At 65.4% G+C, this 56,060-nt stretch carries 54 protein-coding genes, 1 tRNA gene and 1 pseudogene (1 of these 56 running past the window's edge); 28 read left to right on the top strand and 28 right to left on the bottom strand.

Annotated features, from left to right (window positions below):
- Positions 1–292 precede the first annotated feature (292 nt).
- The 11 genes from EEB18_RS14820 to zwf form a co-directional block, all read right to left on the bottom strand.
- Positions 293–628, bottom strand: coding sequence for a hypothetical protein (locus EEB18_RS14820; RefSeq protein WP_056346084.1), 336 nt, complete (start codon positions 626–628; stop codon positions 293–295).
- Positions 629–742: 114 nt separating this feature from the next.
- Positions 743–1,744: an NAD(P)H-dependent glycerol-3-phosphate dehydrogenase gene (locus tag EEB18_RS14815; protein ID WP_187140629.1), complete on the bottom strand. Its 1,002-nt coding sequence runs from the start codon at positions 1,742–1,744 to the stop codon at positions 743–745.
- Positions 1,745–1,781: 37 nt separating this feature from the next.
- Positions 1,782–2,714 carry an alpha/beta fold hydrolase gene (locus EEB18_RS14810; protein WP_187140628.1) on the bottom strand — a complete coding sequence of 311 codons (933 nt, stop codon included), beginning with the start codon at positions 2,712–2,714 and terminating at the stop codon, positions 1,782–1,784.
- Positions 2,715–2,830: 116 nt separating this feature from the next.
- Positions 2,831–3,682 (bottom strand): alpha/beta hydrolase, encoded by an 852-nt coding sequence (locus EEB18_RS14805; RefSeq protein ID WP_187140627.1) that lies wholly within the window; start codon positions 3,680–3,682, stop codon positions 2,831–2,833.
- Between the two features lie 2 nt (positions 3,683–3,684).
- Positions 3,685–5,133, bottom strand: coding sequence for a DUF3336 domain-containing protein (locus EEB18_RS14800; protein ID WP_056346077.1), 1,449 nt, complete (start codon positions 5,131–5,133; stop codon positions 3,685–3,687).
- 289 nt (positions 5,134–5,422) lie between these two features.
- Entirely contained in the window at positions 5,423–7,012 is a 1,590-nt protein-coding gene (locus EEB18_RS14795; RefSeq protein ID WP_187140626.1) for a wax ester/triacylglycerol synthase family O-acyltransferase, read from the bottom strand.
- A complete protein-coding gene (locus EEB18_RS14790; RefSeq protein ID WP_187140625.1) occupies positions 7,005–9,353 on the bottom strand; it encodes a glycerol-3-phosphate 1-O-acyltransferase in 2,349 nt (782 codons plus the stop codon). The genes EEB18_RS14795 and EEB18_RS14790 overlap by 8 nt, the downstream gene beginning before the upstream one ends.
- Positions 9,354–9,356: 3 nt before the next feature.
- Entirely contained in the window at positions 9,357–10,928 is a 1,572-nt protein-coding gene (locus EEB18_RS14785) for an HAD-IB family hydrolase (protein WP_187140624.1), read from the bottom strand.
- Positions 10,929–10,995: 67 nt separating this feature from the next.
- Positions 10,996–11,619, bottom strand: coding sequence for a bifunctional 4-hydroxy-2-oxoglutarate aldolase/2-dehydro-3-deoxy-phosphogluconate aldolase (locus EEB18_RS14780; RefSeq protein ID WP_187140623.1), 624 nt, complete (start codon positions 11,617–11,619; stop codon positions 10,996–10,998).
- Between the two features lie 92 nt (positions 11,620–11,711).
- Positions 11,712–13,553, bottom strand: coding sequence for a phosphogluconate dehydratase (edd, locus tag EEB18_RS14775; RefSeq protein ID WP_187140622.1), 1,842 nt, complete (start codon positions 13,551–13,553; stop codon positions 11,712–11,714).
- Positions 13,554–13,760: 207 nt separating this feature from the next.
- The gene (gene zwf, locus EEB18_RS14770) at positions 13,761–15,164 is read right to left on the bottom strand and encodes a glucose-6-phosphate dehydrogenase (RefSeq protein WP_262408244.1); all 1,404 of its coding nucleotides are present in this window, start codon (positions 15,162–15,164) and stop codon (positions 13,761–13,763) included.
- A 197-nt stretch (positions 15,165–15,361) separates the two neighbouring features.
- On the opposite strand from zwf, the gene glpD reads away from it, so the two are divergent.
- Positions 15,362–16,864, top strand: a complete 1,503-nt coding sequence (gene glpD / locus EEB18_RS14765; protein WP_187140620.1) for a glycerol-3-phosphate dehydrogenase — start codon at positions 15,362–15,364, stop codon at positions 16,862–16,864.
- Here glpD and EEB18_RS14760 read toward each other — a convergent pair.
- Positions 16,861–17,604: an SDR family oxidoreductase gene (locus tag EEB18_RS14760; protein ID WP_187140619.1), complete on the bottom strand. Its 744-nt coding sequence runs from the start codon at positions 17,602–17,604 to the stop codon at positions 16,861–16,863. The genes glpD and EEB18_RS14760 overlap by 4 nt on opposite strands.
- Before the next feature lie 99 nt (positions 17,605–17,703).
- On the opposite strand from EEB18_RS14760, the gene EEB18_RS14755 reads away from it, so the two are divergent.
- Positions 17,704–18,603, top strand: a complete 900-nt coding sequence (locus EEB18_RS14755; protein ID WP_187140618.1) for an AraC family transcriptional regulator — start codon at positions 17,704–17,706, stop codon at positions 18,601–18,603.
- Here EEB18_RS14755 and EEB18_RS22760 read toward each other — a convergent pair.
- The 7 genes from EEB18_RS22760 to EEB18_RS14725 form a co-directional block, all read right to left on the bottom strand.
- Entirely contained in the window at positions 18,600–18,728 is a 129-nt protein-coding gene (locus EEB18_RS22760; protein WP_262407939.1) for a hypothetical protein, read from the bottom strand. The two genes, EEB18_RS14755 and EEB18_RS22760, sit on opposite strands and share 4 nt — an antisense overlap.
- Before the next feature lie 92 nt (positions 18,729–18,820).
- Positions 18,821–20,404 (bottom strand): alkyl hydroperoxide reductase subunit F, encoded by a 1,584-nt coding sequence (ahpF, locus tag EEB18_RS14750; protein ID WP_187140617.1) that lies wholly within the window; start codon positions 20,402–20,404, stop codon positions 18,821–18,823.
- An 80-nt stretch (positions 20,405–20,484) separates the two neighbouring features.
- Entirely contained in the window at positions 20,485–21,048 is a 564-nt protein-coding gene (gene ahpC / locus EEB18_RS14745; protein WP_056346058.1) for an alkyl hydroperoxide reductase subunit C, read from the bottom strand.
- A gap of 110 nt (positions 21,049–21,158) precedes the next feature.
- Complete coding sequence (locus EEB18_RS14740) at positions 21,159–21,620, bottom strand: hypothetical protein (protein ID WP_187140616.1); 462 nt, start codon at positions 21,618–21,620, stop codon at positions 21,159–21,161.
- Positions 21,621–21,956, bottom strand: coding sequence for a hypothetical protein (locus EEB18_RS14735; RefSeq protein ID WP_187140615.1), 336 nt, complete (start codon positions 21,954–21,956; stop codon positions 21,621–21,623).
- 34 nt (positions 21,957–21,990) lie between these two features.
- On the bottom strand, positions 21,991–22,413 hold the full coding sequence (locus EEB18_RS14730) for a hypothetical protein (RefSeq protein WP_187140614.1): 423 nt from the start codon (positions 22,411–22,413) through the stop codon (positions 21,991–21,993).
- Positions 22,414–22,436: 23 nt separating this feature from the next.
- Positions 22,437–23,159, bottom strand: coding sequence for a sterol desaturase family protein (locus tag EEB18_RS14725; RefSeq protein ID WP_187140613.1), 723 nt, complete (start codon positions 23,157–23,159; stop codon positions 22,437–22,439).
- Between EEB18_RS14725 and EEB18_RS14720 the strand changes: the two genes are divergently transcribed.
- The 6 genes from EEB18_RS14720 (at position 23,142) to EEB18_RS14695 (ending at position 29,291) form a co-directional block, all read left to right on the top strand.
- A complete protein-coding gene (locus EEB18_RS14720) occupies positions 23,142–23,960 on the top strand; it encodes a TetR/AcrR family transcriptional regulator (RefSeq protein ID WP_222943104.1) in 819 nt (272 codons plus the stop codon). The two genes, EEB18_RS14725 and EEB18_RS14720, sit on opposite strands and share 18 nt — an antisense overlap.
- Before the next feature lie 44 nt (positions 23,961–24,004).
- On the top strand, positions 24,005–24,916 hold the full coding sequence (locus EEB18_RS14715; protein WP_187140612.1) for a hypothetical protein: 912 nt from the start codon (positions 24,005–24,007) through the stop codon (positions 24,914–24,916).
- A gap of 3 nt (positions 24,917–24,919) precedes the next feature.
- A complete protein-coding gene (locus EEB18_RS14710; protein WP_187140611.1) occupies positions 24,920–27,232 on the top strand; it encodes a hypothetical protein in 2,313 nt (770 codons plus the stop codon).
- 8 nt (positions 27,233–27,240) lie between these two features.
- Positions 27,241–27,909 carry a DUF6445 family protein gene (locus EEB18_RS14705; RefSeq protein WP_262407938.1) on the top strand — a complete coding sequence of 223 codons (669 nt, stop codon included), beginning with the start codon at positions 27,241–27,243 and terminating at the stop codon, positions 27,907–27,909.
- 119 nt (positions 27,910–28,028) lie between these two features.
- Positions 28,029–28,802, top strand: a complete 774-nt coding sequence (locus tag EEB18_RS14700) for a hypothetical protein (RefSeq protein WP_187140609.1) — start codon at positions 28,029–28,031, stop codon at positions 28,800–28,802.
- 150 nt (positions 28,803–28,952) lie between these two features.
- Positions 28,953–29,291 (top strand): hypothetical protein, encoded by a 339-nt coding sequence (locus EEB18_RS14695; protein ID WP_056346042.1) that lies wholly within the window; start codon positions 28,953–28,955, stop codon positions 29,289–29,291.
- Here EEB18_RS14695 and EEB18_RS14690 read toward each other — a convergent pair.
- Both EEB18_RS14690 and EEB18_RS14685 read right to left on the bottom strand, forming a co-directional pair.
- A complete protein-coding gene (locus tag EEB18_RS14690) occupies positions 29,177–29,527 on the bottom strand; it encodes a DUF3387 domain-containing protein (protein ID WP_262407937.1) in 351 nt (116 codons plus the stop codon). The genes EEB18_RS14695 and EEB18_RS14690 overlap by 115 nt on opposite strands.
- A 65-nt stretch (positions 29,528–29,592) precedes the next feature.
- Entirely contained in the window at positions 29,593–31,779 is a 2,187-nt protein-coding gene (locus tag EEB18_RS14685) for a TonB-dependent receptor (protein ID WP_187140608.1), read from the bottom strand.
- A 256-nt stretch (positions 31,780–32,035) separates the two neighbouring features.
- On the opposite strand from EEB18_RS14685, the gene EEB18_RS14680 reads away from it, so the two are divergent.
- On the top strand, positions 32,036–33,424 hold the full coding sequence (locus EEB18_RS14680; protein WP_187140607.1) for a sulfatase-like hydrolase/transferase: 1,389 nt from the start codon (positions 32,036–32,038) through the stop codon (positions 33,422–33,424).
- Here EEB18_RS14680 and EEB18_RS14675 read toward each other — a convergent pair.
- Entirely contained in the window at positions 33,418–34,413 is a 996-nt protein-coding gene (locus tag EEB18_RS14675; RefSeq protein ID WP_187140606.1) for a flavin reductase, read from the bottom strand. The genes EEB18_RS14680 and EEB18_RS14675 overlap by 7 nt on opposite strands.
- Before the next feature lie 82 nt (positions 34,414–34,495).
- On the opposite strand from EEB18_RS14675, the gene EEB18_RS14670 reads away from it, so the two are divergent.
- The 6 genes from EEB18_RS14670 to EEB18_RS14645 all read left to right on the top strand — a co-directional run bounded on the left by EEB18_RS14670 (position 34,496) and on the right by EEB18_RS14645 (position 42,482).
- Positions 34,496–35,743: an acyl-CoA dehydrogenase family protein gene (locus tag EEB18_RS14670; RefSeq protein ID WP_187669008.1), complete on the top strand. Its 1,248-nt coding sequence runs from the start codon at positions 34,496–34,498 to the stop codon at positions 35,741–35,743.
- Positions 35,744–35,756: 13 nt separating this feature from the next.
- Positions 35,757–36,236 carry a MarR family winged helix-turn-helix transcriptional regulator gene (locus EEB18_RS14665; protein ID WP_187140604.1) on the top strand — a complete coding sequence of 160 codons (480 nt, stop codon included), beginning with the start codon at positions 35,757–35,759 and terminating at the stop codon, positions 36,234–36,236.
- A gap of 201 nt (positions 36,237–36,437) precedes the next feature.
- Positions 36,438–38,189, top strand: coding sequence for an N-acyl-D-amino-acid deacylase family protein (locus tag EEB18_RS14660; RefSeq protein ID WP_187140603.1), 1,752 nt, complete (start codon positions 36,438–36,440; stop codon positions 38,187–38,189).
- A gap of 47 nt (positions 38,190–38,236) precedes the next feature.
- Positions 38,237–40,438 carry a TonB-dependent receptor gene (locus EEB18_RS14655; protein ID WP_187140602.1) on the top strand — a complete coding sequence of 734 codons (2,202 nt, stop codon included), beginning with the start codon at positions 38,237–38,239 and terminating at the stop codon, positions 40,436–40,438.
- 76 nt (positions 40,439–40,514) lie between these two features.
- Positions 40,515–41,276 carry an SDR family NAD(P)-dependent oxidoreductase gene (locus EEB18_RS14650; protein WP_187140601.1) on the top strand — a complete coding sequence of 254 codons (762 nt, stop codon included), beginning with the start codon at positions 40,515–40,517 and terminating at the stop codon, positions 41,274–41,276.
- Between the two features lie 24 nt (positions 41,277–41,300).
- Complete coding sequence (locus EEB18_RS14645; protein ID WP_187140600.1) at positions 41,301–42,482, top strand: aminoglycoside phosphotransferase family protein; 1,182 nt, start codon at positions 41,301–41,303, stop codon at positions 42,480–42,482.
- 6 nt (positions 42,483–42,488) lie between these two features.
- Here EEB18_RS14645 and EEB18_RS14640 read toward each other — a convergent pair whose 3' ends face one another.
- Entirely contained in the window at positions 42,489–43,073 is a 585-nt protein-coding gene (locus EEB18_RS14640; RefSeq protein WP_187669007.1) for a TetR/AcrR family transcriptional regulator, read from the bottom strand.
- Positions 43,074–43,202: 129 nt separating this feature from the next.
- Here EEB18_RS14640 and EEB18_RS14635 point away from each other — a divergent pair, with 129 nt between their 5' ends.
- From EEB18_RS14635 to EEB18_RS14600, 8 genes and pseudogenes are all read left to right on the top strand, one after another.
- Positions 43,203–44,501, top strand: a complete 1,299-nt coding sequence (locus EEB18_RS14635; RefSeq protein WP_222943103.1) for a cytochrome P450 — start codon at positions 43,203–43,205, stop codon at positions 44,499–44,501.
- A gap of 21 nt (positions 44,502–44,522) precedes the next feature.
- On the top strand, positions 44,523–45,944 hold the full coding sequence (locus EEB18_RS14630) for a coniferyl aldehyde dehydrogenase (RefSeq protein ID WP_187140598.1): 1,422 nt from the start codon (positions 44,523–44,525) through the stop codon (positions 45,942–45,944).
- Between the two features lie 10 nt (positions 45,945–45,954).
- Entirely contained in the window at positions 45,955–47,496 is a 1,542-nt protein-coding gene (locus EEB18_RS14625) for an acyl-CoA synthetase (protein WP_187140597.1), read from the top strand.
- Positions 47,497–47,503: 7 nt separating this feature from the next.
- Positions 47,504–48,601, top strand: a pseudogene (locus EEB18_RS22755) (AMP-binding protein); the annotation flags it as partial.
- On the top strand, positions 48,584–49,102 hold the full coding sequence (locus EEB18_RS22840) for an AMP-binding enzyme (RefSeq protein ID WP_410468135.1): 519 nt from the start codon (positions 48,584–48,586) through the stop codon (positions 49,100–49,102). The pseudogene EEB18_RS22755 and the gene EEB18_RS22840, both read left to right, overlap by 18 nt.
- Positions 49,099–49,797: a glutathione S-transferase N-terminal domain-containing protein gene (locus tag EEB18_RS14610; RefSeq protein WP_187140594.1), complete on the top strand. Its 699-nt coding sequence runs from the start codon at positions 49,099–49,101 to the stop codon at positions 49,795–49,797. Before EEB18_RS22840 ends, EEB18_RS14610 begins: the two co-directional genes overlap by 4 nt.
- Positions 49,794–50,408: a 2-hydroxychromene-2-carboxylate isomerase gene (locus tag EEB18_RS14605; protein WP_187140593.1), complete on the top strand. Its 615-nt coding sequence runs from the start codon at positions 49,794–49,796 to the stop codon at positions 50,406–50,408. The genes EEB18_RS14610 and EEB18_RS14605 overlap by 4 nt, the downstream gene beginning before the upstream one ends.
- Positions 50,409–50,467: 59 nt before the next feature.
- Positions 50,468–51,190 carry an enoyl-CoA hydratase/isomerase family protein gene (locus EEB18_RS14600; protein ID WP_187140592.1) on the top strand — a complete coding sequence of 241 codons (723 nt, stop codon included), beginning with the start codon at positions 50,468–50,470 and terminating at the stop codon, positions 51,188–51,190.
- A gap of 176 nt (positions 51,191–51,366) precedes the next feature.
- On the opposite strand, the gene EEB18_RS14595 is transcribed toward EEB18_RS14600, so the two are convergent.
- Positions 51,367–51,443: transfer RNA gene (locus EEB18_RS14595), tRNA-Arg, on the bottom strand.
- 72 nt (positions 51,444–51,515) lie between these two features.
- On the opposite strand from EEB18_RS14595, the gene EEB18_RS14590 reads away from it, so the two are divergent.
- Both EEB18_RS14590 and EEB18_RS14585 read left to right on the top strand, forming a co-directional pair.
- A complete protein-coding gene (locus EEB18_RS14590; RefSeq protein ID WP_187140591.1) occupies positions 51,516–52,304 on the top strand; it encodes a queuosine precursor transporter in 789 nt (262 codons plus the stop codon).
- Between the two features lie 4 nt (positions 52,305–52,308).
- A complete protein-coding gene (locus EEB18_RS14585; RefSeq protein ID WP_187140590.1) occupies positions 52,309–52,683 on the top strand; it encodes a hypothetical protein in 375 nt (124 codons plus the stop codon).
- On the opposite strand, the gene purQ is transcribed toward EEB18_RS14585, so the two are convergent.
- Positions 52,645–53,310, bottom strand: coding sequence for a phosphoribosylformylglycinamidine synthase subunit PurQ (gene purQ, locus EEB18_RS14580; protein WP_187140589.1), 666 nt, complete (start codon positions 53,308–53,310; stop codon positions 52,645–52,647). The genes EEB18_RS14585 and purQ overlap by 39 nt on opposite strands.
- A 14-nt stretch (positions 53,311–53,324) precedes the next feature.
- A complete protein-coding gene (purS, locus tag EEB18_RS14575) occupies positions 53,325–53,555 on the bottom strand; it encodes a phosphoribosylformylglycinamidine synthase subunit PurS (RefSeq protein ID WP_056346005.1) in 231 nt (76 codons plus the stop codon).
- Positions 53,556–53,736: 181 nt separating this feature from the next.
- Here purS and EEB18_RS14570 point away from each other — a divergent pair, with 181 nt between their 5' ends.
- From EEB18_RS14570 to EEB18_RS14560, 3 genes are all read left to right on the top strand, one after another.
- Positions 53,737–53,910: a bacterioferritin-associated ferredoxin gene (locus EEB18_RS14570; protein ID WP_056346003.1), complete on the top strand. Its 174-nt coding sequence runs from the start codon at positions 53,737–53,739 to the stop codon at positions 53,908–53,910.
- A 99-nt stretch (positions 53,911–54,009) separates the two neighbouring features.
- Positions 54,010–54,492, top strand: a complete 483-nt coding sequence (bfr, locus tag EEB18_RS14565) for a bacterioferritin (RefSeq protein WP_056346002.1) — start codon at positions 54,010–54,012, stop codon at positions 54,490–54,492.
- 293 nt (positions 54,493–54,785) lie between these two features.
- Entirely contained in the window at positions 54,786–55,205 is a 420-nt protein-coding gene (locus EEB18_RS14560; protein ID WP_187140588.1) for an addiction module antidote protein, read from the top strand.
- Between the two features lie 19 nt (positions 55,206–55,224).
- On the opposite strand, the gene EEB18_RS14555 is transcribed toward EEB18_RS14560, so the two are convergent.
- Together EEB18_RS14555 and EEB18_RS14550 are read right to left on the bottom strand one after the other, a co-directional pair.
- Positions 55,225–55,869: a hypothetical protein gene (locus tag EEB18_RS14555; RefSeq protein ID WP_187140587.1), complete on the bottom strand. Its 645-nt coding sequence runs from the start codon at positions 55,867–55,869 to the stop codon at positions 55,225–55,227.
- A protein-coding gene (locus EEB18_RS14550) for a M16 family metallopeptidase (protein ID WP_187140586.1) crosses the window boundary here: on the bottom strand, positions 55,866–56,060 show its end. Its footprint extends 2,715 nt past the window's final position; only the last 195 of its 2,910 coding nucleotides appear in the window; its start codon lies off the right edge, out of view; its stop codon occupies positions 55,866–55,868. Before EEB18_RS14550 ends, EEB18_RS14555 begins: the two co-directional genes overlap by 4 nt.

Below are 56,060 nucleotides of genomic sequence, written 5' to 3'. Positions count from 1 at the left end.
GGCGGCGGAGTGGGATGCCGATCCAATATCCTCCCTGTCGCGAAGCGATGGGGAGGTGGCAGCGGCGAAGCCGCTGACGGAGGGGCCGACGCCGTCAGGCGTCGTGCAACCTGTCGGCCCCTCCACCACTCGCTTCGCGAGCGGTCCCCCTCCCCATGGCCTGCGGCCACAGGGCGGATTTTAAACGTTCACGCTCGCCCGTGATGCCCAAGAGAAAGGGCGGGCGCCCCATGTGACACCCGCCCTTCCCTTGCGACCCAAGAGCGAGCCCTTGGGGAAGTCTTGCGAAAGCTTATCCGCCGACCGTCACGCGGCCGCTGCGATAGCCCTTCTTGCGCATTTCCTTGACATAATCCTTGTCGGCATCGACGACTTCAGTTTCCCATTCGTCCCACGCGTCCCAGCGGTCCTCGCGGTCGGTCGAATGGCGCAGGTCGCTGACCAGCTCCTTTTCGGCCTCGAGGATGTCGGCCTTGTAATTATACCAATATTGGTTGACGACGCCCGCGATCGGCGCGGTGCGGATGTGCGGCGTCTCGAACCCCGGCGGCTTTGATCCATAGGGCACGGCGGCGAGGGTGGTGGCCGGGAGAGCCACAAGAATAGCTAGGGTGGTCCACTTTTTCATCGTCCATCTCCTGATTGACACGCCCCGTTGCCGGGGGTCGGAACAGGAACGAGCCAGACCGCGATTTTCTTCGCAGCTTGACGGGGATTCGGAACGGCTCGCGGTGGAATCGCCTCAACCGGGATGCGCTTCGTCCCCCACCGACGATCGCAGCAGCCCGCGAAACACCTCCTGCGCGTCGCGTTTGCCCTGCGTCACGTCATAGACATCCTGCGCGATCGGCATCGCGAGCCCGTGTTTTTCGGCGAGCGCGATCACCGTCGGCGCGCTCTTCACCCCTTCGGCGACCATGTTCATGCCCGCGATGATCTCGTCGATCTTGCGCCCCTTGCCCAACTCGACCCCGACATGGCGGTTGCGGCTCAAGGGACTGGTGCAGGTCGCGATCAGGTCGCCCATGCCGGTGAGCCCGGCGAAGGTCTCGGCGCGCCCGCCCATCGCGACGCCCAGCCGCGTGATCTCGGCGAGCCCGCGCGTCATCAACGCCGAGCGGGTGTTGTCGCCTGCCCCCAGCCCGTCGCCCATGCCGACCGCGATCGCGATGATATTCTTGAGCACCCCGCCGAGTTCGCAGCCGAGCAGGTCGGTGTTGGTGTAGACGCGGAACAGGCCCGAGTGGAACACCGGCTGCAGCGCGCGGACGACGATCTCGTCCTCCATCGACAGCACGCTCGCCGCCGCCTGCCCGCTCATGATCTCGCGCGCGAGGTTCGGGCCGGTGAGGACGCCGACGGGATGGCCGGGGAGGATTTCCTCGATCAGCTGGGTCATGCGCTTGCCCGACGACAGTTCGAGGCCCTTGGTCAGGCTGATCACCGGAACCCAGGGGCGGAGATGCGCTCTGGCTTCTTCGAGCACGCCGCGGAAGCTGTGCGAGGGGACGCCCATGATGAGGACGTCGGCACCCGCGACGACCTCGGCCATGTCGTTCGTCGCGCGGAGCGCCGACGGCAGGGTGATGCCGGGGAGATATTTGCGGTTCTCGCGCGCGCTGTTGATGCTCTCGACCGTCTCGGCATCGCGCGCCCATAAAGTGATCGGCGCATTGCGCGACACCACCGACGCCACCGTCGTGCCCCAGCTCCCCCCGCCGAGCAGCCCCACCTTCAACCGCATGAACCTCTCCCTGTTTTTCGGGAGAGTGGCGGCTCAATCAGTGCTTGGCAAGAAAGCCCTTCATCACCGCGGCAGTTGCCTTGGGGTCCTCGATCATCGGGACATGGCCGACATGCTCGAAGATATGGCTCTCGCTCCCCGCGATCCCGGCTTCGAGCACCGGCACGCAGCTGACGTCGAGCAGCCGGTCATGGCGGCCCCAGATGATCTGCGTCGGCACCTTGACCTCGCCGAGCCGGTCGTTGAGCGGATGGTCGCGGCCCTCGGTCGCGATGACCCAGAAGATGGCGTCGAGCTGGTCGCGATATTTGAGCGCGTCCGCATAAAAGACAGGCTTGAGCCGCGGCGGTAGATAGGGCGGTTTATGGACCACCATCGCGACCAGCCGGTCGGCATCTTCCAGATTGGCGATGATGAGCGGGTTGTAATCCTCGTTCGCCGCCTGTTTCTGCAGGTCGCTTTCGTTCGCGCCGTTGACCCCGGCGTTGTCGAGCAGGGTCAGCGTCGCGAGCGCGTCCGGATAATCGATCGCATAGCGTAGCGCGATCCAGCCGCCCATGCTGTTGCCTGCGACATGCGGGCGGTCGAGGCCGAGCGCATCGGCGAATTGCTTGAGCCGCGCGGTCTGCGCCGCGATGTCATAGGCGAGCTGCGGGTTGCGCTCGTTCTGCCCGAAGCCCGGCAGGTCGGGCGCGACGATATGGTAGTCGCGCGTCAGGTAAGGCGCGATCATCGACCAGTTGTCCTTGTCGCCAGCAAAGCCGTGGACGAGCAGCAGCAAGGGTTTGGCGGGGTCGCCGCCCTCGAGGTAGGGCCAGTCGCGGCCGTCGACCGCGACGCTCTTCTGCACCGTGCCGCCGCGCTTGCGCAGCGCCCAGCGGGCGAAGGCGACAAGGCGACCGGGGAATAGGAAATAGAGCAACGCCAGCGCGATCAGCGGCGCGAAGATCAGGATGAGGAGGATACGCATGACTTTAAGACTGTCCTCTCAATCCGTTCGTGTCGAGCGTAGTCGAGACACTTATAGGGAGCGCGTGCCTTCGCGTGTCTCGACGACGCTCGACACAAACGCGATTTGGGGTGAGCTCAACGCGGCGGAACATGCGCGTCGAACCAGCCCACCAGATCGTCCAGCACCGCACCCTGTTCAGGCTCGTTGTAGACTTCGTGGAACAGGCCGGGATAGATTTTGAGAATCTTGTCCGCCGATCCGACATGGTCGAACAGATATTGCGACCCCGCGACCGACGCCAGGCTGTCCTTCTCACCATGCTGGAGCAGGATCGGCAGCGTGATTTTCGGCGCGCCGGCCTGCGCCGCAGCCATCGCGTCCATGAACTCCTTGCCGAGCCGCGCGCCGATCTTGCCGGTGTAGACCAGCGGGTCGGCGAGATAGGCAGCGACCACAGCGGGATCGCGGCTGACGCCATTGGCATCCAAAGCCAGCACCCCGAGCCGCGGGAAGAAACGCGACAGGAACCGGCTGATCCAGACGGTGAAGCGCGACGGCGGCGCGCCGGGGACGATCGCGGGTCCCGACAAAGCGGCGGCGACGAACGCCGACTGCCGCTCGATCAGGAACAGCGTCGAGATCAGCCCGCCCATGCTGTGCCCGAGCAGCAGCCGCGGCGTATCGCCATGGTTGACCTCGACGAGGGTCAGCAGTTCGGCCATGCCATCGGTGAACGCGGTAAAGCGCGGCACGAAGCCCGGCGTCCCGTCGGACCGGCCATGGCCCCAATGGTCGACCGCGTAGACGGCATATCCCGCATCGGTGAGTCGCTTCGCGACATGCTCATAGCGCCCGGCATGTTCGGCGTAGCCATGCGCGAGCAGCACGACCGCCTTGGGCAATCCGGCAGGCAGCCAGTGGGTGACGTAGAGCGCGGCCCCCGCGCCCGCCGACCCTTGAGGCAGAACGAGCGCGCCCGAGGCCATCGTCAGCGCACCGCCTTTTTCAGCGCCGTGCTGCGGTGGCCGGGACCATCGTCGCCCGCCTTGTCGAGCTTCGCCAAAATCCCTTCGAGCGCGCGGCTGATCGCGGTCTGGGTGCGCACCATTTCGACCTTGGGCCAGGCGGTGCGCTGGCCGGTGTCGATCAGTTCGTCGATATCGTCCTGCGCCAGGTCGCTCAAAATCTTGGTCGGCGACCAGAATTTGGGCGGGCGGATGATGTTGATGTCACCGGTATATTCCTGATTGATCACCGAGCGCGCCATGTTCGCGATGCTGTTGAGCGGCGGGATCATCTCGAGCGGTTTCTGGAAGATCACCATATTGGCGTTCAGCCACGCCTTGAAGGTCGCCATCGACGCATGCTGGATGGCCTCGATCGGCGCCATCTGCTTGCGGGTGTCGCTGGCGAAGGGCAGCGCGATCGGGTTCGCCTGGCTGACGATATGATGATTGACGCCATACAGGCGTTCGAGCCTTTTGGTCGGGATGTCGTGCGTCACCGACCCGTCGACCCAGCGCCGGTCGGGCTGGTACGGCACGCGCGCGCCCTTGTCGTCGCGCGCCATCAGCATCACCGGCGGGAAGACGCCGGGCACCGCGCAGGACGCGAGTACGGCTTCGCGGATCAGGACGTTCGGTGCGGTGATCGCATTGAGCAGCCGCCCGTTCTGATGCTTCTCGGCGGGCGCGACCGAGACGTTGAGGTGGCGGCCGCTGACCTCATAGGCCTCCTGAAAGGTCAGGTCGGGGATCAGGTCGGCAAGCCGGGCGCGGACCTCGTCGGGCGCGAGACGCCGCGTGTCGGGCCCGCGCGCCGGGTTGGCGAGGCGGTCGCTTTCGAGGAAGGCGCCGATGTCAGCATCCTTGCGGGTGCAGACGACCGCCGCGACGATCGACCCACCGCTGGCCCCCGACATGATCGCGGGCAGCACGCCCTCTTCCCAAAGCGCTTTCACGACGCCGATATGGAAAAAAAGAAAGCTTCCCGAGCCCGAGAGCAACAGTGCCGAGCGGCCGTAGCAATGCTGGGCGCGGCGGAAAAAGTCGCGTTTTTCCTCGCGTCCGATGCTGCGCGACGCCGCGATCCTGTCGAGCGCCGCTACAACCTCTGCGACATACTCCTCGATCAGCCGCTTCGTACCAAACCGCGCCTTCGAATAGAGGCGCTCGTGCCCCATGCCGTCGATATTGCCGTGGATGCCCTCGTTGAGAACGAAGAGCAGCCCCTTGACGTCACCCGCCGCCGACAGGCTGCGCAGCCGTTCGAGCCGCGCGCGGATCGCCTTATAATCGAAATGCTTGCTTTCGTCGGCATCGCGCCAGACCTGCATCCCCGATTTCTTGTCATGCTCGCGCGCCGCCTTGGTCCAGGCGATATAATCGGACGCGGTCACGAGATCGCGGTCGGCGCTGAGCGTCGGGGTGAAAAGCATTCAGTGATCCTGCGAGAGGCGGGGAGAGTGCAGGGAATGCGCCTTCGAGGCGTCAAAATGGCGAAGATATCGGACGGAAATGTCCGCCGGGAACAGTGGTTCTGTTTCCAAGGGCATTTCCGTCCGAGATCGAAGCCATTTTGACGTCCCTTCGGGATTTGACCGATTTTGTCCATGTCGTCGTCAGCAAGCCTCGGAATATTGACATATGCCTTCGCCTTGCTTCCTAGACCTGAACAAAATCGCTTCAAACCTCGATGGCGCATTCCCTGCACTCTCCCCGCTTGGTTTATTTTTTCGGAGTCTTGCGGGTTGCGTTGCCTTTGGCAACCGGTTTCCGTGCGGGCTTGGCGGTGGGTTTCGTCCCGCTTTTGGCCGCGGGCTTCACTGCAGCCTTGGGTTTGGCCGCCACTTTCGGCTTTGCCGTAGCGGCTTTGGGTGTTGGTGCGGGCTTTTCGGGCTTGGGTTCCGCCGCCATCAGGTCGGCGAAACTTTCGTCGATGCACGCACGGAAAAAGGCGATGTCGGGCATGATCGCGCGCTCGCCGATGATCGAAAAGGCAATGCGGCCGTTATAGCTCGGCGTCGCGATGAACAGCCCCATATTGTTCGCGAGCGGCGCCATGCCATGCTGCTGCACCAGTTGCGCACCCGCGAGATAGAGCGGCACCTGCGCGCCAGGCACGTTCGAGATGAAGAGGTTGGTGCCGCGCACGGCGAAGCGTTCGCTGGTCAGGATGCGCGCGACCGCCGCCATCGTCGCGCCCGGAATATGCTGCGACAGGTCTGTCATGATCCGCGCGCTGACCCCGGCCTTCGCTTCCTTGGCCTCGACCGTATAGTCGCGCACCGCCGCGAGCCGCTCCAGCGGATCGGCGATATCGGTGCGGATCGGCACGCTCATCGCCGACACCTGGTTGCCGGGGGTCGATGCTTTCCCTGCTCCCTTTTCCTTACCGCGCAGATTGATCGGCGCGACCGCGACGAGGCTCTCCTTCGGCAGTTCCTTGTGCTTCGCGAGATATTTGCGCAGCGCGCCGCCGACGGTGGTGAGCACGACGTCATTGACCGTCGCGCCCGGCACCTTCTTGCGGATCGCCGCGACATCGGCGAGCGCGACGGTGGTCGCGTCGAACATCTTGTGCGGGCCGACGGGCGCATTGAAGCGCGTTTCGGGGACCCCGGCGGTCATCCCGCCCTCGGCCATCGACTTGCGCGCCGAGGCGACGATCGCGGGCGAAACCTTGAGCAGCGCGTTCACGAACTTCACCGGCGACTGCATCGATGCCGACCAGGCGCGGGTCAGCGTCTCGGCGCTCGACGGTGCCCGGCCAAGATCCTCCGACGGCGGCGGCTCGGGAATCGCTGGCGTACCCTGTGCGTCGATGTCGCTCATCGCGATGAAGGCGTGCGCGCCCGAGGCGCCGTCGACCGCGGCATGGTGGACGCGGTGGAGCATCGCGAAGCTGCCCTTCGGAATCCCCGGAATCCGGTCGAGCCCCTCGATGATATAAATGTCCCACAGCGGGCGGTTCATATCCATCGGCTTCGAGAAATAGCGCGCGACCGCGATGCAGAACTGCCGCCAGTCGCCGGGCTCGGGCAGGCGCGCATGACTCATATGCGCCTCGATGTCGAAATGCTCGTCCTCGACCCAATAGGGATGGTCCATGTCGAAGGGCAGCCGGTGCAGCCGCCGCTTGAACAGGGGCGAGGTGTGGACGCGGCTTTCGACGTGGCGGATGATGTCCTTGAAGCGCACGAAGCCGCCCGGCGCGGTCGAGGGATCGTAGATATAGACGCCCATGATGTGGGTCAGATTGTTCGCGGTCTGGGTGTAGAGGAACTGGGCGTCCTGCGCGCTGAGCTGTTTAAGCATCCTGTCCTCCTGTGGTCGGCAATCGGTCGGCGAGCGCCAGAGTTGCGAGGCGCATCGATTCCATGACGTTGGCGAGCCCGCGCAGTTCCATCAGCAGCGCGCGACGCGCGGCGAGGATGTTGGGGGTCGCGGGTTCGGCGAGCCCCATATGGCGCATCAGCGACAAGCCGTTGGCAAAGAGCAATTTGCCGATCGCCGCCTCGCTGCTGATTCGGCGGAGCAGCCAGGCCTGCTTGCCCTCGACCAGCGCGGCCGCCTCGATGGCCTTGTCATCGACCGCCTCGCCCGGCCGCGCGCGCGACAAGATGTCGGCAACCACCGAATAGGCCTCGGCAAAGGAAAGCAGCACCGCATGGCCGACGAGCGGCTGGCAGCGGCGGATGAGCTGCGCCACGCCGCGGTCGCCGCTCGCGAGCCGCTTCGCCCAGGTCGGGTCGATGCGTGCCAGTTCGGCCGCGATCGCGGCATGATGTTCGTCGCGCGGCGGATAGAAGAATTCGAATTTGAACAGGTCGCGCAGGCGATCGACATGCGCCCAGAAAGCGGCGGTCGCATCGCCGCTGTCGGCATCGCGGAGCTGAAACAGCGCGATCTCGATCATCGCACGGTCGAGGAAATGATGGACGATGATATTGCGGTAATAGCTCGCCATCGGATGCTTGGCGGGGTCGATCGAATAGACATTTTCGCTGCCCGCTTCGTATCGCGTCAGCAGCCCGCTCTCGACCAGCGTGTCGACGGTGCTCGACAGCGCCCGGTCGTCGGCGCTTTCGAGTTCCTTGCTCAGCCGGATGCCGCGCGCGCGCGCCCATTCCTTGAGCGCTCCGATCGTTGCGAGCAGTTCCGCGGCGGTGACGCCGCGCGGTGCGGTACCGAGCAGGATCAGGCACATCACCGACGACACGGTCAGCGGGGTGACGCGATTGGCCTCGACCGCGACCGAGAAAGCGATCTTTTCGAGCGCGCGCTTGTCTTCGGGTCCCGGCGCATCCTCGATCACCACCGGCTTGCCGATGTCGAGCCGGATACGCCCCGACGGTTTCTTGAGGTTGCGCATATAGCCGACGAACCAGCCGAGGCTTTCGGCCTTTTTCACCCGCCCCGTCTGCTCGGCGGCATATTCCTCGACGTCGAGGATCAGGTCGAAGCTGGTGACGAAGGGCACGAAATGCACCCCCTTGGTCCCCGTCGCATGCGCGGCGTCGAGGACATATTTCATCAGGCCGTACTTCGGCGGCATCAGCTTGCCGAGGCGCGACCGCGTTCCCTCGAACGCCCAGCTGAGCGGGAAGCGCTTGGCGAGCAGCCAGGCAATGTAATGGCGCAGCACCAGCTTGTAGACCGGCTGGTCCTGGAAGCTGCGGCGCACGAAGATCATGCCCGAGCGGCGGTAGAACTCGCCCATCACCGCGATGTCGAGGTTCGCACCCCCGAACAGGTGCAGCATCGGCAGGTCATTCTCATAGGCGAGCCGGCTGGGGGTCGCGCCGTCGATATAGGTCTTGTGGGTGAACAGGATCGCGGTGGGATGTTCGCGCAGGATCGAGCGCAGCTTGGCGATTTCGGCGGCGTCGACCTCCATCTCGGGCGCGTAGCCGCCGAACATCATGCGGTCGACGCGCGCGCGCAGGTCGAGGAACAGCGCCGAAGGCCGCGCGATGACCTCTTTCATCAGCGGTCGCGCCTCGCGGTAGAGGTCGCCGACGGGGCGCCCAAGCGTCACGGCCAGCTCGGCGAGCGCGGCGCGGAACTTGGGATTGGTGCGTAAGGAGTCGGCGACGAAGCGCGGCACCTTGTAGCGCGTGCCGCGTACCCCGCGTTCGGCGACGTCGAGCGCGAGCGCGGCCTGCCGCGCGACAAAGCCCGCGAATTCGGGGCTGTCGGTCCCCTCGCCATCGCCGCCGCCGGTCTGCGCGCAATAGCGGGTCCGCAGCGTGTCGAGCGACGCCGCCTCGCCGACCAGAATCTGCGCGCGCCGCCGGTCGCGGAGCAGGATCAGGCGCGAGCGGAGCGGCCCGGGATGGCGCGGATCGCCGAAAATCAGGTGGCGGAATTTGAGCGCACGGTCGCGCTCGAACCCAGGGATGCGCCAGGCGACGCGCAGCGGCACGACCTGGCGCGACGGCGATCCGTCGAGCCGCGCCCGCAGCATGTCGAGCGGCAGTGCATGATCGTCATCCTCGATGTCGAGGCTGGTCCAGGCGGGCTCGCTGTCCCCCGCGGTCGCGTGAATCCAGTCGAGCAGCAACCGGCGCTCGACGCCATTGCGCGCGTCGATGATATAGAGCCGGTCGGCCGCCTCTTCCGCCACGATCGGAATGCGGGGCGTGCCGTCGGCCACCGCTTAGCCGGTCTTTCCCTTGCGGGCCGCCGGCTTTTTCGCGTGCGGCTTTTTCTTGGCTGCGGGTTTCGCCGCGGGCTTCTTCGGCGCCTTTTTCGCGTGCGCCTCGGGTGCAGGTTCGGTCGCCACCGATTCCGCCACCGTCTCTTCGGGCTGGCCGAGCGTGCGCAGGAACATGTTCCGCACATCGCGAACATGACCATTGATCGTCCGCGGCGTCCATTCCGACGTGTCGACCGGCGGCAGCACGGTGACCCGTACCGTCGCGGGGCGCATCACGAACTCATTCTTCGGCGCGACGTCGGTGGCGTTATGAATGACGATCGGGACGATCGGCACCCCCGCCTGCATCGCCAAATGAAAAGCGCCCTTCTTGAACGGCTCGAGCTTCGGCGTCAGGCTGCGCGTACCCTCGGGCGAGATGCAGATCGACTTGCCTTCGACCTTGATCGCGTCGACCAAGGGCTCCATCGCCTTGATCGCGCTCTTGCCGTCGGCGCGATCGACGAAGACGGTGCCGCCCCATTCCATCAGCTTGCCGAGGATGGGGATGTCCTTGATCTCTTTCTTGCCCACCCCGCCCATGTCGCGGCGGATAAGCTTGGCGAGGATCATCACGTCCGCCTTGCTCTGGTGGTTGAAAATGAAGACGCAAGGGCGCGACGACCAGAGATTTTTCTCGTCCTCGACCTCGAGCTCGACGCCGGTGATCGCGGTCGCGAAGTCGCCGAACAGCCCGATCGAGAAATTCGCCGCCTCGCGCTGCGAGCGGGTCAGCGCCCAGATCGGCAGGCCCGCGGCAAAGGCGCCGACGAGTGACCCGGTGGCATAAATGGTGCGGGTATAGTCGACCCACGACGGGGTACCGCGGCTGCCGAAGCGCTGCACCGGCCAGCCGTTTTCCTCGGCGATGGCTTTCAGCTTGAGGTTCGGGTTGAGCGGGCGCGGTTTGCCGACGCGTTCGAGCAGTTCGATATCGTCGTCGCTGTCCGAATAGAAAAAGCTCTGATCGAGATCGAGGCCGAACTCTGCGGCCAGTTCCTCGGCGGCGAGCACCTTGCCCTCGCCGAAGCACAAAGGCCGGATGATGTCGCCGGTGAACACCCCATCCTCGATCTCATAGGCCGAGCATTTGATATGTTCGATGCCAAGGTCGCGCGCGGTCGGTTCGATCTGGTAGATCGTCGCTGACGAAATGATCGCGACGCGGTGGCCCTTGGCCTGATGCGCCTCGATGATCGCGCGCGCTTCGGGATAGATTTTGCGCGCGATATGCTTCTTGTAGAGTTCCTCGCCGAACTCGATGAAGCTTTCTTCTTCGACACCCTTCATGAACTTTGCAGCGCCCGACATCAGCCCCGAAAAGCCGATCGTGCCGAGGCTGTGCTGCGCGATAATCTGTGCGGTTTCGGCGATTTCCTCGACCGACATTTCGCGGCGCTGGAATTTCTCGCGCAGCATCGCGGTCGCCGAGTAGCCCGAGATGATCGTGCCGTCGAAATCGAACAGCGCAGCGATATGCGGCCCGGGCTCGGACGCGAGAACTTCTTCCAGATGCGGCTGCGGTCTCGGCACGCCTGTCTCCCCACGAACGGCTATATTGCCGCTTATCCCTGCACGATGACAGGTAAAATGGGGTTAATCAATGGCGCGAAAGCGCCGACGCCTCCCGTGCCAGCCCCTCGATCCGCGCCGGGTCGAGCGGCCCCGACGGAACCACCCAGCTGCCGCCGACGCACAGCACGGCGTCGAGGGCGAGCCAGTCGAGCGCCGTCGCGGGGGTGATGCCGCCGGTCGGGCAGAAACGCGCCTGGCCGAAGGGGCCCGCGAGCGCTTTCAAGGCCGGGATGCCCCCGCTGGTCGCAGCGGGAAAGAATTTGAAGCGGTCGAGGCCGAGGTCCATCCCGCGCATGATATCGCCGGCGTTCGCGGTGCCGGGCAGGAAAGGAATGCCGCTCGCCACCGCCGCCTTGCCGAGATTGTCGGTGAGCCCTGGCGACACAATGAATTCGGCGCCGGCATGGATCGCACTGGCGAGCATCGCGGGGTCGAGCACGGTGCCCGCGCCGACGATCGCGCCCTTCACCGCCTTCATCGCGGTCAGCGCATCGAGCGCGGCGGGGGTGCGCAGCGTGACTTCGAGCACCGGCAGGCCGCCCGCGACGAGCGCTTCCGCCATCGGCACCGCGTCTTCGACCCGGTCGATGACGATCACCGGAATGACGGGGGCGAGGCGCATGATCTGGTCGATGGACTTGTCGGTCATGTCTTTTTCCTTCGTCGCCCCCGCGAAGGCGGGGGCCGTTGGCAAGGTGGCGCGAGGCCGATGGCGGCCCCCGCCTTCGCGGGGGCGACGGATTAGGTCACGGTCTCCATCGCCGCCAAGACCGCCGACCCGCCCTTTTCGGCTTCATCGGCATGGATGCGGAACAGCGCGAACAATTCGCGGCCGACGCCCAGCGCGGGCGGCGGGGCGACGGCGGGCGTGCGGGCGGCCCATAGGGTTTCGTCCACGAGCGCCACGACTTCGCCGGTCACCGCGCAGACACGGACGATGTCGCCGTCCTGCAAATAGGCGAGCGGGCCGCTGACACCGTCGGTCCCCGGCAGGGCCTCGGGCGACAAATGGATCACCGCCGGCACCTTGCCGCTGGCGCCGGACATGCGGCCGTCAGTGAGGAGAGCAACGCGGAAACCGCGATCTTGCAACACGCCCAATGCCGGGGTCAGCTTGTGCAGTTCGGGCATGCCGTTGGCGCGCGGTCCTTGAAAGCGCACGACGACGATCACATCGCGTTCGAGTTCGCCCGCCTTGAACGCCGCGAGCACCGCGTCCTGGGTATCGAAGATCCGGCACGGCGCCTCGATCGTCCAGCGATCCTCGGCGACCGCGCTGGTCTTGATGATCGCGCGGCCGAGATTGCCCGCGAGCAGGCGCATCCCGCCATCGGGCGAAAAAGGCGTCGCGACGGGGCGGAGGATGGCGTCGTCGCGGCTTTTCGCGGGCGCCGCCTGCCAGTGAAGTTCGTCCTCGACCAGCATGGGCTCGGCCGAATAATCGGCCATCGTCCCACCGACGGTCAACACGTCGTCATGCAGCAGCCCCGCATCGAGCAGTTCGCGCACCACAAAGCCGATGCCGCCCGCCGCATGGAAATTGTTCACATCGCCCGCGCCGTTCGGATAGACGCGCGCCAGCAGCGGCACCGCGTGGCTGAATTCGTCAAAATCCTGCCAGTCGATGATAATCCCCGCCGCGCGCGCGATCGCGGGCAGATGGATCGCATGGTTGGTCGATCCGCCGGTCGCGAGCAGGCCGATCGCCGCGTTGACGATCGCTTTCTCATCGACGCAGCGCGACAGCGGGCGATAATCCTCACCGTCCCAGCCGATCTCCGCGATGCGATGCGTCGCGGCGCGCGTCAGTTCCTGCCGCAGCTTGGTACCGGGATTGGTGAAGGCGCTGCCGGGAATATGCAGCCCCATCAGCTCCATCATCATCTGATTGCTGTTCGCGGTGCCGTAGAAAGTGCAGGTACCCGCGCCATGATAGCTCGCCGCCTCGGCTTCGAGCAGTTCGTCGCGAGTGGCTTTCCCTTCAGCATAAAGCTGGCGGACGCGCTGCTTTTCCTTGTTCGCGAGGCCCGAGGGCATCGGCCCGGCGGGGATCAAAATCTGCGGCAGGTGCCCGAAACGCAGCGCGCCGATGAGCAGCCCCGGAACGATCTTGTCGCAGATGCCGAGTAGCAGCGCGCTCTCGAACATCGCATGGCTGAGCGCGATCACGGTGCCCTGCGCGATATTGTCGCGGCTGAACAAGGACAGGTCCATGCCCGCCTGCCCCTGCGTCACGCCGTCGCACATCGCGGGAACGCCGCCCGCGACCTGCGCCGTCGCGCCCACTTCGCGTGCGAACAATTTGATCTGCTCGGGATACCGGCCATAGGGCTGATGCGCCGACAGCATGTCGTTGTAGCTGGTGACGATGCCGATGTTCATTTCGGCGCCCGACCGGATCGCGGGCTTGTCCTCGCCCGAGGCCGCAAAGCCGTGCGCGAGGTTGCCGCACGACAGGTTGCCGCGGTTCGTTCCCGCCTCGCGCTGGCGGTCCATCAGGTCGAGATAGGCCGCGCGGCGCGTGGCGCTGCGTTCGATGATGCGGTCGGTGACCGCGGCGATGGTGGGGTGGAGACTGGTCATGGGTATTTCCTGATCCCCTCTCCCCTTGAGGGAGAGGGTTGCGAAGACTTGGCGGCGCAGCCGCTTAGTCGAAGCTGGGTGAGGGGTTGCGGTCGCCCAGCGACCGCGCGAGCCAAGGGCTCGCAACCCCTCGTCCAACTGCGCCTAGCGCCTGCGGCGCAAGGCTCCGTATCCTTCTCCCTCAAGGGGAGAAGGGAAGGAGCCCGATCAATCATGCCAGCTCGCCCCATCGCGTTCGATCAACGCGATCGCCGCGCTCGGTCCCCAGCTGCCCGCAGTGTAATTTTGCGGCGCCAGGTCGACCGCCGCCCAGGCGTCGCGGATCGAATCGATCCACTGCCATTGCGCCTCGACCTCGTCGCGGCGCACGAACAGGGTCTGGTCGCCCTCGATGAAGTCGAGCAGCAGCCGCTCATAGGCAATGCGCCGCCGCTCGCCGGCAAAGCTGTGCGACAGCGAGACGTCCATCGTCACCTCTTTCAACTTCACGCCGTCGCGATCCAGCCCCGGCTGCTTGGCCATCACCTTGACCCGGATATTCTCTTCGGGCTGGAGATTGATGATCATGCTGTTGGCGTCGAGCTTCGGCGCGCCGACGCGTGCGAAGATATTATGCGGCACGGGTTTGAACTGGATCAGCACCTCCGACTTGCGCTCGGGCATTCGCTTGCCGGTGCGGAGGTAAAAGGGCACCCCCTTCCAGCGCCAATTGTCGATGAACGCCTTGATCGCGACGAAAGTCTCGGTGTTCGACGGCTGGCCCAGCTCGTCGGCATATCCGGTCACCGCCGCGCCTCCGACAGCGCCGCTGACGTACTGGCCCTTGACGCTGTGCGTCTTCGCATCCTCGGGCTTCATCTTGCGCAAACTGCGGAGCAATTTGACCTTTTCATCGCGCACGGCGGTCGAGGTGACGCTGGCCGGCGGCTCCATCGCGATGATCGCGAGCAGTTGCAGCATATGGTTCTGGACCATGTCCTTGAGCGCGCCGACGCCGTCGTAATAAGACACGCGGCCTTCGAGACCGACTGTTTCGGCCACCGTGATCTGAACATGGTCGATCGCCTGCGCGTTCCACAGCGGTTCGAACAACATGTTGGCAAAGCGCAAAGCGAGGAGGTTCTGGACGGTTTCCTTGCCGAGATAATGGTCGATGCGGAACACATGGTCTTCGGCAAAGGCGTCTCCGACCTCGGCATTTACCGCATGCGACGAGGCGAGATCGTGGCCGATCGGTTTTTCCATCGCGATGCGGCATTCGGTGCAGGCGATGCCGGCGGCTTTCAGTCCCTGCGCGATCGGGCCGAACATCGACGGCGGGGTCGACAGATAGGCCCCGATGGGGCGGCCGAGCCGGTCGCCGAGCAGCGCCGCGAGCGCGTCATAGCCGGTGCCCGCCCCCGCATCGACCGGGCAATAATCGATCCGGTCGAGAAAGGCTGCAATCGCCGCATTGTCGAGCCGGTCTTCGGGCAAGTGCTCGCCGAGCGCTGTGCGGACCATTTGATGGCACGTCGCACGGTCCATTTGCGAGCGACCCGACGCGATGATCGTCAGCCCATCGGCGAGCAGCCCGTCGAGGTGGAGATTATAGAGCGAGGGAAAGAGCATGCGCTGAGCAAGGTCGCCCGTTGCCCCGAACAGGATCAATGTCTCGACTTTGACGCTCACAATCGTCCCCTTGAATATCCGTCGGCAGAAATGGCGGAGGGACCGCGTGAATGCAACGCGCATACGTAGGCCGGATACGAAGGTGCTGGCGACGTCGCCCCTTGGCAAATCAGGCGGCGCTGGCATAGGGAAACGTCATGCCCGACAGCGCCCAGCCCTATGATGTCATCGTGATCGGCGGCGGGGTCAATGGCGCGGGGGTGGCGCGCGATGCCGCCGGACGCGGGGCGCGGGTGCTGCTGATCGAGCAGGGCGACCTCGCGCAGGGCACCTCCTCGGCCTCGACCAAGCTGATCCATGGCGGACTGCGCTATCTCGAACATTATGAATTCGGCCTGGTGCGCGAGGCGCTCAAGGAACGCGAAGTGCTGTGGAGTATCGCGCCGCATATCATCTGGCCGCTGCGTTTCGTGTTGCCGCACCGGCCGGGGCTGCGTCCGCGCTGGCTGCTGCGGCTCGGGCTGTTCCTTTACGACCATATCGGCGGGCGCAAGAAACTGCCCGCGACGCGCTCGATCGACCTGCTGCGCCACGAAGCCGGCGAGCCGCTGCAAAGCCAATATAGGCACGGGTTCGAATATTCGGACGGCTGGGTCGACGATGCCAGGCTGGTGGTGCTCAACGCCCGCGACGCCGCGAAACGCGGCGCGAAGGTCCGCACGCATATGCGCGCCGAGATGCTGCGCTGCGAAGACGGGCTGTGGATCGTCGAGGCGAGTGGCGACAACGACCGCAGCTATCGCTTCACGGGCAAGAGCGTCGTCAATGCGGCAGGGCCGGCGGTGCTCGACCTCTTGAAGCGCGCCGATGCCGAACCCGACCACAGGATGCGGCTGGTGCGCGGGTCGCATATCGTCGTGCGGCGCTTGTTCGCGCACGCCTATGCCTATTTTTTCCAGCTGCCCGACGGACGCATCTTTTTCGCCATTCCCTATGAGCGCGACTTCACGCTGATCGGCACCACCGACCTCGACCATGACGGGCCGCTCGGCGAGGTGAAGGCGAGCGACGAAGAAATCGCTTACCTCTGCGAGGGTGCGAGCCAATATTTCCGCGAGCCGATCACTCCCGCCGATGTCGTGTGGACCTATTCGGGGGTGCGTCCGCTGATCGAGGACGGGTCGGGGCGCCCCGAGGCCGCGACCCGTGGTTACCGCATCGACGTCGACATGGACGAAGGCGCGCCGCTGCTCACTATCTATGGCGGCAAGATCACCAGTTATCGCCATGTCGCCGAACATGCGGTCGACGAACTGTCCGATCATCTGGAGGCGGTGTCGGTCCGGCGCTGGACGGCGACCGAACCGCTGCCCGGCGGTGATTTTCCGACCAACGGCGCCGCCGCGCTCAAGGCCGATATCAAGCTCGCCCACCCCTTCCTGCCCGCCGCGACGGTCGATCGCATCGTCAAGGCCTATGGCACCGAGGCGCGGGCGTGGCTGGGCAAGGCCGAGGGCTGGGACGACCTCGGCGGCGAAATCACGCATGGCCTGAGTGCCGCCGAGGTCGGCTGGCTGGTGACGCACGAATGGGCGCGGACGACCGACGATATATTGTGGCGGCGGAGCAAGCTCGGGTTGCATTTCAACGCCGATGAGGTGGCGAAGCTCACGGCCCATCTCACGGAATATCCGCGCTAAGCCCCTGCCATGATCGCCAGCGCATCGGCACCCGCCGGGAAATGCAGGCGTCCGCCCTCGTCGTGCACCGCCTGCCACACCGCTTCGGCGACATCGGCTTCGGTGGTGAACAGCGCCGGTTCGGCCATGCCCGCGAGAATCGGCTGGGCGTAGGTCCAATAGGGCTCGGGCAGCACGTCCTCGAGCCTGATGGCGGTATTCTGGGCAAAGGCGGTGGTCGGGCCATAGCCAGGTTCGACCAGCTTCACCGCGATGCCGAGCGGCGCGAGTTCATGCACGAGGCTGCCGGTGAAGCCCTGGATCGCCGACTTGCTGCCGGTATAGGCGGCCGCCAGCGGAAAGGGCGCGAGCGTCGCCGAAGAGGTGACGTTGACGATCGTGCCCGACCCGCGCGCGCGCATCCCGGGGATCACCGCCCGCGTCATCGCGATCGTGCCGAGGGTGTTGGTCGCATAGACGTCGCGGATCTTCGCCATCAGCGAGGCTTCGAGCGCGCCGAACAGGCCGATGCCGGCGTTGTTGACGAGCACGTCGATCGGACCCGCGGCATCGATCGCGGCGGCGATGCTGGCCTCGTCGGTGACGTCGAGGGGGAGGAGGCGGAGATTTTCGGAAGCCTGCAAAGGTGCCGCGGAGGGTGTGCGCATGCTGGCGATGACTTTCCAGCCGCGAGCGTGGAAATGGCGGGCGGTTTCAAGACCGTAGCCCGACGAGCAGCCGGTGATCAGGATGGTTTTCATGGAGGTCGTTCCTTTCGGTTGGCGGTGAAAGACCTATGGACGCGAAGGTCAGGACTATCTATAATCTGAAATCCATATTTATTTATAGATCGTCCCGATATGCTCGACCCGCTCTCCGACCTCATCGCCTTGCTGCGGCCCAGCACCGTCTTTTCGAAAGGGATCAGCGGCGCCGGGCGCTGGGCGGTGCGCTATTCGGATTTCGGGCATCCGGGTTTTTGCACCATCCTCGAGGGGTCGTGCCGGCTCGCGGTCGATGGACAGGCGCCGGTGACCTTGGAAGCGGGCGATTTCGTGCTGCTGCCGGCGACGCCGGGCTTCACCCTGTCGGGCTTCGAGGCGGCCGAACCGATAGCGCTCGATCCGCATGCGACGGCGGGGATCAGCGGCGAGGTGCGGCACGGGAGGCAGGATGGCGAACCCGATGTGCGGATGATGGGCGGCCATTTCGCCTTCGCCTCGCCCGAGGCGGGGCTGCTGGTGTCGCAATTGCCCGCGATGATCCACCTCCGCGGCGCCGAGCGACTGTCGGCGCTGGTCGCGATGGTCCGCGAGGAGACGGGCGCCGAGCGGCCGGGCCGCGATCTGCTGCTCGCGCGGCTGGTCGAGATCCTGCTGGTCGAGGCGCTGCGCGCGGTCGGCGGCGAGGACACCCCTCCGGGGCTGCTGCGGGGCTTGAGCGATCCACGGCTCGCGGCGGCGATCCGCCGGATGCACGCCGAACCCGCGCGGGCGTGGACCACCGCCGAGATGGCGAAGGAGGCGGCGCTGTCGCGCTCGGCCTTCTTCGACCGCTTCGCGCGCATCGTCGGGGTGCCGCCGATGGAATATCTGCTCGGCTGGCGGATGAGCCTGGCGAAGGATCTGCTTCGCCGCGGCGCCGGGCGGATCGAGGAAATTGCCGAGCGGGTTGGTTACGGGTCGGCGAGCGCGTTCAGCACGGCGTTCGCGCGGCACGTCGGGGTGCCGCCGAAGCGGTTTGCGATGGCGGCGGGCTAGGCGGGCTTGGGATCCGGCTTTTTGCGCTTGCGCGATGCTTCGTCGCGCAGCCGGTTCTCGCGCTGCGCCAGTTCCTCGAAGCGGCAGAGCGGAATCGGTGCGGGCGGTTTTTTCGGTTCAGGCATAAGCACCCTCGTCACCCCGGGCTTGACCCGGGGCCTGCCTGATCCTGGAGACAAGGCGGGTCCCGGGTCAAGCCCGGGATGACGATAGTGTCTTACGCCGCTTCGGCTTCTTCCTCGGCCGGCAGGCGGATCATGTAATCGAACGCCGATAGCGCCGCCTTCGAGCCTTCACCCATCGCGATGACGATCTGCTTGTACGGCACCGTCGTGCAGTCGCCCGCGGCGAAGATGCCCGCCTGGCTGGTTTCGCCGCGATGGTCGACCTCGATCTCGCCATGGCGCGACAGCGCGATGTCGCCGCCGAGCCATTCGGTGTTGGGGACGAGGCCGATCTGGACGAAGATGCCTTCGAGTTCGACCTGGTGCAGATTGTCCTTGCCCCGATCCTTGTAGCTGAGGCCCGTCACCTTCTCGCCGTCGCCGAGCACTTCGGTGGTCAGCGCCGAGGTGATGATCCGGACGTTGGGCAGGCTCGCCAGTTTCCGCTGGAGCACCGCGTCGGCGCGCAGCTGGCTGTCATATTCGATCAGCGTGACATGCGCGACAAGGCCCGCAAGGTCGATCGCCGCCTCGACGCCGCTGTTGCCGCCGCCGATCACCGCGACGCGCTTGCCCTTGTAGAGCGGGCCGTCGCAATGCGGACAATAGGCGACACCCTTGTTGCGATATTGCTCTTCGCCGGGGACGCCGATCTGGCGCCAGCGCGCGCCGGTCGACAGGATCACCGTGCGCGCCTTGAGCGACGCGCCGCTCGCCAGCTTGACCTCGTGCAGCCCGCCGGGGGCCTTCGCCGGGATCAGTTTTTCGGCGCGCTGGAGGTTCATGACGTCGACGTCATAGTCCTTCACATGGCGCTCGAGCTGCGCGACGAGCTTCGGCCCTTCGGTGTGCTGGACCGAGATGAAATTCTCGATCGCCATCGTGTCGAGCACCTGCCCGCCGAAGCGTTCGGCGGCGATGCCGGTGCGGATACCCTTGCGCGCGGCATAGATCGCCGCCGCGGCGCCGGCGGGGCCGCCGCCGACGACGAGCACGTCGAACGCGTCCTTGGCGGCGATTTTCTCGGCCGCCTTGGCCGCAGCGCCGGTGTCGAGCTTGGCGATGATCTGTTCGAGCTCCATGCGGCCCTGCCCGAATATCTCGCCATTGAGGAAGATCGTCGGCACCGCCATGATCTTGCGGGTCTCGACCTCGGCCTGGAACAGGCCGCCGTCGATCGCGGTGTGGGTGATGCGCGGATTGACGACCGACATCAGGTTGAGCGCCTGCACGATGTCGGGGCAATTCTGACACGACAGCGAGAAATAGGTTTCGAAATGATAGTCGCCATCGAGCGCGGCGACTTGCTCGATCACCTCGGGCGCGACCTTCGGCGGATGGCCGCCGACCTGAAGCAAAGCGAGGACGAGCGAGGTGAATTCATGCCCCATCGGGATGCCGGCAAAGCGCACGGCGACCGCGGCATCGCTGGTGCGGCGGATGAGGAAGCTGGGCCGGCGCGCGTCGTCGTCGGCCCGGGTCACGCTAACCTTGTCCGAGAGCGCGGCGATGTCATCGAGCAGGGTCGCCAGCTCGGCCGATTTGGCATCGTCGCCGAGCGACGAAATCAGTTCGATCGGTTCACGAAGGTTCGTGAGGAGGCCTTGAAGCTGCTGCTTCAGATTGGCGTCGAGCATGAGGAGAGCTCCTGCGAGAGGGGGAGAGAAACCGTGGGGCGGCGGTCGTGCCGCCGCCCCTCCGGCATTATGCGGTCGCCTTAGATCTTGCCGACGAGGTCGAGCGAGGGCGCGAGGGTTTCGGCGCCTTCTTCCCACTTCGCGGGGCAGACTTCGCCCGGGTGGCTAACCCAATATTGCAGCGCCTTGATCTTGCGGAGCAGTTCGGCGGCGTTGCGGCCCACACCCTCGGGGGTGATTTCGAGCAACTGGATTTCGCCATTAGGGTCGAGGACAAAGGTGCCGCGGTCGGCGAGGCCGACGCCCGGACGCAAGACTTCGAAATTGTTCGAAATCACGTGGTTCTGGTCGCCGACCATGTAATAGTTGATCTTGCCGATCGCCGGCGAGGTGTCGTGCCAAGCCTTGTGGCTGAAATGCGTGTCGGTCGACACGGCATAAACCTCGACGTCCATCTTCTGCAGCGTCGGGTAGATGTCGGCGAGGTCTTCGAGTTCGGTCGGGCAGACGAAGGTGAAGTCGGCCGGGTAGAAGAAGAAGACCGCCCACTTGCCCTTGACGCTCTCGTCGCTGACGTCGACGAACTTGCCGTCCTTGTAAGCGGTCGCGTTGAAGGGTTTGATGGTCGTGTTCAGAACGGACATTGGGAGAGCTTCCTTTTGTTGTTGGAGCCCTCCCCTAGTCATGTTTGTTGCAGTGCGGAAAGTGAAAAAGTCCGACGCTTTGATCGAAAATATCGATCAATGGCGCAACATCAGGATTCCTGCCCCGGCGTCGGCAGCAACAGGAAGTGCGTGCCCGCCATCGCCGCCAGCACACACAGCCCGAACAGGATCGAATGCGGTGCGCTGTCGGGTACATAATATTCGCCCGCGACGCCCCTGCTCCAGTAAATATGCCGGAAAAACAACAGCAACAGGCCGACCAGCACCGCGCCCGTCGCGACGATGACGTTGCCGGCGCGAAACGCCCCGGGCTGGTCGCTCCATTCGCCGTCGCGGTCGGCGAAGGCCCATGCCCCCGCACTCTGATAGGCGAACATGCCGCAGAAAAGCCCGAGGACGAACCAGATCGCATAGAGCAGCAGCCCGCTGTTGGCGCGCAGCGGCGCGATGTCGAACAGCGTGCAGACGATCACCCCGACGATATCGATGACGACGAGCCAGCCGGTCAGGACGACGGCCGTCTTCGCCGCCACCGCCGCGCCGCGGACCATTCAACGTGCCTCCATCGCCGCGACGCATTTGTCGATGTTCAGCGCGCCATAGTCGAAGATGTGCCGGCTGCCGTCGGTGAGGGTCACCGTCGCCTTTTTGCTGAACAATTTGCGCTGGACCTCGATGCCCGCGATCGCGTCCTTTTCGATCGCCAGCTGACCCGCGACGACATGGTTCGTCAGCACGCCGATCAGGCTCGCCTCCAGCTTTGCATCGTAAAGCAGGCGCTGATTCGTCACCGTCAGCTTGCCATTATATTTGCCGCCGCCGGGCGGGTGATAGAAGAGCGTCCAGCTGTCGATCGCCTGTTCACCAGGGCGCAGGTCGTGGGCCATGATCTTTCCTTTCGTGTCGTCGAAGCGCGCTCGCCTAGGCCGACGGCGGCGGGCAGCGGTCGGCCTCCTGCCCGGCCCAGACCGCGAAATCCTCGAACGGCCGTTTCTGGAACTCGGCGTCGACCGCGTCGGCCGCCGCCTTGATCGCAGCGTCGACCTGTTCGGGCTTGTGACCGATATTCCCCCCGACATTGCGCGCGATGCCGCGATAGGCTTCGGCCGCCGCCGCGCGCTGGGTCGCGGTGGCCGCCATCTCCGCGTCGCCGCCCTGCTCGGACAACACTTTGTAGAGCCGCGCCACCGCGTCGAAACTGGCCTGGCAGCGGACCGCGATGTCATAGCCCGCCGTGTCGATCTCGGCCGACGCCGCCTTGGCTTTTTCCGCCTTCTGCTCGGCCGATTCGCCGCAGCCGGCCAGCCCGACCGCGAGCAACGCGATCATCATCCCTGTTTTCATGCCCCTGTCTCCCCTGTTGTTCCTCACGCGATTTCCTTGCCGACCAGCATCTTGCCCATCTGCCGCGACGAGCCGTCGAAAAAGCCCGCCTCGCCATGCCATTCGCGCGGGTTGCGAAAGGTGCCGAGCAGGATGTCGAAGATCGGGATGTCGCCATAATTATAGGCGTGCAGCCCGCGTTCGTGATGCACCGAATGGCTTTCGGGACGCGTGACCAGATAGCCGAGCCAGTGCGGGGTGCGGACATTGGCGTGCTGGAAAATGGTGCAGAAGGTCGCGACGACCGACACCACCAGCGCCGCCTCCGCCGTCAGGCCGATGCCGAGCACCAGCGCGCAGCTGCCGATGAGCGCCCAGCCGATCATGTCGAACGGGTGGAAATAGAAAGTACCCCAGATGTCGACGCGTTCGGCGCTGTGGTGCATCTGATGCAGCCAGCGCCACAGCGGCTGAACCTTGTGCATCGTCCGGTGCCAGGCATAGATCAGGAATTCATAGGCGAAGAAGCCGATCACGACCTGCGCCCAGAAGGGCCAGCGCGACCCGTCGACCAGCTGATATTGCCCGAGCGTCGTATCCCAGAGCAAAGGCGAATAGGTGGTGACGCCGAAATAGAGCGCGGTGAAGACGAGCCCCTTCGCGCGCCACAGCGGCACGTCGGGGAAATTCCGCGCGCGAAACAACAGGTCGAGCGCGGCGAAGACCCCGAACATCGACAGCGCGATTACATGATAGATGCCGAACATCGCGGTGCCCCCTGGCTGCTGGCTTTGGTCCGGCCTTGCTATGGCATCGTCCCGGTCGGCGATAGTATACTTGCGGTCGCTTTTATTTTCCCGCAGAAATACGGGCTTTCCGGCAAGGACGAAGAGGCGTCGGCGATGGAGGGATTGGATAGTGGAGCGTCCGCCGCGGCGGATGCGGCCCCGGCGCCGCTGGCGAAGGGCAAGCGGACGCGCGAGCGGCTGCTCGATGCCGCCAATGACGCGATATTGACCAAGGGCTTTGCCGCGACCTCGATCGACGAACTGGTCGAAGCGGCGGGCATCACCAAGGGCGGCTTCTTCTATCATTTCCGCGACAAGGGCGACCTTGCCCGGCAATTGCTGCAGCGTTTCCTGGAGGAAGACGACGCCGCGATGGACGTGCTCACCGACCGCGCGCACGACCTGGCCGAAGACCCGATGCAGCGCTTCCTGATCTTCCTCGACCTCTATGCCGACATGATGGACGAGATGGAGGACGTGCATCCGGGCTGCCTTGTCGCGGCGATCATCTATCAGGAGCAGGCTTTCGACCGCGAGGTGCGCGCGTTGCTGTTCGAAGCGGCGATGCGCTGGCGTGCGCGGTTCCGCATCTGGTTCATCGCGATCGGCGAACGCCATCGCCCCGTCGCACCGATCGACCTCGACACGATCGCCGACAGTTTCAGCGCGGTGATCGAAGGATCGATCGTGCTGACCCGTGCACTCGGCGACCACCGGCTGATGGGGCGCCAGCTGCGGCTGTTCCGGTCGATGGTGCAGGCGGCCTATGGGGTGACCTGAAGCGGCGCCTTGCGGCGCGACCGGCCGCATGGCAAGATTTGCGCATGACGGGCGGGGCGGACAATCGATTGATAAGGCTGGATTTGCCGGGCGGGGTACGCGTCACCGCGTCGGACGACCCGGCATCGCCAGTGCTGGCGCGCTTCTTTGCGGGTTACGACCGCGCCTTCGTGCTGCCCGACGAGCGCGAGGAACTGGGCGGGTTCGCAGCGTGCCTAGCGCTCAACGCAAGCCATCGCCACGCCTATGGCCGCACCCATAGCGAGCTAGTCGCGATCTTCGAGGATGAAGGCGGGACGTTGCTCGGCGGCGCGAACTTCCTTGCGACCGCGATCAACCGCGGGGCCGCGCTGCCCCCGGCGGCGGTCGCGCTCAACTATGTCTATGTCGAGGAGGCGGCGCGCGGGCGCGGCATGCTGCGCGTCATCCTCGGCGCGGTGCGGCAGCTCGCGCTCCTCGCGCTCGGGCTCGATCCCGACGGGCCGGCGCCGGCGGTCTTCATCGAACAGAATGACCCACTGCGGCTGACCGCCGAGGAATATGCCGCCGACACCGCGCATTCGGGCACCGACCAGGTCGACCGGCTTGCAATCTGGGCACGCGTCGGCACGCGGATCGTCGACTTTCCCTATGTCCAGCCGGCGCTGTCGGCCGGGCAGCAAGCCGACGACGGGCTGATTTACGCGGCGGTCGACTATCCCGGCGATGCGGTCGACGCGAGGCTGCTCCACGACCATCTCGAAAGCTTTTTCGGCATTTCGGTGCGCAAGGGCGAAGACGAGGCGCCGGGCGGAGTGGCGGCGGCGCAGCTCGCGGCGCTGGCATCGCGCGGCGCCCCGGTGGCGCTGCTGCCGATGGAACCCGCGATCGCCTGGCTGCGCGCCGGGCGACGGACCGCGGGCCATGACGGCTTCCGCGCGCTCGCGGCGGCGGCGGCGGACGAGAGGGGGGACTAGCCGATGGCGGTGCGGGGCGACTGGGACGATGCGCAGGGCTTTGAAAGCGCGAAGTCGGGCACGCTCTATTGGACGCTGTCGCTCTATATCGATCCCGACCGCGTCGCCGAGGCGGTCGGGCAAAAGGGCAAGCCCGTCGCGCACGGCCAGTTCGGCGCGGTCCAGCGCGACCACCTGCCGTCGGTGATGTTGCGCAACGCGATCGATCCGCTGTTCAACGACATCGCCGACCGCGAGGTGCAGGGCGAGGTGCAGGAGCATCTGATCGCCGCGATCGATGCGCCCGCGGGCGACTATCCCACCACCCCGGCGGGGGAGCGCGCGCGGCGCAAGTCGGCCGACCGGGCGATCCGCCGTCACGAACGGCTGATCTTCAAGCTGCCGCCCGCGATCGAATGGTCGACCGAAGGGCTGTCCTATCGCGCCGCGCCGCCGGGGCTGAAGGACGATCGGGCGGTGCGCTTTCGCCGCTTCTGGCTGGCGCACAACAATGGCGGGCTGAGCTATCATCTGAGCTTCAGCCACCATTATGCCTCGCTCGCTGCGCCCGGCGACGAAGGCGGCTATGATCCCGCAACTTATTATTTCCTGTCGCTGCTGCAAAAGCTTGCGGCGCCCAAGGAGTTCGAACTCGACGCGCGCCACGGGGGCGAGGCGTCGGTATTCGACGACAAGCTGGGGATCGCGCCGCTCGACGACATCACGGTCCGCGGCGCGCGCGGCAAGGCCGAGCGGTTCTGGCCCTTTGTCCGTGAACAATTGCTGGGCGACGGCGAACGGCTGTTCCAACGCCTGGCCAGGGTCACCGGCACGACGCCGATGGCCGACCTGAGCGATGTCCTGATCGACAAGGTGCCGTTCATCGAGGTGCCGGGGCTGAAGGTCCCCAAGTCGCGCTTCATGTTCCTGATCCACGACGAGCGCTTCTTCAAACGGCTGATGCCGCTCGATCCCGCGTCGGGGGAGAGCGCGGCGCGCAAGGCGATGGTGCAGGAACCCTGTTACCAGCCCTATCAGGACGAGCTCGCCGAGCGCGTCGACAAGGCGTCGAAGGGCAAGGGCGTCGTCCAGCTCGACACGACATTCTGGGACTGGGTGAAGGCGCGGCCCGACTATGCGGACTGGATCGGCGGCGCCCGCCCGAATTTGCGGGCCGTCGGCGGCGGCGCTTTTGCGAGCGTCGGCGCGCTGGCTGAGGCGATCCGTGCCGACGGCGCCGAATGGGCGGAATATGATGCGACCGGCCAGGTCGCATCGGTCACCCCGATGGCGAGGATCCCGGCCTTCGAAGCGGGCCGGACCGATTGCCTCGACTATCTGTTCCTCGCCGGGTTCAACCAGAATATCATCGATTTCATGAACCAGGACACGTCGGAGATCCTCGACAGCATCGACCCCATCTATCCCGACAGCAGCGAACAGTCCGACGAGCGCTTCTTCGTCCGCTATGCCAACCACCGCGCGATGATCAGCTATGTGCCGCGCAGCCGCAGTCTCGAAACCGGCAACGACTATATCGGCACCTGCCCCTATGCGTTCCTGATCCACGCCATGTCGCTGCACAACGAGTTCCTCGCGCGCGAGCATGAAGCGAAGAGCATGGCGCGGATCGAGCGCATCGAATGGCATGTCGCCAACGGCGAATGGCAGGCCGACAAGCGCCGGCAACAAGCGCCCGCGCCGCCGAGCGAGGCGGTCGCGCGGCTGAACGAACGCGAGCAGCTGACCGGTCACGACGATTTCGACAAGGCCGAAACCGCGATCAACCAGGCCAAGCTGGCCGAGTACAGGGAGTATGAGCGGTTCCGATACGCCAACCCCTTTCGCTACGACACCGAGCGCGACGTCTTCACCAAGCTGGAGGAACTGCGCGGCACGAAGCGCAAGAAGGATGCGCTGGCGCTCGCGGTGGCGAGCCTCGAGGATCATGCCAGCGATCTGCAGCGACGCCACCAGGCCGACGCCGACCGTGCGGCGGCCCGGCGCGAGACCCAGTTCAACATCCTGCTCGGCGGCACCGGGGTCTTCGGCGCCGGGCAGATGATCTACTGGATCGGCGACACCGCCGTCGGCGGCACCAGCGCCACCGCCGATTCGAAACCCGTCACGCTCGACTATCTGGGGCTGCCCGGCGTCGAGCTGACGGGACCGCAGATCATGCACGCGACCGAGACGGTCATGGCCTATGCGCTGATCCTCTTTATCTTCGCGCTTCTCTATATCGCCTCCGACATCCTCTGGACGCGGCTGCGCGGCACGCGGCTCGGCGACTGGATCGCGGCGCGGCTGGCGCGGCTCCGCCCGCCGCGCCGATGATGGCGGCTATGCCGGTCCGGATCGAGACGATCGGCGGCGAGGCGCAGCCGCTGTGCATCCTCGACGATTTCGCGCCCGACCCCGACGCCCTGCGCGGTTTCGCTGCCACCGCCGCGTTCGAACCCGCGCTCCACCATTATCCGGGCATCCGCGCCGCGCTGCCGGCCGGATATTTCGACACGGCACTGCCCGCGATCACCGAGACGGCGGCGCACGCCTTTGGCCGCACCGGACCGGTGACGATCATCGACGCGAGTTTCTCGATCGTCACCACGCCGCCGGAGACCCTCAGCATCGCGCAGCGCCTGCCGCATGTCGATGCCTTCACCCCCGACCGCATCGCCTTCATCCACTATCTGTCGCCGGAAGGCGGCGATGGGACCGCCTTTTTCCGCCACCGTTCAACGGGGTTCGAGACGGTGACCGAGGAACGGCGCGCGCTTTATTTCCGCCAGCTCGACACCGAACTGCGCCATCGCGGCCCGCCGCCGGCCGCCTATGTCGCGGGCGATACGGCGCTGTTCGCGCAAGCCCATGTCGCGGCGGCGCGTTACAACCGCGCACTGCTCTATCGCAGCAGCAACCTTCACAGCGGCGCGATCTCGCCCGAGGCCGCGCTGTCGCCCGATCCGCGCCAGGGGCGACTGACGATCACGGCGTTCCTGTCGATCGGCTGAGCGGCCGGCCGCCATGGGGTTCATCGGTCGGCGCTCACTCTTGTCAAAGGCCTGGCGCCCCACTATTCCGCGCGGATGAAGCCCCCGGCCCCTCGACCAGCGGTCGCCGCGACCCAAGATTGCGTCCCCTGAGCCCTGTTCCAGCCACGCCCTATGTCAAGCAGCTCAGCATCGGGCGGGGGCCCCGTGCGCTTGCCATAGGTCTGACGGTCTCGATCACGGGGCTTCTGCTGCTGCTCCTGCTCTCCTTTGGCCGCGACCAGCCGCTGAAGAAGAAGGAAGAATATGTCAGCGTGGTCAGCCTCCCGGCCAGCGAGATCGCCGAGGAAGCGCCCGAACCAAGTAGCCCGAAGAGCAAGCAGGCCGAGGACAAGCCCGTGCCGCCGCAGCCGACGCCCGCGGAACCGGCCAAACCCTTACCCCCGACAGCCGTCGAACCGAGGACCGCGCCGACCATAGCGCCGCCATCCGAACCGCCACCCTTGCCGACGGTTCCGCGGATCGGCGTTCGCCCCCCCGGCGGGGCTGTCTACGGGCCGCCCAACAAGGGAGGCTCGTCCTCGTCCAGCGACACGGCGCGGGTGGGAACCGCGCCCAATGGCGAGCCGCTCTATGCCGCGGCCTGGTATCGCGAGCCGAGCAATGACGAGTTGCGCGGTTATTTGTCCACCGCCAGCGGCCCCGGCTGGGGGCTGATCGCCTGCCGCACGGCGCCGGATTATCGTGTCGAGGATTGCGTCGGGCTCGACGAATATCCGACCGGATCGCAGATCAATCGCGCGGTGCTCGCCGCGGCGTGGCAGTTTAGGGTACGGGCTCCGCGACGCGGGGGCCAACCCATGGTGGGCAGTTGGGTCAGGATCCGAATCGATTACAGCAACGGACGGCGTTAGGAGCGATGGCGGAGCGTGACGCCTTTGGGCATCTGGCGTCCCCGTAGCGATGACATTCCGGTGAACGGCCAGGCCGGAGATACGCCTGTGGCAATGCGCATCGCATCGGGATAGGTGTGCGGCGCAAATTCAGATCCTTCAGGTAGAACCATGGCCCGCAGACATTCGAAACATGATCCCTATGGAGACCTGCACCGCGAGGAGACACCGCCGGCGACGATACCGTCCTGCTGGCTCTGCGGCCGGCCCACCGGCAAAACCATCGTCTGGCACCATCCCGTCCCCAAAAGCCGGGGCGGCCGCGATGTTGTTCCCATGCATTCGATTTGCCAGCAGACGCTGATCGCCAATTTCACGAATTCCGAGCTGCAGCGCTACGGGATGGATGTGGAGGGCCTGCTGGCCCACCCCAATGTGCGCAAATTTGTCGATTGGGTGGCGAAAAAAGATCCCGATTTCACCGCAACCACGGCCAAGAAACAACGTTGATCGGACGGCGCCTTCTGCAAATCGGGCGGATAGCCATAACGCACCAGCAGCTTTCGAAGCTCAATCCGCATTTTTGCGCGGGAACTTTCTTTCTGCGTCCAATCGACAGTCACCGTGCTGCGGATTGTCTTGACCAACAGTTGAGCGAGGGTGCGGAGCATTTCGCGCTCCATCCAGTCTCCGGCTGATCCATTCTCTGCCAAGGCATCGCAAAAGGCTAACTCTTCAGCGGCCATGGCAGGAAGGAAGCCGGGATTGGATCTAACCCCGCACCGCGTTGACGGACAGGAGCCAAACCCAATCAATATTGCCACTTCGCCTGCACCGCGATCGTGCGCGGCGGCTGGATGAACTTCGAAATGACCCCGGCGGCGAGCGGCGTGTTGAAGGCGTGGCTCGCGGTCAGTTCGTCGGTCAGATTCTTGCCCACGATCGCGAGTTCCCATTTCTTGTTCGATGCGCGAATGCCGAGCCGAAGATCGAATTTGGCGTAGCTGTCCTGCGCCGCCGCCGGATTATAGCTTTCTTCGAGGAACGCGCTGCTGCGATAGGTCATGCCGCCGTTGGCGACGAAATCGACCGAATCGCTGACCGGCACCGCAATATCGGCGAACAGCGTCCCGCTCCATTTGGGAGAGCGCGGCAGCGGTCGTCCGGCGGCATTGTTGTTCGCCGGCACGCAGGTCGGGTTGGTGAACGGGCACGGCGCGCCGGGGAATTCGATGAATTTGGCATCGAGATAGGCAAGCGAGCCGTTGAGCGACACGCCGTCGGCGATCTGCCAGCTGAAATCGCTCTCGACCCCCTGGCTGCGCGCTTCGCCGGCATTGGTGGTGATGAAGCTGTTGCTCACCGCGTCGAAGGAGGAGACCTGCAAATTGGTGAAATCGGTCCGGAACGCGGCGATGTTGAAGCGCAGGCGGCGATCGAAGAGCGCGAGCTTGGCCCCGACTTCGAAGGTCTCGGCCGCCTCGGGCTCGATCTCGAACTGCGCCTGCGTCGTCGTCGCCTGCGCGCCGATGAAGCCGCCCGCCTTCGAGCCCTGGCCATAGGAGGCGTAGAGCATCGCGTCGGGGGTCGCGTCCCATTGCAGCGCGACCGAAGGGTCCCATTCGCGCTCGACGCGATGCCCCGACAGCGGGGTCGCGAGCCAGGTCGGCTGGACAACCCCCGTGTTGACGCGCGTCTGGTCGGCGGTCTTGCGGTCATAGGTGTAACGCAGGCTACCGATCAGGCGCAGGCTGTCGGCGACGTGCCAGGTCGCGCTGCCGAAGCCCGAAAGCGCGACATTTTCCTGCCGAAAACTGCGGTCGGAGCGCCCGTTGAACGGCCCGAAGCGGATCAGCGTGGTCTGGAACAGGTCATAGTCGTTCACATGGAAATAGCCGCCGAGGATATATTCGATGCGGCCCGTCGTCGGCGAGGCGAGGCGGATTTCCTGCGACATCTGGCTGAACTTCTCGGCAAAGCTCGATGCGAAGGACGGGTTCGGCCCGAAATCGGCATCGACCTTCTTCTCGAAATCATAGGAGGAGAAGCCGGTGACCGAGGTCAGCACATGGTCGCCGATGTCGATATTGGCGGTCGCGCTGGCGTTGAGATTGTCGGTGTTGTCGAAATCCTTGTCCATAAAGCCGGGGAAGCCGCCGGTCTGGCGTTCGCGGTCGGGATCGTTCGCGGTCAGGAAACGTTCGACGGCGGTACCCGTCAGGTCGACCTTGCCCCCCTCGACCCGGATCAACAGGTCGGCGCCATTGCCCGGATCGATCAGGACCGAGGCGCGGCCGAAGAGGCTTTCGCGCTTGGTTTCGTTGCCGCCAAGCAAGGTGTTTTCGATATAACCGTCGCTGTCTTCATATTGCGCCGCGACGCGCACGCTGACCGCGTCGGACACCGGCCCCGACACCATGCCGAACAGCCGCGTGCCGCCGAGTTCGAATTCATAGCTACCCTCGAGCGTCGCGCGGAAATCGCGCGTCGGCCGCGCGCTGACGACGCTGATCGCGCCGGCGCTGGTATTCTTGCCGACGAGCGCGCCCTGCGGCCCGCGCAATATCTCGATCCGTTCGACGTCGAGGAAGGGTGCCTGGAACTGGCGCGCATGGCCGCCATAGATGCCGTCGACGAACAGGCCGACGGTCTGTTCGAACGCCAGATTACCCGGGGTCGAGCCGATCCCGCGGATGTAGAAAGCGTTATTCCCCGGGGTCGTCTGGACATAGAAATTGGGGACGTAGCGGTCGAGTTCGTTGAAGTCCTTGATGCCGAGCTCGGTGAGCTGCTCGCCGCCGACGACGGTCATCGAGATCGGGACGTCCTGCACATCCTGCTCGCGCTTCTGCGCGGTCACCACGATGATGTTGCTGTCGTCCGACGCGGCGGTGTCGTCGGCCTGCTGCGCCAGTGCCGGGACCGCGAAAAACATCGCCCCCGCCGACGCCAGCAAGCACAGGCGGACCGAACAAAATTGCGCTGCCTTGGCCGTCATCCACTCTCTCCCTCTGGCCGCCCTGATTTTGCCGGTGCGGTCCGTTGCTTCGACCATTCGTTTAGTGTTCTAAGCATATATTGTAAAGTAGGTTGACATAATTTTCGATCTGAGGGAGCATGGCTCGGCCACGAAAGAGCCAAAAACCGCCGCGATTTCATTTCGATCGCTTCGCCGTAAGCGACGCGGAAAAATCGGATCGCGCGGAGCAAAACCGGCCGATATTGCGGCGGGAAACGAGAGAGAGGATGGCATCATGTTGAGCAGGCGGACCTTGGTGAAGGCAGGTGCGGCATCGGCGATCACCGGGTTGCTCGGTGCGCCGGCGGTCGCCCGTCCGGCGGCCGCCACGGCCCCCAATATCGTCTTCATCCTCGCCGACGATCTCGGCTTTGCCGACCTCGGCTGTTTCGGCCGCGACGATATCGCGACCCCCGCGCTCGACACACTCGCGGCCGGCGGCGTCGCGCTGCATCGCTCCTATTCGAACAGCAGCGTCTGTTCGCCGACCCGGCTGGCGCTGATGACCGGCCGCTATCAATATCGCTTTCCGGCGGGGCTCGACGAACCGCTCGGCGTCCACCCCGAACTCGGGCTTGGCGACGAGGTGGTCACCCTGCCCGACCTGTTGAAGCGCGCGGGCTATGACACCTCGCTCGTCGGCAAATGGCATCTTGGCGGCCTGCCCGACCATGGCCCGCGCAAGAGCGGCTACGACCGTTTCTTCGGCATCTATCAGGGCGGCGCCGATTATTTCGAGCATGGCATGACGATTCGCGGCAATTTCCGCCACGACCTGTGGGAGAATGAGACCGAGATCCGCCGCAGCGGCTATCTCACCGACCTGATCACCGAACGCTGCGTCGCCGAACTCGGCCGCTTCAAGGAGGCGGGGCGCCCCTTTCTGCTCAGCGCGCATTACACCGCGCCGCACTGGCCGTGGGAGGGGCCGGCCGACGAGGAGGTGGCGAAGACGATCCGCGATTCGTTTCACTATGACGGCGGCAGCAACGCCGTCTACGCCGCGATGGTCGAAAGCCTCGATCGCGGGGTCGGGCAATTGCTCGCGGCACTCGCGGCCAATGGCCAGGCCGACAACACGATCGTGATCTTCACCAGCGACAATGGCGGCGAGCGTTTCTCGAAGGTCTGGCCGCTACGCGGGATGAAGGGCGAATTGCTCGAGGGCGGGATCAGGGTGCCGACGCTGATGCGCTGGCCCGGACGCGTAAAGGCCGGCACGCGCAGCGAGCTTGTCCAGATCACGATGGACTGGGTGCCGACGCTGCTCGCGGCGGCGGGGGTCGCGGAAAAAGACTGGCCGGCGCTCGACGGCCGCAACCTCCTGCCCCAGCTTCTCGACGGGACGACGGGGTCGCCGCGCCAACTCTTCTGGCGCCACAAGGCGCAGGACCAGCGCGCGGCGATCGAAGGCTCGCTCAAATATCTGGCGATGAGCGGGCACGAGTTCCTGTTCGACATCGCCGCCGACCCGCGCGAGGTCGCGAATCTGAAGACCGTGCAGCCCGAGGCCTTCGACCGGCTCAAAAGTGCATTCGCGGCATGGGACCGCGACATGCTGCCCTATCTGCCGTCGACGTTCAGCTATGAGCTGCGCGGCAACGGCCACCTCGCGGGTTATTGAGCGGCGGGCTCGGGGATCTCGGGGGGCCGACCCCAGTCGCGCGCCAGCGTGGTGCGCAGCGCGTCGAGCGCCTTGCTGCCGATCCGCTCGCCGAGCGCCGCGTCGATCTTGCCCAATATCTCGAGCGCGTCGGCACGCAGCTGCCGCGATTTTTCGCTGAAGGCGACGATCGACGCGCGCTTGTCGGTCGGGTCGGGCTCGATCACGATCCAGTCGCGCTCGACCATCTCCTGCAGCATCTTGCTGACCCCCTGGCGCGTGATGCCGAGGTTGCGGGCGAGGTCCGCGGGGCGGCGCACCCCGAGCGCGATATTGGCGAAGGTCATCGACTGCGAGCGCGACACGGCCTCCCAGCCGCGCGCGCGCAGCGCCGACTGGAGACCCTCGTCGAACCAATAGAAGGCGCGCATCACGTCGAGCATCAGATAGCCGTCCTGCATCGCGCCCGCTTCGCCCAGCCGCGCCGATTGCGCAACCAAATTGATCGCCGCCTGCGCGAGCGGGAAGAGATAGGCGCCGTCGTGGAACCCCAACGGCGACAACAGGCCGCGCTGCCACACGTCGACGACTTCGCCGATCACCACCGCATGGGTCGCATGGTCGACGATCGACACGGGGCGCAGCACGATGCTGGCGCAGGCGTCGGCGAGCCGCGGCGGCCCCTCGGCCGCGATCCGCCAGTCGCCGACCGCGAAACGCTCTTCGGCCGCGACGCCGCCGCCGCAGCGCTGCGATATGTCGGCCTGGTCCGCAGCGAGCAGGTTGACGCAAAGATCGGCGCCCGCCGCGACAGCGCTATGCGTCGCATTGGCGCGGTTGATGCAGACGAGCATCGAAGGCGGGTCCATGCTGACCTCGCAAAAGGCGGTCGCCGCCATCGCGTAGCGCTGCCCCGCATGCGCGGCGGTCACCACCGCGACGGGGCGCACCAGCGTGCGCAGCGCGGCGCGGAGACCGGCGGCGGGCGAGATATTGGCCTGATCTGTCATCCTCTCGCCATGCCCGCGCGAAGGATTTTAGTCAACCTAGTTGACATTATTCCTGCCTTCGTCCTATGCCGGGGCAAACAGGATGGAGATGATGATGCCCGAACGCCTCGCCGACCGCCGGATTCCCGCCGGCGACGATTTCCTCTCGCGCGACGAAATCGATGCGATCACTCCCGAAGGGCTTATCGCCCGGATGCAGGCGCTCAAGCCGCTCGTCGCCGAGCGCGCGGCGGCGGCCGAACGCGAACGCCGCCCCGACGACGAGGTGTGGGCCGCGCTGCGCAAAAGCGGCTATTTCTACCTCTATGTGCCGCGCCGCTTCGGCGGGCTCGAATATGACCCCGACACCTATATCAGCGCGACCTTGCCGATCGCCGAAGCTTGTCCCTCGACCGGCTGGACCTCCTGCTTCGCGGCCGAACATAATTGGCTGATCGCGCAGATGCCCGAGGCGACGCAGGCCGAAGTCTGGGGCCGCACCCCCTATGTCATCGCCCCGAGCGCGGCCTCGCCGCCCGGAATCGCCACCCCCGTCGACGGCGGCTTTCGCCTCAGCGGGCGCTGGAAATGGGGCACCGTCGTCATGCACGCCGACTGGATCATGCTCAACGCGCTCGAACCCGTCGAGGGCGGCCCGCCGGTGGTGCGCATGATGCTGCTCCGCGCCGAAGAAGTGACCGTCCTCGACACCTGGCGGATGGCCGGCATGGCGGCGACGGGCAGCAACGACATCCTCGTCGAGGACGTCTTCATTCCCGAAGCCTATCAGTTCGCGGTGCAGCCGGTGCGCTCGGGCCGCGGCAACGGCCGCGCGGTCCATGGCCCCGGCCTCTACGGATCGCCGATGCTGCCCAATCTTTGCGTTACCGCCGCCATCCCGGCCCTGGGTGCCGCGCGGCAGGCGGTGCAGCTGTGCCGCGAGCGGCTCGGGCAGCACGTCAAGCTCGGCAGTACGAGCACGAGTGTCGAAAAGCCGGCAGGACAGATGCGCCTCGCGCGCGCCGACCTGCTCGCGCGCTCGGCCGAGCGCACGATCCGCGCCGCGGCGCGCGAGAATCTGCTGCTTGGCGAAATCGACGAGCCCGAACAGACGACCGAGCGGATACGCCTGCGCGCCGAAATCGCGATCGCCGTCCAGCAATGTGTCGAGGCGGTGCGGACCTGCTGCGAAGCGGTCGGGTCGAGCGTCCACGCGCTCGACAATCCGATGCAGCGCCTGCTCCGCGACGTCCAGGTGATGCAGAGCCACATCGTCTACGACCTCGATGTCGCGACCGAACTCCATGGTCGCGCGCTGGTCGGGCTGCCGCCTAACTCGCTGCTCCTCTAGGGAGGCCCGGCGGATGGCAGGGGCGCGACGCGAGTTCTGGGGCCTCGACGACAGCATCGGCTATCTCGCCCGCATCGCGTTCCGCCGCTTTTCGATGGTCGTCGATCGGCGGATTGCCCGCCATGGCCTGGCCGCCGGCCAATTGAGCCTGCTCTGCAATCTCTCGGCCGAAAACGGCCTGGCCCAGCATGTCCTGGGCGCCCGGCTCGGAATATCCGAGGCCACCGTCACCGTCGCGGTGCGGCGACTCGAAGTGCTTGGCCTGCTCGACCGAAGGGTCAACCGCGGCAATCGCCGCGAAACGCTCGTTTTTGCGACCGAGCGCGGCTACGCGGTCGCGCTCGCGCTCGGCGACGTCGCGGGTGAGATCGACCGGGTCGCAAGCCGCGGCTTGTCTCCCTGTGAAATCCGGACGCTGGTCGAGCTGCTGGGGCGTGTGACGCAGAATCTGCACGACGAGTCCCAGAGGATCTCAGGACGCACGTCGACATAGCGCTCCGCCACGTCACCGACTTTGACACCCGGCGCCACCCACGACTTATCCCTGCAACCCAGAAAACCGCGCCGGGAGACCTAGTCCTGCGCCCGACGCTCTTCGGACGCTCTTCGTTTGACATATGACATCAATCGTTATATGATCTATCTCCGAAGACGGTAAGAGCGCCCGCAGAGGGGGCCTGCCCGGGAGAGTGACATGCAAAAATTCGACTGCGTAATTCGCAACGGCCGCATCATCGACGGCACCGGCGCTCCCGAGCGCAGCGGCGATGTCGGCATCATCGCGGGGCGCGTCGCCAAGATCGGCAACCTGTCCGCGGCCATCGCCGACGAAGTGATCGACGCCGCCGGCAAGATCGTCGCGCCGGGCCATATCACGCAGCACGCCCATTATGACGCCGCGGTCTTCTGGAGCCCGTCGTGCATGGACTCGGGCGAGCAGGGTGTGACCTCGATCCTGAACGCCAATTGCGGCTTCAGCATCGCACCGGTCCGCGCCGCCGACCGCGAGCGGACCATGTTGATGCTCTCGACGACCGAGCAGATTCCGGTCGAGCAGCAGCGGCTGGCGCTGCCCTGGAATTGGGAGAGCTTTCCCGAATTTCTCGAAACGATGCGCGCGCTGCCGAAGAGCGTGAACATCATGACCTATCTACCGCTCAACCCGCTGCTGATCTATGTCATGGGCATCGACGCCGCGAAAAGCCGGCGTCCGACAGCGGCAGAGATCGCCGAGATGCACCGCCTGATCAACGAGGCGATGGACGTCGGCGCCATCGGCATCTCGATGTCGATCATGGGCCTCGACGGCAATTCGCACCTCGACTTCGACGGCACGGCGATGCCGACCGACGCGATGCACGACGACGATGTCGTCGAAATCTGCCGCGCGCTCGCCGACCGCGGCGAAGGCATCATCCAGCTGCTCGCGCAGATCGGCGGCTTCGGCAATCCGGGGCTGACCGAAAAGGTCGCGCGCATGGCCAAGGGCAGCGGCGTAAGGATCATCCACAATATCTTCCTCGCGATCGACGGCATGCCCGAGATCATCGATGCCGACCTTGCCTGGCTCGACAAGCTGCGCGGCGAAGGCCTCGACATCTGCGGCGCGACCCTTCTCTATGCGGGTTGGGTCGAAGCGGGCATTCGCGATCTCGACACGGCGGCCGGCCAGCTATGGGGGGTTCGCCGCCTGATCGCCGCGCAGACCGACGACGACATCCGCGCGCTGCTGGCCGACGAGAATTTCGTCCGTAAGTTCGCCGAGGATTATGCGCAGAACGGCCCGTCGAATGGCGCCGGCGGCTTCGAAGGGCAGATCGTCATCGAAGTCGGCGATGCGCCCGACTTGCAGCCCTATCTGAACCGCGACCTCGCGAGCATCGCCGCAGAGCTCGGCCAATCGGTCGTCGAGACGCTGTGCGACCTCGCGCTGCGGTCGAGCCTCGAGCTCCAGATCAAGTCGCTTCCCTATTCGGCAACCGACGCCTCGCTCGGCGCCCGGCTGCTGGCGCATCCGGCGGTCGCCTGCGGCGTTTCGGACGGCGGCGCGCACACCAAGGCCTTTTCCAGCGGATGCTATGGTACCGACTTCCTGATCCGCACGGTGCGCGAACAGAAGGTGATGAGCCTCGAGGAGGCGCATTATCAGCTCAGCTTCAAGATCGCCCGGATGCTCGGGATCGAGGGGCGCGGCGCGATCCTGCCCGGCCATCATGCCGACATCATCATCTATGATCTGGACGCGCTGCACCTCGACCGCAGCCGGCACCGGATCGTCCACGACCTTCCCGGCGGCGACTGGCGCCGCCTCGTCGACGCCGGCGGATACAGCCGCGTCCTGGTGAACGGGGAAACGACCTTTATCGACGGCAAGCCAACGGGTTCGGTGCCTGGACGGCTGATCGGCGGCGAAGAGCAAGACGAATGGGCGGTCGCGGCCGAATAGCCACGCCGACCCGTCAACGACATAAAACAACTATTGGGAGGGTATCGATGAATACCAGACTGCTTCTGTGCACCGGCACCGCGATGGCGCTGGCAGGATTGGCAACGCCGGCAATGGCGCAATCGGACGCTACCGCGCCTGCGGCCAGCAGCGACGACGGTGGATCAAGCGACGGCGAAATCGTCGTTACCGCGCTGAAACGATCGCAGAATCTGCAGGACATTCCCGCCGCTATCTCGGCCGTGTCGAGCGAGCAGCTTCAGCAGCGCGGGATCGACAGTATCGAGAGCCTGACCAGCGCGGTTCCCAATCTCGATTTCGGCGAGCATGCCGGCACCACCCTGATCTCGATCCGCGGCGTCGGGTCGATCGTCGATTCGGGCGTCACCGAGCCGACCGTCGCCACCTATGTCGACGGCGTCTTCATGCCGCGCGCTACCATGGGCTATCTGCGCGCGGTCGATCTCGACCGGATCGAAGTGCTGCGCGGGCCGCAGGGCACGCTTTATGGGCGCAACGCCACGGGCGGCGCGATCAACTTCATCGCCAAGGAGCCGACGCGCGACTTCACCGCCGGCTTCAACCTGTCGACCGGTAGCTACGACGCGTTCGGCGCCAGCGCTTATGTGTCGGGCCCGCTGTCCGACACTCTCTCGGTCCGGGTGAGCGGCGGCCATGAGGAAGACAAGGGTTTCGTCCGTCTGCTGCCCGGCAACGGCCATATCGGCGATCAGAACAGCGAATATGTCCGGGGTGCGATCAAGTTCGAGCCGAGCAGTGACCTGACCATCGACCTGTGGGCGCGTTACGAGGAATCCAATGGCGGCGGAGCGTATCAGCAGCTGTTCACGCCGACCTTCCTCCCGACCACCGGCCAGACCACCGAGCCGAACCAGATTTACGGCGACTGGCCCTATATCCTCGACACCAAGACGTTCATCGCGTCGGGCAAGATCGACGCACAGTTGTCCGACAGCATCGCGCTGCGTTCGATCACCAGCTATGTCGACCACAAGAGCCGCGTCGATTTCGACGCCGATGCGACCGACGTGCCCTTCTTCTACGCCACCAATTTCAAGCGGCCGTCCGAATCCTTCGGCCAGGAACTGTCGCTGATCGGTGATGGCGACAAGTTCGAATGGATCCTCGGCGCCTATTATTTCACCGAAAAGGCGGGCAATTCACTGCCGCTCGGCCTCGGCGCGGCGGCGGCGGGCGGCTTCGGAGTCCTGCCCGACACCCAGCTGACGCAGAGCGTCGGCACCGATACCGATTCGATCGCGATCTTCGCTGACGGCACCTATTCGGTCACCGACGCGTTCCGCATCAACCTCGGCCTGCGGTTCAACCACGAGAAGAAGAATTTCTCGCAGGACCTGTTCCTGCGCCTGCCCGACGGGACGATCGTGCCGCTGGCGACCGACGTGCCGTCGTCGATCAAGGCGAACCGCTTCCTGCCCAAGGTCAATCTGCAATATGATTTCTCGGACGGCGTGTCGGCCTATGCGCAATATTCGCGCGGCTTCAAATCGGGCGGCGCCAACCTGCCCGGCGGCGGTGGTGAACTCCTGGGCGCGGCAGGCATCTACCGGCCGGAGGTCCTCGACGCGTTCGAAATCGGCCTCAAGACGCAGACCGACGATCGCCGCCTGACCGCCAATTTTGCGGGCTTCTATTATGACTACAAGAATCTGCAGGTCACGATCACCCGGCCGCCGGCGGTCACGCTGGTGCAGAATGCGCCGGCGACGATCTACGGCCTCGAGGGTGAGTTCAAATTCCGCGTCAACGACGCCTTCACGATCGACGCCTCGGCGAACTGGCTGCACGCCCGGTTCCGCGACTTCCTGTCGATCGACGATGCGCGTCCCGCCCTCGGCCAGATCAACCTCGACGGCATGCAGCTGCCCCACGCGCCCAATTTCTCGGGGTCGATCGGGGCGCAATATCGCACCGAATTCTCGAGCGGTTTCCTGTCGTCGCTGACCTTGCGCGCCGACGCTTCCTATCGCAGCAAGACGGTGCTGCGCTATTTCGGCCAGCCGCAGGATGTCCAGAAGGGCTATGAACTCGTCGACCTGTCGGCGACGCTCGGCGCCCTCGACGACAAGGTGCGGCTGCGCGTCTTCGTCAACAATGTCACCGACCAGCTTTACCGCCAGAATGCGACCTACCTCGTCACCGGCGCCTATTATGGCAATTACGCCCGGCCGCGGACGTGGGGCACACAGCTGTCGGTCGATTTCTGACGCGTCGGTGACCGAAGGGGATATCGGCTCTCCCCGCCTCCCCCTTCGGGACCGGCCAACAGCCAAGGAATGAGCCATGTTTGAACTCGACGGCAAGGTCGCGCTCGTCACCGGCGCGGCCAAGGGCATCGGCGCGCATAGCGCGAAGCTGCTCGCCGCAGCCGGCGCGACGGTGGTCGCGACCGATATCGATCCGGCCGGCGCCGCACCCGACGGCGGCCGCTTCCTCGTCCAGGATGTGACCGATGCCGGGCAATGGGCGGAAGTGATCGGCTCGATCGCCGCGACTGAGGGCCGGCTCGATATCCTCGTCAACAATGCCGGGATGATCCTCAACAAGCCCGTGCTCGCGACGACGGTCGAGGAATATCGCCGCGTCCAGGCGGTCAATGTCGACAGCATCTGGTTCTCGATCCAGGCGGCCGCGCCCCTCATGGCGCAGGCGGGAGGGGCCTCGATCATCAATCTGTCGTCGATCTACGGCCAGATCGCCGGCCCGATGCAAGCGGCCTATTCGGCGAGCAAGGGCGCGGTGCGCATGTTGAGCAAGGCGGTGGCGGTCGAATTCGGGCGCGCGGGGAACGGCATCCGCGTCAATTCGGTCCACCCCGGCCCGGTCGATACCGACCTCGGCCGCAGCGGACTTGCCCCCGGCATCGCTGCGGGACGGTTCCGGTCCGAAGACGAGGCCAAAGCCTATGTCGCGACGATGTTCCCGATGGGCCGCTGGGTCGAGACCGACGATGTCGCCGGGGCGATCCTGTTCCTTGCCTCCGATGCCGCGCGCTATGTCACCGGGACCGAACTGACGGTCGATGGGGGCTATTCGATCCTTTGACCTTTTCGATCGGGGAATGCGCCAATGCTGTCCAGCCTGACCCTGCCGCTCCGCAAGGCCGAGATTGCGCTCCGCGCGCGCTATGATGCGGCCGCACGGCCGACGGCGCGGGGCATAGACGACATCCCCTGGAGCTGGGAAGCGATCACGCCCGAATGGCTGACGGCGACATTGTGCCGCGACGTCCCCGGCGGGGCGGTGCTGGGCGTGCGCGCCACCGAGGGGTCGGTCGGATCGTCGACCCGGCAGGGCTTCGACCTCGACCTCAACGATGCGGCGCGCGCCGCGGGCGTGCCCGACCGCATCTTCACCAAGTCGACGCCGATCCTCATGCAGCGGCTGTTGCTCGGGCTGTCGAACTGCCTGTTCGGCGAGGTCGGCTTCTATCGCGACTTCCGCCCGGAGATCGAGATGGAGGCGCCGCGCGGCTATTGGGCCTGTGTCGCGCCGCGCTCGATGCGCTCGATGATCGTGATGGAGGATGTCGTCGCGACGCGCCAGGCCGAGTTCAACATGGCCGGCGACGCGATCACGCAGCAAGAGATGGAGAGCCTGCTGTCGGGACTCGCACGCCTCCACGCGCGTTTCTGGCGCGACGCATCGCTGACGCAGCATCGCTGGCTGCGCGACACGCCGACCTATCTGGGCGACAATCATCGCTTCCTGCGCATGGCCCATTGGGCGGGGGTCGGCATGGACGCGGCGCCCCAGTTGATTCCTGACGGCGTGCGCGGACGGATCGACGATATCTGGGCCGGGGTGGTGCGCCGCAACGCGCAGGACGCCCGCGAAGGCCATGTCACCCTGCTCCATGGCGACGCGCATATCGCGCAAACCTATCGCACCGGCGATGGCGCCATGGGCTTTTGCGACTGGCAGGTGATGCTGCGGGGCCCTTGGGCGTGGGACGTCAGCTATATTCTGTCCACCGGCCTCGAAATCGCCGATCGCCGCAATTGGGAGCGCGCGCTGCTAGCCTCCTATATCGAAGAGCTCGCCGCGGCGGGCGGCCCGGCGCTCGATCCCGCCGCGGCATGGGACGCCTATAGCGCGCATATCCCCTATGCCTTTCTCGCCTGGGCCTTCACCATCGGTCACAACAGCATGGGTCAGGCGGTGCAGCCCGAGCAGACGACACGGCGGCTTGTCGAGCGGACCGCTGCGGCGATGGCCGACCTGGGGTCGATCGACCTGAACGGCGCATAGTCCAGTCTATCGGACGATCGACGGGACGAAGAAGTCGCGAAGCATTTCGATCTGCTGCGCCTCGCTATAGTCGCTTCGCATGTTGATCATCGCGTGGACGTTGCGCACCCACTGCACGATCTTGTCGTTGTCGATGCCGTCGCGAATCCGTCCTTCCGCGCGCGCACGATCCAGAACGGGACTCCAGATATCGAGCATCAGCTGCTGGATCATCGGCGAACCGCGGAACATATATTGATCGACGCCATGGTCCGCCTGCTGCTGGATTTCATACAGAAGCTTGTCGCTTCGGCCCACTGCGAGCGATTGCAGGGTGCCGTGAACCAACGTCTCTTCGATGTCGTCATGGGTGGCAAACATCGACACGAGTTTTTTCGCCGCGGCCTGAATCCGAACCTCCGCCACGGCCTCCAGCAATATCGTGCGGGTCTCGAACAGGCGGTGAATGGTCTGCCGGGTCACGCCCAGCTTGCGCGCGACGTCGATCATCGACGTTTTCGCGACGCCGAAATGCTCGAGGCATTCGGTGGCCGCTTCGATCACCTGCTCGCGCGTCAGCGGGTTCTTATTGCTACCCAAAATTTCCCCCATGTTCCTGTGATGTGTCTTTGACAGGATTTTTCCCGGTCGCTCAACCATTCTCCTTCATTTGACATAGGACTATTAGTGTCATATGACAACATCATGGGCTTCAGACCCGTATGGGAGATTGAAATGGATATGGCGCGCGAACACCCCGCTGGTGATCTGGATGACGCCTGCAACCTCGCCTCGACGGCCCTGGAGGCAAAAGCCGTCGGCAATCTGCTCGTCGATCCGCGCTTTCATTCCGACCCCGCCGCCTATCACGCGCTGCTGCGCCGCTTGCGCGCCGAAGCCCCGGTTTTCTGGGTCGAGCCCGACGACTATGCGCCTTTCTGGATCGTGACCAGGCACGCCGATGTGATGCAGGTGGAGCGGGCGATGGACATCTTCGTCAACGGCCCGCGCGTGATGCTGCGCAAGACGGCGGTCGACGAGCAGATCCGCAAGGTGACGGGCGGGCGCCCCTTCCTGTTGAACCAGCTGCCCAACATGGACGGCGACGAGCATCGGCTGCATCGCAAGCTGACCCAGGCCTGGTTCGCCCCGGGGCGGATCAAGATACTCGACGAGGAACTGCGCGGCTATGCGCGCGACCTGTTCGACCGCACCCTCGACGGCGACGGGCGCTGCGATTTCATGCGCGCGGTCGCCAGCTGGTATCCGCTGCGCGTCATCATGCGGATCATCGGCGTCCCGGCCGAGGACGAAGCCCTGATGCTCAAGATGACGCAGCAGCTGTTCGGTCCCGACGACCCCGAAATCAAGACCGAGAAGATCGACGTCATTTCCACGGTGCAGGGGTTTTTCGATTATTTCCGCGCGCTGCTCGAATCGCGCCGCACGGCGCCCGCCGACGACCTCGCCACCCTGCTCGCGCAGGCGGAGATCGGCGAGAAGGAAGCGCTGTCCTATTTCATCCTCGCCGCGACCGCCGGTCACGATACCACCAGCGCCTCGATCGCGGGCGGCACACTCGCGCTGCTCCAGAATCCCGAGCAGTTCGACCGGCTGCGGGGCGACATGTCGCTCCTGCCGTCGGCGGTCGACGAAATGATCCGCTGGGTCTCGCCGGTCACCCATTTCTTCCGCACGCCGACCGAGGATTATGAGCTGCGCGGCCAGGCGATCGGCGCCGGCCAGGCGATGATGATGTGCTACCCCTCGGCCAATCGCGACGAAGAGGTGTTCGACGAGCCTTACCGCTTCGACATCGGGCGGCCGCCGCACCGGCATCTGGCGTTCGGCTATGGTCCACATGTCTGCCTCGGCCAGCATCTCGCCCGGATGGAGATGCGGATATTCTTCGAGGAGCTGTTCGCGCGCATCGACGGGCTCGAACTCGACGGCGATCCGCGCTGGATCCAGACCAATTTCGTGGGTGGGCTGAAAAGCCTGCCGGTCCGCTACACATCCCGCGCCGCTGTCGCGGCCTGATCCTATCCGGCAGGAAACCCCATGACCGACATGCTCGCCCTTCTCCAGCGGCAGCGCCGCGCCCAGCTGGCCGACGGTCCGCCCGATGCGGCCTTGCGCATCGATCGGATCGATCGCTGCATCGCACTGCTCAAGGAAAATTCGTCGGCCTTCGAGCAGGCGATGAGCGACGATTTCGGCAATCGCTCGCCTTACGCCTCTGCGCTCACCGATATCATGACGCCGGTCGGTGCGCTCCAGCATGCCCGCAAGCATCTGCGCGGCTGGATGAAGCCGGAGAAGCGACAAGTCGATCCCTGGCTGCTCGGCCTGCTCGGCGCCAAGGCGCGGATCCTGTTCCAGCCGAAAGGCGTCGTCGGTGTCGTCAGTCCCTGGAACTTCCCGGTCGGTCTGGTCTTTTCGCCGCTTGCGTCGGTGTTGGCCGCCGGCAACCGGGCGATCGTCAAGCCGTCCGAATATACGCCGCGCACCGCCGACCTGATGCAGACACTGATCGAGCAACGCTTCGACGCGAGCGAACTCGCGGTGGTGACCGGCGGACCCGATGTCGGGGCGTCCTTTGCCGCGCTTCCTTTCGATCATTTGATCTTTACCGGCGCAGGATCGGTCGCGGCACATGTGCTGCGCGCCGCCGCCGACAATCTGGTCCCCGTCACGCTCGAACTGGGAGGGAAAAGCCCCGTCGTCATCGGCAAGGGCGTCGACATGCCGACCGCGGCGGCGCGTATCATGGCGGGCAAGGTGCTGAACGCCGGCCAGATCTGCCTCGCCCCCGACCATGTCTATGTGCCCGAAGAACAGCGCGACGCCTTCGTCGCGGCCGCCACCGCGGCGACGGCGCAGATGCTGCCCACGATCCGCGACAATGAAGATTATACGGCGATCATCTCCGACCGGCACCTCGGCCGGCTGCAATCCTATCTCGCCGACGCCGCCGCAAAGGGGGCAAGGATCGTCAAAATCAACCCGGCAAACGAAGCGCTCGACCAGCAGGAGCACCGCAAGCTCGCACCGACGCTCATCCTCGATGCGACCCCCGACATGGCGGTGATGCAGGAGGAGATTTTCGGCCCGCTGTTGCCGGTGATGACCTATCGCGCCCTCGACACCGTCGTCGAACAGGTAAATGCCGCCGACCGGCCGCTCGCCCTCTATTATTTCGGCAGCGACACCCAAGAGCTCAACGTGCTGCAAACACAAACAACCTCGGGCGGCATTTGCGTCAACGACGTCATCATGCACTGCGCGCAGGAAAACCTGCCGTTCGGCGGCATCGGACCGTCGGGCATGGGCGCCTATCACGGCCGCGACGGCTTTCTCGAATTCAGCCACCGCAAGGCGGTCTATCACCAGATCAAGCGCGATCTCGGCCCGCTGCTCACCTTGCGGCCACCCTATGGCGATGCCGTGCGCAAACTGATCCGCTCGACAATCGGCGCCTGAGACCCGCGCGATGCATCCTTCGATCCACGCCGCCACGCACCCCGGAAAGCCCGCCTGCATCATGGCGGAGACCGGCGAAGCGCTGACCTATGGCAAACTCGACGCGCGTTCGAACCAGCTGGCCCATTTCCTCCGCGCGCAGGACGTCATGCCTGGCGACACCATCGCGATCGTCCTCGAGAATTCGCCCTGGCTGTTCATATCGGCGTGGGCCGCCCAGCGCGCGGGCGTCTATTTCGCCTGCCTGTCCTATCGTCTGTCGGGTGACGACCTTGGCTACATATTCCGCGACAGCGGCGCGAAGCTGGTCATCGGCTCGCAGGCGACGCAGGCCGTCATCGATGCCGCGACCTTCGATGGTCCGGTGCTGTATGTCGACGCGCCGCAGGGCGAGCAGCGACCGCTCGGCGAACTGATCGGCACCTGGCCCGCGACGCCGATCGCCGATGAAATGGCCGGTTCGGACATGCTCTATTCGTCGGGCACAACCGGCCGGCCCAAGGGCGTCAAACAGCCGTTCGTGCCTGATCTGCCGATCGCTCGCCCGTCGCCCCTGCTCGGTGTCGCGCAAACCCGCTTCGGCATGGGCGCCGACAGCGTCTATCTGTCGCCGGCACCGCTCTATCATGCGGGGCCGCTGCGCTGGTCGATGCTGGTGCAACGGCTGGGCGGGACGGTCGTCGTGATGGAGAAGTTCGACGCCGAGGCCGCGCTTGCCTCGATCGAGCGACACCGCGTGACCGTCGCGCAATGGGTGCCGACCCATTTCTCACGACTGCTCCAGCTGCCCGACACGGTGCGAGCCGCCCATGATCTATCGAGCCTGACCGTCGCACTGCACGCCGCCGCCCCTTGCCCGGTGCCGGTCAAGCAGCGCATGCTCGACTGGTGGGGCCCGATCGTCCACGAATATTATGGCGGGACAGAGAATAACGGGCTGACGATGATCGGCCCCGAGGAATGGCGGCAGCGGCCCGGTTCGGTCGGCCGCGCTTTCGTCGGCGAAGTGAGAATCTGCGACGACGACGGTGCAACGCGTCCCGCAGGCGTGATCGGCGACGTCTATTTTGCTGGGGGACAGAATTTCGAATATCACAACGACCCCGCCAAGACGCGCAGCGCCTTTAACGACCAGGGCTGGTCGACGCTCGGCGACATTGGCTATCTCGACGCCGACGGCTATCTGTTCCTGACCGACCGCAAGAATTTCACGATCATTTCGGGCGGCGTGAACATCTATCCGCAGGAGATCGAGAATGCGCTCGGCGAACATCCCGCCATCGCCGATGTCGCGGTGTTCGGTGCGCCCGATCCCGACTTTGGCGAGCGCGTCGTCGCGGTTGCGGAATTGATCGCGGGCGTCATGGCCTCGGACGAACTTGCCGAGGATATCCGACGATTCGCCCGCGACCGGCTCGGCGGCCTCAAGGCGCCGAAGCAGGTCGATTTCATCGACGCATTGCCGCGCGAGCCGACGGGTAAATTGTTCAAGAAGAAGCTGGTCGAAGATTATCGGCAACGCGCCGAACACGGAAATCAAGCCGCAGGATGAGGATCGAATGAGCAACCGCGCCAACGATATCGCCCGACTGATCGCGCAAAAGGCGGCCGCAAAACCCGACTTTCCGGCGCTGACCTTCGTCCATGTCGAGCCCGATGGCAGCCTGTCCGACGAGCGGCGCAATTTCGCCGAACTGTGGGACCGCGGCGCCCGGCTGGCGCTCTGGCTTCAGCAACGGGGCGTCGACCCCGGCGACAGCGTAGTCCTGATGCTCAAGAACCGCCCGCAGTTCGTGGAAGCGATGGTGGCGGCGGCATTGACCGGTTCGATCTTCGTCCCGCTCGACACCCGGAGCATGGGCGAAAAGCTCGCTTATATGATCAACCATGTCGCGGCGACCGCGATCATCGCGGAAGCGGCCGCGCTGCCCGCACTCGACACCGTCGCGGAACAGCTTGGGTCACGACCCCCGGTGCTGGTGGTCGACACGGCCTCAGCGCCGCGGAATTTCCCTGCGGCCGATTACGCCGCCGACCTCCCCGGCGACGCCGTTGGGCTGGTGCCCGTGATCCCCGACCCGACCTCGCCGATGTATCTGATGTTCACCTCCGGCACGACGGGCAACCCCAAGGCGGTCGTGCGGACCCACGCGTAATATATGCGCGGCATGAAGGGGCTGCGCGCGCTGGGGGTCGACGATGGCGATACGCTCTACACGGGCCTGCCGCTCTGCCACACCAATGCCCATTCGACCCTTGCAGCGGGCCTGGCGATGGAGTTGCCGGTCGTCTTCAGCCGGCAGTTCACCAAGAGCCGGCTATGGGATGTCTGCCGGGCCTATCGTTGCACGGTCTTTACCCTGCTCGGCGGAATGATCCCCGAAGTCTTCGCGGTGCCGCCCAAGAGCGACGACCGCGACAATCCCGTGCGGCTGGTGATCGCGTCGGGCATGCCCGCAAAATTGTGGGAGGCGTATGAGACGCGCTTCGGGGTCACGATCACCGAAGTCTATGGCAGCACCGAGAATGGCGGGACGCTGATCAACCGCATGGGCGATGGGCCGCGCGGTTCAATGGGCAAACCGCCGCCGACGCTGGTTGCCGCGATCCTCGACGACGACGACCAGGTCTGCGCGCCGATGGTCCCGGGGCATCTCTGCTTCCGCAAGGCCGATGGCGGGTCCGAGGCCGTGACCTATTGTCGCAACGAAAAGGCGAGCGCCGAGAAGGTGACCGGGGGCTGGTTCCGCTCGGGCGACATGGCCTATGCCGACGCCGAGGGCTGGTTTTATTTCCTGCACCGCGCCGGCGGCGGCATTCGCCGCAACGGCGACTTCGTCAATGCGACGCTGGTCGAAACCGTGCTTGCGCAGCACCGGGCGGTGCGCGACGTCTATGTCTATGGCGTCGAGACTGCGGCCAATGTCGCCGGCGAGCGGACATTGGTCGCCGCGGTCGTCCTCGATACCGGCGACGCACTGGACGGCGTCCGGCAGTGGGCGGCCGATCATTTGCAGCGCAGCGAGATCCCCGAGATCTGGCAGTTCCTGCCCGCGATTCCCAAGACGGTGTCCGAAAAGCCCGTCGAGCGCGACTGTATCGCGCTGCTGCACGCCGCCGGCCTCGTCGAGCCGGCACCAGCGGAGGTTCCGGCATGATCGAATTGTTCACCGCGCCGACGCCGAACGGCTGGAAAATCTCGGTCATGCTCGAGGAATGCGGACTTCCCTATGAGGTCCGGTGGGTCAACATCGGCAAGGGCGACCAGTTCAAACCCGAATTCCTCGCGATCAGCCCGAACAACCGCATCCCGGCGATCGTCGATCACGCACCGGCGGATGGCGGCGAACCGATCTCGATTTTCGAGACGGGCGCGATCCTCGTCTATCTGGCGGAAAAGACGGGGCGCTTCCTCCCGGCCGATGTGCGCGGTCGCAAGGCGGTGCTCGAATGGCTGTTCTGGCAGGTCGGCGGACTCGGGCCGATGCTCGGCCAGCACGGCCATTTCAAGCTCTATGCTCCCGAGCGCATCGCCTATGCCACCGACCGCTACCGGAACGAGACGTTGCGCCTTTATGGCGTCCTCGACCGCCAACTGGCCCAGAGCGCCCATGTGGCGGGCGCGGATTATACGATCGCCGACATGGCCTGCTTCCCCTGGATACAGACTTACAAGGCACAGGAGGTCGACCTCGCCGCCTTCGTACACCTGCGGCGATGGTATGATGTGGTGAAACAGCGGCCGGGACTGCGCCGCGGCATGGACGTCGGCCGCAAGCAGATAAACCGCCGCCCGCAGGACGACGCCGAAACCCGCAAACTGCTGTTCGGCATCAGGGACGATCGGGCATGACACCGCAGGTGGAAATCTTCTTCGACCTGTCCTCGCCCTGGACGCGGATCGCGGTCCACAACTTTCGGCTATGGTCGGCCGACAAGGATGTCGATGTCGTCTGGCGTCCCTTTCTGGTCGGTGGAGTATTCAACGCGGTCAACGACAGCGTCTATGCCGGGCGACAGAGCCCGGACAATCCCAAGGTCCGCCTGACCTATGTATGGCTCAGGGAATGGGCCAAGCTCGCCGGGGTCGCGATGAATTTCCCGTCGCCGCATCACCCGGTCAAGTCGGTGCACGCGATGCGTTTCTGCTGCGCGATCGAGGGGGATCAGGCGGCGCTGCTCCGCTTCGCCGAAGGGGCGTTCGACGCCTATTTTGCCGATCAGCAGAATATCGACGATCCCGCGGTGCTGATCGCCATCGCCAGGGCCGCGGACCTCGACAGCGAGCAGCTCGCCGAGCAGGCGCAGACCGCCGAAATCAGGGCGCGGCTGCGCGACAACACGCAGGACGCCATCGACCGCGGGGCCTTCGGCTCGCCGACCTTTTTCGTCGAAAGGAAGTTCATGTATTTCGGGAACGACCAGATTCCGCTGGTCCAGCAACGGATCGAACAATGTCGCTAGAAGGCCGAACCGAAGCGGTCGCCGTCGATATCGCGGGCGACACCGCCGTCGTTCGCTTCATGCCGGCCGGGGACGGCACGATCTCGAACCGGGGCGCGGCGCTCCTCGGCGACGCGCTCGCGCGGCTGCTCGCCGACCGCGCGGTTCGGGCGGTCGTAATAACGGGGGCGGCCGACGGCATTTTTATCCGTCACGCCAATCTCGGCCAGATCGTCCGGGCCGCGAGGGCGCTCGAACAGGGTGCGGACCGCAACGCCTTTCTCGACTCGCCCTTCAGCCGGCTCGGCAAACTGCTCGACGCTGCGGAAAAGCCGGTGATCGCCGCGATCAACGGAACCTGCATGGGTGGCGGCCTCGAAATCGCGCTCGCGTGCACGATGCGCATAGCGCAGCGCGGCGTCACCGCGATCGGCCTTCCCGAGACGCGGCTGGGGATTCCGCCGGGTGCCGGTGGGCCGCAGCGGCTCGCGCGTCTGATCGGCGCGCACCGCACGAGACTGTTCGTGCTCGAAGGACGCGTCATCGACGCCGACGAGGCTCTCAATCTCGGCATAGTCGATGCGCTCGCCGACGACACGGTCGCCGAAGCCCTGCGGCGCGCCGGCCCGCTCAATCGAGCGTCAGCGCCGGTCGTAGCTGAGATTATGCGCCAAACGCGGCCGGACGACAGCGACGCCCTTGAAAGCAACCTGCTCGGCTTCGCGGATTGCCTTCAACTCGAGGGCGCTGGCGATACCATCGAACGGATAGAGCAATCACGAGGGGCTATCGAGTTTCTATAATCCGTCCGCGCGCAATTTCGTCGTCAGGCTGGGCAGTGGAGGCTACGGCTATCATGTTCCATCCGTGATCCAGGGACACGCCGTGACACCGAGGAAATGCGCAGAAATGCGTGGAAAATGTTGGCACATCGTGCGACACATCAATGCCAAAAATATGCGCTAGGCCATTGAAAATATGGTGCGCCCGGCAGGATTCGAACCTGCGACCACCCGCTTAGAAGGCGGGTGCTCTATCCAGCTGAGCTACGGGCGCATGCACAGAGGCTGTGGATCGCGCGAATAGCGCGGTTTGCGCGGGGCGCAAAGCAGGATAAGCAAGACGGCGATGACCGACACCGCCCAACCCGCACACGCGCCCGCCCGCACCAATGCCGCCGCGGTGCGGCATTTCCGTTATTACGACCTGGTGATGGCCGCCTTCGTCGCGATCCTGCTGCTGTCGAACATCATCGGGGCGTCAAAACTGGCCGAGGTCGGCCCGCTGACATTCGGCGCCGGCATCCTGTTCTTTCCGCTCGGTTACGTCATCGGCGACGTGCTGACCGAGGTTTATGGCTATGCCCGCGCGCGGCGGGTGATCTGGACCGGTTTTGCCGCGCTGGTGTTCATGGCAGTGATGAGCTGGGTCGTGCTCGCGATGCCGCCGGCGGCCGACTGGTGGTGCCAGGGAACCGAGACGCTGGCGGTGAAGGGCGATGCCGGCGCGAGCAGCGGCGCATTGTGCCAGGCCACTTATGTCAGCACCTTCGGCAACGCCTGGCGGCTGGTCGTCGCGTCGATCGTCGCCTTCTGGGCGGGCGAATTCGTCAACAGCTTCGTGCTCGCGCGGATGAAGATCGCGACCGAGGGCAAGCATCTGTGGATGCGCACGATCGGATCGACCGTCGTCGGACAGGGCGTCGACAGCCTGATCTTTTACCCCGTCGCCTTCCTCGGCATCTGGACCACCGAGCAGGTGGTGCTGGTTATGGTGACCAACTGGGCGATGAAGGTCGCGTGGGAAGCGGTGCTGACCCCGGTGACTTACGTGGTCGTCGGCGCGCTCAAGCGCCGCGAAGGGGTCGACATCTTCGACGAGGGCACCGATTTCAGCCCGTTCAAGGCCAAGGTCTGATCCGATGTTCGCCGAAGCGTCCTTCCTCTACCAGCAGTTCAAACTGGTGCTGATCGACGGCAGCGGCCTGAGCAAGGACGCGCTGCACATCTATGCCGGCATGGGGGTCTATCTGATCGTCCGCGCCGGGCTGCGGCGCCCGGCATGGATGGCGTGGGGCGCGGTGGTCGCGGTCGCGCTGGCGGGCGAATGGCTCGACGTGCAGGGCGAATATATCCGCGGGCTGCTCGCCCCCGAACCCGGCCATTGGCACGATATCTGGAACACCGCCTTCTGGCCGACGGCGCTGGCGCTGGTCGAACGCTGGTGGCCGCGACGCGAGGCCGCAGCGCCCGAGGCGTCAGGCGAGAACGCCGAGCGCGGCCTCGAACAGGCGTAGCCCGTCGGTACCGCCGTGCGCGCGGTCGATCGCGCGTTCGGGGTGCGGCATCATGCCGAGCACATTGCCCGCATCGTTGAGCACGCCCGCGATATTGCGCGCCGAACCGTTGACGCTGTCGGCGTAGCGGAACGCCACGCGCCCCTCGCCTTCCAGCCAGTCAAGCGTGGCCTCGTCGGCGAAATAATTGCCGTCGTGATGCGCGACCGGAATGTCGATCGCCTCATCGGCCTTGTACGCTGCGGTGAACAAAGACTGGCTGTTCGCGACGGTCAGCGGCACGGTACGGCAGACGAAGTTGAGCCCCGCGTTGCGCATCAGCGCGCCGGGGAGCAACTGCGCCTCGGTCAGCACCTGGAAGCCGTTGCACACGCCGAGCACCGGCACACCGCGCGCCGCGGCGGCGGTCACTGCGGCAAGGATCGGCGAGCGCGCCGCCATCGCGCCCGAGCGCAGATAATCGCCATAGGAAAAGCCGCCGGGCAGCGCGATGAAGTCGATGCCGTCGGGCAATTCGGTGTCGCGGTGCCAGACCATCGCGGGCGCCCGGCCGGTGACGGTCCGCAGCGCGACCGCCATGTCGCGATCGCAGTTGGAGCCGGGAAAGACGATGACGGCGGTCTTCATGGCTCTGGGTCCCTTCAGGCGCGCTGGATGCGGTAGTTTTCGATCACGGTGTTCGCGAGCAGCTTGGCGCACATCGCGTCGAGATCGGCATCGCTGACGCTGTCGGCGACTTCGAGTTCGATGAAGCGCCCGGCGCGGACATCGTCGACCCCGGCGAAACCCAAGCCTTCGAGCGCATGGTGGATCGCCTTGCCCTGCGGATCGAGCACCCCGGGTTTCAGCGTCACATAGACCTGGACTTTCATGGGGCGGACCTTTGCTGCGGAGGGCGAGGAAGATGGGCGCGCCTATGCCCGCGAATCACTTGGCGGGCAAGGGCGGGACCTCAAGAAAATGCCGCTTTTCGGAATGCGAACCACTCGCAACTTTCCTGTTGCGAGTCCGTCGCACTATCCCTATCTGAGTCTTGTTGAGAAGGATTCGCACATGGTCGTCTGTGTCTGCAACGCAATAAAGGAAAGCCAGCTGCGCGACGTCGTGCGGAATGGCGAAGTGCGGTGCGCCAAGGCCGCCTATGCGCAACTGGGTCGCAAACCCAAGTGCGGCCAATGCCTGCCTTTCGCTCGCAATATCATCAGCGACGTCGCCGCGACCGCCTGATTTTTCTAGGTTTTCTGCCATTTTTGACCTTGGCCTGATGGGGTCCGGGGGCGTATAATGCCGCCATCCCATTCCCAGGACAAAAAGACAGGACGACACATGAAGGGCGACGAAAAGGTCATCGATTTCCTCAACGAGGCGCTGAAGAACGAGCTGACCGCGATCAACCAGTACTGGCTGCACTATCGCATGCTCGACAATTGGGGCGTCGCGAAGCTCGCGCATTTCGAGCGCGAGGAATCGATCGACGAGATGAAGCACGCCGACAAGCTGGCCGATCGCGTGCTGTTCCTCGGCGGCCTGCCCAATTTCCAGATGCTCGGCCGCCTGCGCGTCGGCGAGACGGTCGAAGAGATTCTCAAGGCCGACCTCGCGCTCGAGGAGGAAGCGATCCCGCTGCTCAAGGACGCCATCGCGCATAGCGAGAGCGTGCGCGACTATGTCAGCCGCGACCTGTTCGCCGACATCCTCGAAAGCGAAGAGCATCATGTCGACGAGCTCGAAAAGCAGTTCGAGATGATCGAGCGCATGGGAATCGAAAATTACATCCAGCTGCAATCGAAGTCGGTCGGCGACGATTGATCCGAATCGTCGCCCCCGCGAAGGCGGGGGCCGCGACCGGTTTACGCAGCGACGCTGGGGAAGGCCGACAATGCCCCCCGCCTTCGCGGGGGCGACGAGATACCAAAAACCCCGGTTTTTCGAGGCGCCTGCGGGCGCCTCTTTTTTCGCTTGTACTTGCGAGTAATTCTCAATAGCAAGGTGGGGCAGTCCCCTCCTGCCGGTCGCTGCTCCTGCAGCGGCCGGCGGCTTTTTCAAGGATCCGGCCCGGGACCTGCGCCAATCGACCGGACCGATCGGGAAAGGGACGCGCCATGGAATCGAGCCTGCTGATCCGGCAACTGACCGAGCAACCGCTGGTTCGCGACCTGCCCGTCGACGCCGCGCAGGCCGTCCTAGCGCTGCGCTACTGCATCCTCTGCCGCCGCAGCGAGCGCGACCCGATGCCCGAGCTCGAGCGGCGCTGGGGCAATATCCTCGCGGCGCGGCGCTTTCGGCTGGTGGTCGAGGCGATCGGCCACAGCTGGCCCGATCCTTTCGCGGTCGCCCCGCCCTGCTGCCCGCGCGTCAGCTTCGACGAGAGCCTGCTCGCCGCGATGGTCGGCGTCGCGAGCCGCCGCGACCGCGCGCGGTTCGATATGCTGACCGGCGAAATGCTGGGCAGCGACGCGCGCGAGATGATCTTCGTGGCGCTGGAGAATTTCCTGCGCGCGAGGGCGCCCGGGCGGGTTTAGGTCCGCTAGCCCCTGGGGCTCAACCTGGATTTCCCTGCTCGCTGTACAGCGGCAATCCCTCATCCAGTTTCCGGAACTCCCCAATCAGGAGTATGCTCGGTACGTCGACCGCCATTCTGACGTCGGCTTCCTTGCCCATCGATTTCGGATAGGCATTGCCGTCGAAACGCATCGCCCGTTCATAACCGGGCTGAATACCGCCGCCCTGCGTCCACGATCCAAACACCGGCCGGCCATTGTGACGCTCGCCGAGCAGGCGGACCGGCCCCCAGCTGATGGACACATCGCCGATCTCGCGCAGCCGCCCGCCGGATGCATCCCACACCAACAGGTTGCATCCGCCCGTTCCGCAAAAATGGCGCCCGAAGAGCCATGCGACGATCATCTCGTTGCAGGGCAGCTTGACCGCCCAGAAACGAGCGGTCTGATCGCGCGGCAAATTGGGCATTGAGCGCTCTGCCATAGCGCGAAGCGCACGAGCCACCGGCTCGGCGGCGACCGCGTCGGTAATCGCCTCCGGTTTTTCCGTGGCAAGATCGCAATGGGCGTGGCGATCCACAATCTTCGGCGGCTCCAGCTTTGGTTTGCCGCACGCAGCGAGCAACGCGGTGAACGCAGCGACGAGCAGAATTGCGCCGCCGCGAATCCCTAGCTCCCAGCTCACTTCCCCGCCTTATCGCTCACCGCCTTGATCACCAGCGCCTTGTCATCGGTAAGGTAGCGTTTTGCCAGCGCCTGCAACTCGGCAGGCGTAGCCGCTTCCACATCGGCGATGCTCTTGCGGCTGCGGTCGAGGCGGACTTCCTTGGTCGTCGCGGCGGCGACATATGGCAGCCAATAGCCGTTCTCGCGCCG

This window comes from Sphingopyxis sp. OPL5 (assembly GCF_003797775.2).
Lineage (GTDB): Bacteria > Pseudomonadota > Alphaproteobacteria > Sphingomonadales > Sphingomonadaceae > Sphingopyxis.
The sequence above is the reverse complement of the archived record's forward strand: the minus strand, read 5'-3'. Positions and strand labels throughout refer to the sequence as shown.

Coding starts and splice junctions, on each gene's coding strand:
- EEB18_RS14820 (WP_056346084.1), bottom strand. CDS start 628: ATGAAAAAGTGGACCACCCTAGCTATTCTTGTGGCTCTCCCGGCCACC.
- EEB18_RS14815 (WP_187140629.1), bottom strand. CDS start 1,744: ATGCGGTTGAAGGTGGGGCTGCTCGGCGGGGGGAGCTGGGGCACGACG.
- EEB18_RS14810 (WP_187140628.1), bottom strand. CDS start 2,714: ATGCGTATCCTCCTCATCCTGATCTTCGCGCCGCTGATCGCGCTGGCG.
- EEB18_RS14805 (WP_187140627.1), bottom strand. CDS start 3,682: ATGGCCTCGGGCGCGCTCGTTCTGCCTCAAGGGTCGGCGGGCGCGGGG.
- EEB18_RS14800 (WP_056346077.1), bottom strand. CDS start 5,133: ATGCTTTTCACCCCGACGCTCAGCGCCGACCGCGATCTCGTGACCGCG.
- EEB18_RS14795 (WP_187140626.1), bottom strand. CDS start 7,012: ATGCTTAAACAGCTCAGCGCGCAGGACGCCCAGTTCCTCTACACCCAG.
- EEB18_RS14780 (WP_187140623.1), bottom strand. CDS start 11,619: ATGACCGACAAGTCCATCGACCAGATCATGCGCCTCGCCCCCGTCATT.
- edd (WP_187140622.1), bottom strand. CDS start 13,553: ATGACCAGTCTCCACCCCACCATCGCCGCGGTCACCGACCGCATCATC.
- zwf (WP_262408244.1), bottom strand. CDS start 15,164: ATGCTCTTTCCCTCGCTCTATAATCTCCACCTCGACGGGCTGCTCGCC.
- glpD (WP_187140620.1), top strand. CDS start 15,362: ATGCCCGACAGCGCCCAGCCCTATGATGTCATCGTGATCGGCGGCGGG.
- EEB18_RS14760 (WP_187140619.1), bottom strand. CDS start 17,604: ATGAAAACCATCCTGATCACCGGCTGCTCGTCGGGCTACGGTCTTGAA.
- EEB18_RS14755 (WP_187140618.1), top strand. CDS start 17,704: ATGCTCGACCCGCTCTCCGACCTCATCGCCTTGCTGCGGCCCAGCACC.
- EEB18_RS22760 (WP_262407939.1), bottom strand. CDS start 18,728: ATGCCTGAACCGAAAAAACCGCCCGCACCGATTCCGCTCTGCCGCTTC.
- ahpF (WP_187140617.1), bottom strand. CDS start 20,404: ATGCTCGACGCCAATCTGAAGCAGCAGCTTCAAGGCCTCCTCACGAAC.
- ahpC (WP_056346058.1), bottom strand. CDS start 21,048: ATGTCCGTTCTGAACACGACCATCAAACCCTTCAACGCGACCGCTTAC.
- EEB18_RS14740 (WP_187140616.1), bottom strand. CDS start 21,620: ATGGTCCGCGGCGCGGCGGTGGCGGCGAAGACGGCCGTCGTCCTGACC.
- EEB18_RS14735 (WP_187140615.1), bottom strand. CDS start 21,956: ATGGCCCACGACCTGCGCCCTGGTGAACAGGCGATCGACAGCTGGACG.
- EEB18_RS14730 (WP_187140614.1), bottom strand. CDS start 22,413: ATGAAAACAGGGATGATGATCGCGTTGCTCGCGGTCGGGCTGGCCGGC.
- EEB18_RS14720 (WP_222943104.1), top strand. CDS start 23,142: ATGATAGATGCCGAACATCGCGGTGCCCCCTGGCTGCTGGCTTTGGTC.
- EEB18_RS14725 (WP_187140613.1), bottom strand. CDS start 23,159: ATGTTCGGCATCTATCATGTAATCGCGCTGTCGATGTTCGGGGTCTTC.
- EEB18_RS14715 (WP_187140612.1), top strand. CDS start 24,005: ATGACGGGCGGGGCGGACAATCGATTGATAAGGCTGGATTTGCCGGGC.
- EEB18_RS14710 (WP_187140611.1), top strand. CDS start 24,920: ATGGCGGTGCGGGGCGACTGGGACGATGCGCAGGGCTTTGAAAGCGCG.
- EEB18_RS14705 (WP_262407938.1), top strand. CDS start 27,241: ATGCCGGTCCGGATCGAGACGATCGGCGGCGAGGCGCAGCCGCTGTGC.
- EEB18_RS14695 (WP_056346042.1), top strand. CDS start 28,953: ATGGCCCGCAGACATTCGAAACATGATCCCTATGGAGACCTGCACCGC.
- EEB18_RS14690 (WP_262407937.1), bottom strand. CDS start 29,527: ATGGCCGCTGAAGAGTTAGCCTTTTGCGATGCCTTGGCAGAGAATGGA.
- EEB18_RS14685 (WP_187140608.1), bottom strand. CDS start 31,779: ATGACGGCCAAGGCAGCGCAATTTTGTTCGGTCCGCCTGTGCTTGCTG.
- EEB18_RS14680 (WP_187140607.1), top strand. CDS start 32,036: ATGTTGAGCAGGCGGACCTTGGTGAAGGCAGGTGCGGCATCGGCGATC.
- EEB18_RS14675 (WP_187140606.1), bottom strand. CDS start 34,413: ATGACAGATCAGGCCAATATCTCGCCCGCCGCCGGTCTCCGCGCCGCG.
- EEB18_RS14670 (WP_187669008.1), top strand. CDS start 34,496: ATGGAGATGATGATGCCCGAACGCCTCGCCGACCGCCGGATTCCCGCC.
- EEB18_RS14665 (WP_187140604.1), top strand. CDS start 35,757: ATGGCAGGGGCGCGACGCGAGTTCTGGGGCCTCGACGACAGCATCGGC.
- EEB18_RS14660 (WP_187140603.1), top strand. CDS start 36,438: ATGCAAAAATTCGACTGCGTAATTCGCAACGGCCGCATCATCGACGGC.
- EEB18_RS14655 (WP_187140602.1), top strand. CDS start 38,237: ATGAATACCAGACTGCTTCTGTGCACCGGCACCGCGATGGCGCTGGCA.
- EEB18_RS14650 (WP_187140601.1), top strand. CDS start 40,515: ATGTTTGAACTCGACGGCAAGGTCGCGCTCGTCACCGGCGCGGCCAAG.
- EEB18_RS14645 (WP_187140600.1), top strand. CDS start 41,301: ATGCTGTCCAGCCTGACCCTGCCGCTCCGCAAGGCCGAGATTGCGCTC.
- EEB18_RS14640 (WP_187669007.1), bottom strand. CDS start 43,073: ATGGGGGAAATTTTGGGTAGCAATAAGAACCCGCTGACGCGCGAGCAG.
- EEB18_RS14635 (WP_222943103.1), top strand. CDS start 43,203: ATGGCGCGCGAACACCCCGCTGGTGATCTGGATGACGCCTGCAACCTC.
- EEB18_RS14630 (WP_187140598.1), top strand. CDS start 44,523: ATGACCGACATGCTCGCCCTTCTCCAGCGGCAGCGCCGCGCCCAGCTG.
- EEB18_RS14625 (WP_187140597.1), top strand. CDS start 45,955: ATGCATCCTTCGATCCACGCCGCCACGCACCCCGGAAAGCCCGCCTGC.
- EEB18_RS22840 (WP_410468135.1), top strand. CDS start 48,584: ATGGTCCCGGGGCATCTCTGCTTCCGCAAGGCCGATGGCGGGTCCGAG.
- EEB18_RS14610 (WP_187140594.1), top strand. CDS start 49,099: ATGATCGAATTGTTCACCGCGCCGACGCCGAACGGCTGGAAAATCTCG.
- EEB18_RS14605 (WP_187140593.1), top strand. CDS start 49,794: ATGACACCGCAGGTGGAAATCTTCTTCGACCTGTCCTCGCCCTGGACG.
- EEB18_RS14600 (WP_187140592.1), top strand. CDS start 50,468: ATGCCGGCCGGGGACGGCACGATCTCGAACCGGGGCGCGGCGCTCCTC.
- EEB18_RS14590 (WP_187140591.1), top strand. CDS start 51,516: ATGACCGACACCGCCCAACCCGCACACGCGCCCGCCCGCACCAATGCC.
- EEB18_RS14585 (WP_187140590.1), top strand. CDS start 52,309: ATGTTCGCCGAAGCGTCCTTCCTCTACCAGCAGTTCAAACTGGTGCTG.
- purQ (WP_187140589.1), bottom strand. CDS start 53,310: ATGAAGACCGCCGTCATCGTCTTTCCCGGCTCCAACTGCGATCGCGAC.
- purS (WP_056346005.1), bottom strand. CDS start 53,555: ATGAAAGTCCAGGTCTATGTGACGCTGAAACCCGGGGTGCTCGATCCG.
- EEB18_RS14570 (WP_056346003.1), top strand. CDS start 53,737: ATGGTCGTCTGTGTCTGCAACGCAATAAAGGAAAGCCAGCTGCGCGAC.
- bfr (WP_056346002.1), top strand. CDS start 54,010: ATGAAGGGCGACGAAAAGGTCATCGATTTCCTCAACGAGGCGCTGAAG.
- EEB18_RS14560 (WP_187140588.1), top strand. CDS start 54,786: ATGGAATCGAGCCTGCTGATCCGGCAACTGACCGAGCAACCGCTGGTT.